This window comes from Aquitalea sp., assembly GCF_030150775.1.
Classification (GTDB): Bacteria; Pseudomonadota; Gammaproteobacteria; order Burkholderiales; family Chromobacteriaceae; genus Aquitalea; species Aquitalea denitrificans.
This window is the reverse complement of the sequence record NZ_JASLFG010000015.1, coordinates 1-56,003: the sequence shown is the minus strand read 5'-3', so window position 1 is coordinate 56,003 and position 56,003 is coordinate 1. Positions and strand designations below refer to the sequence as shown.

Here is a 56,003-nt window from a genome sequence, read left to right as displayed (position 1 = left end):
GGATTGCCGGGGTATCGGCCGCCCAGCTGGAACGCTATTGCAAGAAAGTGTTTCATCTGACCCCGCGCCAGATGATACACAAGGCCAGGCTGGAACATGCCCACCGCCTGCTGCACACCGACATGGCCATCACCGATGTAGCACTGCAATGCGGTTATACCGACCACAGCGCCTTCAGCCGCCAGTTCAAGGCACTGACCGGCTTTACCCCGCGCCAGTACCGCCAGGCTACGGCACAGGGCTGAGGGCCGGCTGCTGGATATCACCAAAACGGAAGGCTGCGGTCACGCCGCCATCCATCAGAAAATCACTGCCGGTGATAAAAGTGCCATCCGGCCCCATCAGCAGGGCAGCCAGCTGGGCCACTTCGTCCGGCGTGCCGGCGCGTCCCACCGGGCTGGCGCTGAGCATATTGCGGTAGCCGGCACCACGCGGGCCGTTCAACTCGGCATTGGCCAGCGGGGTGATGATGATGCCGGGGCTGATGGTATTCACCCGCGCGCCACGCTGGCCCCAGCGCACCGCCTCTGCCATCACGCGCAGTGCATTGCCGCGCTTGGACAGCTGGTAGGCATGCAGGGTATCGGCTACCTGCCCGGCCTGCAGGAAGTCCAGCTGCAGCAGCTGCTCGGTGGGTGTCATGGCCAGCGCACTGTCCTGCTGCTGCGTCAGCGCTGGCAGACGATGGCCGGACTGGGAGGCAATCACCACCGCGGAGCCGCCTGCCGCCATCACATTGCCAAACAGCTCCAGCACCAGCGCTGTGCCGTACAAGTCCACCCGCAGAATGGTTTCCAGCGGGGCCTGTGACGGCGACACCCCAGCGGCATGAATCAGACCGCTGACCGAGCCCATCCGGCTGGCCTGCGCCACCAGTGCCTGCACCGAGTCCCGCGCGCCTACATCCACTGTCGCCGCCGTGGCCTGATAGCCGGCATTGCGAAACAGGCTGACCGCCTGCTCGGCTTCATCCAGATTCAACGATGCCAGCAGAATCTGCCGGCCCACCCCCACCCGCCGCGCAATGGCCCGGCCAATCTGCCCTGCGCCCACCACCACCAATACGTCCTTGCTCATGATTTTGTTCGTCCGCTGTTGACATGACAACACTATAGAAAAGCCACTATCAAGCGAATAGTCGGTTTAAACTTGCTCCAGTAGAAATTTTTTATTGATATTTACTACGCAGCTGCACAAGGAAAACCATGGCCATCAACGAATTGCGCTCCATTGCCATGTTTGCCAAGGCCGTGGAACTGGGCAGCATCCGCCAGGCCGCACTGGCGCAAGGGGTAACACCGCAGGCCGCTACCCAGGCCATTGCCCTGCTGGAAAAACATCTGGGCGTGCGCTTGTTGCATCGCACTACCCGCAGCCTGGCACTGACCGCGGAAGGCCAGCAGTTTCTGGAGGATGCCCAGCCGGCACTGGCCACGCTGGAGCGTGCCGTCGGCAACGCTCGTGCCGGCAAGGAAGGGATGGCCGGGCCACTGCGGATTGTCGGCCCCAAGTCGTCCTTTGCCGGCATCCTGCTGCCGGTGCTGGATGAATTCTGCCGCACCCATCCCGATGTGCGGCCCGACGTGCAACTGGATGACGGCATTGGTGACTGGGTGCTGGACCGGGTGGATGTGGGCTTTCGTATCGGCGCATCAGCCCAGGACGGAGTAATCAGCCGCCGGCTGTTTCCGGTGCAGCTTATCGTATGCGCCGCCCCGCAGTATCTGGACCGCCACGGCCTGCCCGCCAGCCTGGATGCGCTCACCCACCACCGCTGCAGCATGTTTCGCCACCCGGTCAGCGGCAAAGTGTCGCCCTGGTATCTCAATGTGGACGGCACGGTGGAACAGCGTCACTTCACCCCGGCTTTTTACAGCAACGATACCGAGCTGGAACTGCAAGCCGTGCTGTCCGGCCAGGTGGTGGGCCAATTGGCCAATCTGTCCGCCGCAGTGCATATCCGCAGCGGGCGGCTGGTACCGCTGCTGCTGCCGCACCTCAGCACCCCGATTGCGCTGCATCTGTACTACGGCAGCCGCAATGCCCTGCCTGGCCGGGTAAGGGCCTTTATCGACCTGGCCATTGCACGGCTGCGCGACAGCCACGAATTTGTACTCACCAGCGAGGAGCTGGCCGCCGCCCACGCTGCCTACCACCAGCGCTGAATCTTCAGCGCATGCCCACACAAAAAAGGCCATGCAATGCATGGCCTTTTTCAAATGATGATGATGCTCAGTGATATTCACCGGCACGGTGGCGGTTGACCTCGCACGGGGTGCCTGCGGTGCAGAAGGCATCGTTGGCATTGCGGGTTGGCGATGTGCTGGCGCTGGCAGGTGCGGATGCATCTGCCCGGCCAGTGCCGGCATTAGCCTGCACGCTGCAGGCCGCTATCAGCACCAGGCTGCCTAATATCTTGTTCATGATGTTTCCTTTCCATGACTTGATGAATGCAATCAATCCCAGCTGCCGCCCAGCGCGCGAATCAGGCTGAGCGAGGCCAGATAGCGGTCCTGACGGATGCCCAGCGCCTGACGCCGGATGGACAGTTCGCTGCGCTGAGCATCCAGCAGATCAAGCTGGCCGGTCTGGCCGTTGCGATAGCGCGAATCCGCCATGGCGCTGGCCCGGCTGGCACTGGCTACGGCCTGCTGCTGGGCCTCTTCCTGCTGCGCCAGCAGGCGGATGTCGCTGAGCGAATCCTCCACCTCAGCCAGCGACTGCAAGATGCTTTGACGGTAATCAGCCAGCGCCAGTTCCATATCAGCCCGGGCCGAACCCAGCAGCGCCTGACGGCGGCCACCATCAAACAGTGGCAAGGACAGCAGGCCCTCTACCGACCAGGCGCGGGCCGACCAGCGGAAGATGTCGCGCAGCTGCGAGCTGGCATAGCCTCCGGCCGAGGTTAGCGTCAGATCCGGAAACCAGGCGGCTTGCGCCACGCCAACGCGGGTCTGGGCCGCCAGCAGCTTGCGCTGGGCTGCCGCCACATCAGGACGGCGCGCCAGCATGGCAGCAGGCAAGCCGGCTGGAATCTGCGGCAGGTTGGCATTCCAGCTGGTTTCTTCCAGCCTGAAGCCGGACGCGGGCTGGCCGGTCAGCACCGCCAGCGCGTTTTCCAGCTGGGCGCGCTGGCGGTCCAGCGCAATGGCCTGCGCGCGGGTGGCTTCGCTGTCGGCCTCGATGCGCGCCAGCGACAGCCCGGACTCCTCCCCGGCCTGATAGCGCTGGCGGGTGAGCTGTGCCGTGCGCGCATAGGACTGCACGGTGTCCTGCAGTAGCTGGCGTTGCTGGTCGAGCAGGCGCAGGCTGAAGTAAGTCTGTGCCACCTGGCTGGCAACCAGCAGACGGCTGCCCTGCAGTAGCGCGGCACTGGCTTCGGCATCCAGCGCGGCGGCGCGGCTGGCACCGGACAGCCGACCGGCCAGGTCGATTTCATAGCTGAAACTCGCCCCGACGCTGGTCAGCTTCACCGGCGTGGTGTTGCTGCTGTTCAGCAAGCTGGTGCCGGACGGCCCGGCCCCGGCTTGCGTGCCGCGCGCATTGCCGATATTCACGCCCAGTTGCGGCATACGGTCGGCATCGGCCACGCCCAGTGCGGCGCGGGCCTGTTGCAGGCGGGCCGCAGCAGCAGCGAGGTCGGTATTGTGTTGCAGCGCGCTGTCGATCAGCCGGTTCAGCGTGCTGTCCTGATAGGCCAGCCACCAGTCGCCACGCGTGGCGGCATCGGCCGGTGCGGCCAGCGTCCAGCTGCCGTCAGCCAGCGTGACCGCTGGCGGGTTCTTGTAACTGGCCGGGGTGGCCGGCAACTGGCTGCCGTCAATGGCGGGCGGCGTGGCGCAAGCGCTTAGCGCAGCCGCCAGCAACAGGCCCAGGGTGATTCTGTTGATCATCTATCCGCTTCCTTATTCGACATGGTGTTGCTGGGCAGCCGGGTGCAGTGCATGGCCATGCTCATGCCCCATGGGCGGCTGGGCGATCGGGTCCAGATGCGGCACCTCGCCGTGCAGCTTCAGTGGCTTGTTGCCGGACAGGCGGCGCATCAGCACATAAAACACCGGGGTGAGGAACAGCCCGAATACCGTGACGCCTATCATCCCGCTGAACACCGCCACGCCCATGGCATTGCGCATTTCCGCGCCGGCACCTTGTGCCAGCACCAGCGGCAACACACCCATGATGAAGGCCATCGAGGTCATCAGGATGGGGCGCAAGCGCAGGCGGCTGGCCTCAATGGCGGCCTGCAAGGGGCTGCGTCCGGCAAACTCCAGCTCGCGGGCGAACTCGACAATCAGAATGGCGTTCTTGGCACTGAGGCCCACCAGCACCACCAGGCCGATCTGGGTGAACACATTGTTGTCGCCGTGGCTCAGCCATACCCCGGCCATGGCCGCCAGCAGCGCCATCGGCACAATCAGGATGATGGCCAGCGGCAGCGCCAGGCTTTCGTACTGCGCCGCCAGCACCAGGAACACCAGCAGGATGGCAATGGGGAATACCCAGCTGCCGGAATTGCCCGCCAGGATTTCCTGATAGGTCAGCTCGGTCCACTCGTAGCCAATGCCAGGCGGCAGGGTTTGTGCTGCTACCCGTGCCACGGCCTCTTGTGCCTGTCCGCTGGAATAGCCGGGCGCGGCACCGCCGTTGATGTCAGCAGCCAGAAAGCCGTTGTAACGCATGGCCCGTTCCGGCCCGAAGCTGGGCTTGACCTTGAGCAGGGCCGACAGCGGCACCATGCTGCCGTTGGCCGAGCGCACCTGCAGCTGACCCACGTCTTCCGGCCGCGCACGGAAGTTGGCATCGGCCTGCACCCGCACGGTGTAAGTACGGCCAAACTTGTTGAAGTCGTTGACGTACAGGCTGCCCAGATAAATCTGCATGGTGTTGAACACGTCGGTCACCTTCACCCCCAGCTGCTGGGCCTTGCTGCGGTCCAGGTCAGCCAGCAGTTGCGGCACGTTCAGCTGGTAGCTGGTATACAGCCCGGCCAGCTCCGGTGCCTTGGCCGCACCGGCCATGAAGGCTTTCACCGCCTTGTCCATGGCCTCGTAACCCAGGCCGCCACGGTCTTCCAGTTGCAGCTTGAACCCACCGGTGGTGCCCAGGCCCTGTACCGGCGGCGGCGGGAACATCACCACAAAGGCGTCCTGCAACTTGCCGAACTCGGCATTCATCGCCCCGGCAATGGCATTGGCGCTCATGGCCTTGCCGCGCCGCTCCTCGAAGGGCTTGAGGGTGACAAACACGATGCCGGAGTTGGCACTGTTGGTGAAACCGTTGATCGACAGGCCGGGGAAGGCAATGGCGTGCTCCACGCCCGGTATCTTCAGCGCGATGTCGCTCATGCGGTGAATCACCGCATCGGTGCGGTCCAGCGTGGCACCGTCCGGCAACTGGGCAAAGCCGATCAGGTACTGCTTGTCCTGCGCCGGCACAAAGCCACCCGGAATGCTGTGGAACAAGCCCACGGTGACTGCTGCCAGACCGGCATAGATGGCCAGCATGACAAACTTGCGGCCGATGGCCTGCTTCACGCCCTGGCTGTAACGGGTGGCACCGCGGTTGAACAGGCTGTTGAAGCGGTCGAAGAAACCACCCAGCCAGCGGTCCATCTGGCGGGTCAGCCAGTCTTGCGGCGCATCGTGGCGTTGCAGCAGCAAGGCGGCCAGTGCCGGTGACAGCGTCAGCGAGTTGATGGCAGAAATCACCGTGGAAATGGCAATAGTCAGCGCAAACTGCTTGTAGAACATGCCACTCAGGCCGCCGATGAAGGCCAGCGGCACGAATACCGCCACCAGCACCAGCGCAATGGCGATGATGGGGCCGGACACTTCACGCATGGCGCGGTAGGATGCCGCACGCGGGTCCAGCCCGGCCTCGATGTTGCGCTCCACGTTTTCCACCACCACGATGGCGTCATCCACCACGATGCCGATGGCCAGCACCAGGCCAAACAGTGACAGGGTGTTGATGGTGAAGCCAAAGCCGTGCATTACCGCGAAAGTACCGACGATGGACACCGGCACCGCCAGCAGCGGAATCAGCGAGGCACGCCAGGTTTGCAGGAACAGGATCACCACCAGCACCACCAGCGCGATGGCTTCCAGCAGGGTATGCACCACCGATTCGATCGACGCGCGCACAAACTGGGTGGGGTCGTAGTCGATGGCGTAGTCCACCCCTTCCGGCATGGATTTCTTCAGTTCGGCCATGGTGGCGCGTACCTGGTCGGAAATCTGCAAGGCATTGGAACCGGGGGCTTGCGATACCGGAATGGCTACAGCGGCCTTGTTGTCCAGCGTGGAGTGCAGCGCGTATTCCGACGCGCCCAGCTCGATGCGGCCCAGCTCACGCAGGCGCGTAACCGCACCGTCAGCACCGGTTTTGACGATGATGTCGCCGAATTCCTGCTCGGTTTGCAGGCTGCCCTGCGCGTTGATGGGGAATTGCAGCTGGATGCCCTTGGCACTGGGCGAGGCACCGATGCTGCCGGCCGCGGCCTGCACGTTCTGTTCGCGGATGGCGCTCACCACCTCGCTGGCCGACAAGCCATGCATGGCCACTTTTTGCGGGTCCAGCCAGATGCGCATGGAGTAATCGCCCGCGCCATACAGCCCCACCTGCCCCACCCCGCTGATGCGTGCCAGCCGGTCACGCACATTGAGAATGGCGTAGTTGCGCAGATAGGTCATGTCGTAGCGGCCATTGGGCGACAGCAGGTGCACCACCAGCGTGAGATCCGGGCTGCTCTTGATTGTCGTCAGGCCCAGGCGGCGCACGTCTTCCGGCAGGCGCGGTTCGGCCTGCGCCACGCGGTTTTGCACCAGTTGCTGCGCCTTGTCCGGGTCGGTGCCGATCTGGAAAGTCACCGTCAGCGTCATCAGGCCGTCGGTGGTGGCCTGGCTGCTCATGTACAGCATGCCTTCGGTGCCGTTGATGGCCTCTTCCAGCGGTGTGGCCACCGATTCGGCAATCACCTTGGGGTTGGCACCGGGAAACTGCGCCCGCACGATGATTTGCGGCGGCACCACTTCCGGGTATTCCGAAATCGGCAACACCCGCAAGGACAGCAGGCCCGCCAAGAAAATCAGCAGCGACAGCACCCCGGCAAAAATCGGGCGGTCGATGAAGAATTTGGATAGGTTCATGAATGTCTTTCGCGTGGAAATCAGCTATTGGCCGCGGCGCTGGCCGGGGGCTGCATCGGCACCATGTGCGGTGCGACCGCTGCACCCGGCTGCACTTTCTGCAGGCCGTCCACAATCACCCGCTCACCGGCACGCAGGCCCGCGCTGACAATGCGCAGGCCATCAACACTGGCCCCCAGCTGCACCTGGCGGTAACGTGCCTTGCTGTCCTTGTCGACCACCATGACAAAGCGCTTGTCCTGATCGGTGCCGATGGCCTGCTCGTTCAGCAGCAGCGCCGGATGACGCTTGGCCTGCCCCAGCCGGATGCGCACGAACTGGCCGGGAATCAGCACGCCGTCGCGGTTGTCCACCGTGGCGCGCAGCTTGACCGTGCCGCTCTTGCCATCCACCTGGTTGTCCACCAGTTGCAGCTTGGCGGGGAAGGTTTGTGCGGTACTGGTGGCTACCTGTAGCGGAATGTCGCCCAGCCGCGCACGGGCAGCGCCGGCATCCGGCAGCTCGGCCAGTGCCTTGTTCACGGTTTCTTCGTCAGCATCAAAGCTGGCATACACCGGGTTTACCGACACCAGGGTGGTGAGCACCGGCGAATCCGGCCCGGCCGATACCAGGTTGCCGGTAGTCACCAACAACTTGCCCACCCGGCCGGATACCGGCGCGCGAATGGCGGTGTAGCCCAGGTTCAGCCGTGCCGTCTGCAAGGCGGCCTGCGCGGCCTTCAGGCTGGCATCGGCGGCGCGGGCGGCGTTGTTGCGCTCGTCCGCATCGCGCTGGGCAATGGCGTGGTCGGCCAGCATGCGGCTGGCGCGTTCCTGCTCGCTGCGGGCGAATACCAGCTGGGACTGGGCGGCGGCCACCTGGGCGGCGGCGCGGTCCACCTCAGCCTGATACGGTGCAGGGTCGATAGTCACCAACAGGTCGCCAGCCTTCACCAGCGCACCCTCACGAAAGTGCACGGACTGGATGGCACCGGCCACGCGCGAGCGCAGCTCCACTCGCTCCACCGCCTCCAGGCGGCCGGAAAAATCCTGCCAGGTGCTGACTTCCTGCTGCACCAGCAAGGCAGCAGATACAGGAACAGCCTGGCTAGCGGCAGACGGGGCATCCGCCTGCACTGCCTGGCTGTGCAGGCCCAGCCAGGTGGCGGTGCCAATGGCAGCCAGCACGGCAAAGGAAATGGCAGTCATGGCCAGCGGTCGCCGGCCCTTGTTGGGTGGGTTCATGTGTTTGGTTCCGTAAGGTCAGCACAGATGGCCAGCGCAAAACGCGTGACCGGACAGGTAAGGCGACGCAGTGCCTGTGCGGGCTGGCCGCATTGGCGCTGTCTTGTTGTCGGGTGAACACGGCACAAGGGCCGGCACATGCCAGCCGGGTATTCACCGCTTGATCAGGGACGCAAATGTATCAGCTGGGATTTTGCTGAACTAGATGCAATTTCATGCATGCCATTGTGAGATAAATTCATCAATGACAGCGCAAGCTGCACGGAAGACAGCGCGACGGGAAGAGTTATGCCTGGCCGGCGTGGTAACGCAAGGCATCCACCAGCAGCATCAGCGCGCGAGAGGACTGGCGACGGCTGGGGTAGTAGAGATGAAAACCGGGAAACACCGCGCACCAGGGTTGCAGCACTTCCTGCAGGCGGCCATCGGCGAGATAAGGCTGTACATAGTCGCGGGCGGTGTAGGCAATGCCCATGCCGGCCAGCGCGGCATTCAGCATCTGCGGCAGGGTGTTGATGATGAGCTGGCCACCCACCCGGATGGAAAACTTGTGCGTGCCCTGCTCGAACTCCCAGGCGTACAGCCCGCCATAGGTGGGCAGGCGCATGCTGATGCAATTGTGCTCGGTCAGCTCGCGCGGGTGTTCTGGCACACCATGGCGGGCAAAGTAGGCTGGCGTGGCCACCACGGTGGTCTGGATATCCGGGCTGATGCGCACGGCAATCATGTCGCGCGCTACCTGGTCGCCAAAGCGGATACCGGCATCAAAGCGCTGCGCCACAATGTCGGTCAGCCCGTAGTCGATGGACAACTCCACCTGCACGTCCGGGTAGTCCGGCAGCAGTTGCGCCAGCTTGGGCAGCAGGTATTGCTCGGCGGCAAAATCAGTCGCGGTGATGCGGATGCTGCCCGCCGGTTTGTCACGCTGCTCGCGCAGCACCGACAGCTCGGCTTCGATTTCGTCCAGCCGGGGGGCAAAAATGGCCAGCACCTGCTCACCTGCCGTGGTCAGCGCCACACTGCGGGTGGTACGGGTAACCAGGCGCATGCCCATGCTTTCCTCCAGCGCGCGCATGGTATGACTCACCGCCGAGGGCGATACACCCAGCTTGGCCGCCGCACGGGTAAAGCTGCCTTCGCGGGCTACCAGGACAAATGTACGCAGATCATTCAGGTTTTCGCGGGCCATTATTGAAATAATCTCATGCAGACTGGCGCATTATTTTGCAAGATGGTGCAATGTGCCAGCAGATTCTGCGTCAGCCGCTAGCCATCACCCCATCTTGCCGCGGTAAACGCAGCCGGAAGTGGCGGACTGCCGCAGCGCAATGTCACCGGCAATATTACATGGCGCTTGCTCACGCCAGCAGAACATGGCTAAAATGAGTAATTACTCACTTACTTGTCCCGCCCATGGCTCTCCCCCGCAGTGAAGAAAAACGCATCGCCCTGCTTGAATCTGCCGCCGCCATCATGGCTGCGCAGGGGCTGGGTGCGTCCACTGCATCGATCGCCCGTGGTGCTGGCGTGGCCGAAGGCACGCTGTTCCGCTATTTCGCCACCAAGGATGTGCTGTACAACGCGCTCTACACCCACCTGAAGCTGGATCTGGCTGCCGCGCTACGCCAGCACATGGCCGTACACGACAGCCTGGACGGACAAGTACGTGCGCTGTGGGATGCCTACATCGACTGGGGCGTGAGCAATCTGTCCTTTTTCAAAACGCTGAACCAGCTGGTGGTATCGGACAAGGTAACCGATGAAACCCGCTGCACAGTGGCCAGCCAGCTGTCCGACATCAAATGTGTCGCCCAGGCCTGCTCCGACAACAACGGCCTCTCCGCCCTGCCCGGCGGCTTTGCCGATGCCGTGTTCATGGCGCTGGCGGAAACCACCATCCAGTTTGTGGTGCGCGACCCGGCCAATGGCCAGGCCTACAAGAGCGCCGGATTCCGGGTGTTCTGGTCCGGCTCGGTGCGCTGACAATTGCACCGGTTTTTTTGCCCAATTAATGAGTGAGTACTCACAACAGGACTGTGCCATGCACTATGCGCGACTGGGCCTTGGCGGCCCCACCCTCTCCCGTCTGGCCTGTGCAGTGCAGCGGCCAGAGCCGTCCTGCCCGGATGCCGCACAACAGACAGCCCGCAGCATAGCCCAGGCACTGGATGCAGGCATCAATCTGTTTGATGCCACCAGCTGCATGGACGGCATGGCGGAATCGCTGCTGGCCAGGGCCCTGGGCAAACGTCGGGCCGAAGTGCTGGTCAGCAGCCGGCTTGGCGCCCGGCGCAGCACTACCCACAGCCACCCCGGCCTGTCGCGCAGCGATATCGTGTGGTCTGTCGAGCAAAGCCTGAAACGGCTGGGCAGTGACTGGCTGGACCTGTGCGTGGTACCGCATGAAGACCCGCACACGCCGCTGGAAGAAACCCTGCAAGCGCTGGACGACATGGTGCGTAGCGGGAAAGTCCGTTATCTCGGCTTTGCCAACTGGCCCGCCTGGAAGGCGGCCAAAGCGCTGGAATTGCAACAGCGTCACGGCTGGGCGCCCTTCTGCTTTGGCGAGCTGCACTACGCCCTGAATACCCGCAACCCGGAGCGGGAAGCCATTCCCATGCTGCAAAGCTACGGCCTGGGCCTGATCGTGAAGCCTCCGCCGGCAGGCCAGCCCTACAGCCATGCCGGCCCGGTACAAGCCCAGGGCTATCTCTCCGGCAGCACACCGCCAGAGGGCCAGCTCAGCAAGCACAGACTGGCCGAACTGCTGCGTGATACCGGAGCACGCCATCAGGCCAGCGCCAACCAGATTGCCCTGGCCTGGCTGCTGGCCCGCGAACCGGTTTCCAGCATCGTGCCGGCCTTCAACAGTGCCATGCAGCAAACAGACGCCCTGCACGCCATCAAGCTGCAACTGTCCGCCGCCGAATTGCTGCTGCTGGATGCAGCCAGCACCCCGACGCCGCTATTGCCGGACTGGTTTGCCGTGCAGGAACACATGCCGACAGCACAAGGCGTGCTGGAAAGAAGCTGCGCCTGAGCCCGCTGCAAGCCATTTCATTTCCCTCACCAGGAAGAAACCCCATGCCCACCTTGAACACAGACCAACCGGCAGCCGAAGCCGGCCAGCCATCACCCGGCGGCAGCCTGCTGCGCGATGGCCGCTACCGCAACGCCCAGCCACGCCGCGCTGGCGGGCTGCGCGACACCCTGCGCATCATGCTGCGATTTTTCACCGACAAATCACCACAGGCTGTGCCCGCCCAACCCATCCAGCCACTGCCCCTGAGCCCGGCCGACCTGGCCGCTGCGCCAGACCACAGCCTGTGGCGGCTGGGCCATTCCACCGTACTGTTCAAGCTGGATGGTGTGTTCCTGCTGACCGACCCGGTGTTCGGCCAGCGTGCCTCGCCTTTTTCTTTCATCGGCCCCAAGCGTTTCCACGCGCCGCCCATCGCGCCGGAAGCCTTGCCACCGCTGGATGTGGTGATCATCTCCCACGACCATTACGACCATCTGGACCGCAGCACCGTACAGGCCTTGCAGCACAAGACCCGTTTGTTCGTCACCCCGCTGGGGGTGGGTGATCGCCTGCAAGCCTGGGGCATTCCGGCAGAAAAAATCCGCCAGCTGGACTGGTGGCAAGGCACGGCTGCCGGGCCGCTGCACATCACCGCCACCCCGGCCCAGCACTTTTCCGGGCGCGGCCTGACTGATGGCAACTGCACCCTGTGGGCATCCTGGGTGATACGCAGCAGCCAGAGCCGGGTATTTTTCAGTGGTGACAGCGGTTATTTCGACGGCTTTCGCCAGATTGGCCTGCGCCACGGCCCCTTCGACCTCACCCTGCTGGAAAACGGTGCCTACAACGAAGACTGGGCAGACGTGCACATGCACCCCGAGCAAACCCTGCAAGCGCATCTCGACCTGCGCGGCGCGGTATTGCTGCCCATCCACAACGGCACTTTCGATTTGGCACTGCATGGCTGGACCGAACCGCTGGAGCGCATCAGCACACTGGCCGCACAAGCTGGCGTGCCGCTACGCACCCCCTGCTTTGGCGAAAGGCTGGACATCCGCCAGCCGGCAGAAACCAGCGCATGGTGGCGCCGCCCGGTACTTGGCCATGTGCCGGACCAGGCCGTACCACTGACAGCGGCAGGCTGCAGCAGCTTGCAGTAAGCAGGACCAAGCCAGGTACACCACTATCCAGCAGCAAAATCTACGCCTTGCATGGCAGCTTTCTGCTATATTTGATTTTGTACACAATCATAAAGAGCAGTGTCATGCACTACCCCATCCCCCTGTCCCGCTCCAGCCCGCTGCGCATTCCGTTGATGGCCAGCAGCGTGCGCGCCGGCTTCCCCAGCCCGGCCGACGACTACGTGCAGGACAATATCAACCTCAACACCCTGCTGGTGGACGACCCGGACTGCACCTTCCTGATGCTGGCCAGCAACGACGCCATCCACGGCATTTTCAAGGGTGATTACGTGCTGATCGACAAGGCGCGCAGCCCGGTGCATGGCAATGTGGTGGTGGCTGCGCATGAGGACGGCTTTGTGCTGCGCCGCCTGCACAAGCAGCAGGGCCTGCTGGCCTTGATGGCCGATGCGCCCGGCTATCCGCTGATTCCGGCCGAGGGCGATTACATGCTGCAGATCTGGGGCGTGGTGATTGCCGTGGTGCGGCGGCTGGTATGAGCACCTTTGCGCTGGTGGACGGCAACAGCTTCTATACCAGCTGCGAGCGGGTATTCCGCCCCGACCTGATAGGCCGCCCCATCATCGTGCTGTCCAATAATGATGGCTGCGTGGTGGCACGCTCCGCCGAGGCCAAGGCGCTGGGCATACCGGCCTTCCTGCCTTTTCATCAGGTACAGCAACTATGCCGCAAACATCGGGTAACGGTGTTTTCCAGTAATTACGCACTGTACGGCGACATGTCACGCCGCATGATGAATATGCTGTCGCGCTTTGCGCCGGCGCAGGAAATCTACAGCATCGACGAATGTTTTCTGGATGTTACCGGCATTCCGGATCTGGACAGCCACGGCCACCGCATCCGCCAGGCCGTATGGCAGGGCTTGGGCATTCCCACCTGTGTGGGCATGGGCAGCAGCAAGACGCTGGCCAAGCTGGCCAACCATGTGGCCAAAAAGCGGCCTGAGTGGAAGGGCGTGTTTGAATGGGACTGGCTCAACCCGCGCGAGGCCGACCGGTTGCTGGCCGAATTTGCGGTGGGTGAAGTGTGGGGTATTGGCCGGCGCATTGCCGAAAAGCTGGCACTGATGCATATCCACAGTGCCCTGGACCTGAAACAGGCCGACCCGCGCCACATCAAGCGCAAGTTCAATGTGGTGGTGGAACGCACGGTGGCGGAGCTGAACGGCGTGGCCTGCCTGACACTGGAGGACGTGGCTCCGACCAAACAGCAGATCATCTCCAGCCGCAGCTTCAGCCGGCTGGTGCACGACCTGCCCGCGCTGTGCGCCAGCATCAGCCACCACGTGGCCCGCGCCGCCGAAAAGCTGCGTGGCCAAGGCTGCGTGGCCGGGCTGATGGGTGTCAGCATCCGCACCAACCCGTTTCGCGACCTGGGCCAGTACCACGGCTACACCTGCGTGCCGCTGGTCCACCCCAGTGCCGACACCCTGCTGCTCAACCGCGCCGCCCAGGCCGCGCTGCGCGCTATCTGGCGCAAGGAGTTCAGCTACCACAAGGCCGGGGTCATCCTGATGGACATCGGCACCCCAGCCATCCAGCAACACGATCTGTTCAGCCCCCCACCCGACCCCAAACGCGCCCAACTGATGGCCGCCATCGACAAGCTCAACCGCGACTTTGGCAGTGGCACGATAAGGCTGGGGGCGGAAGGACTGAGCGAGGACTGGCGCATGCGGCAAAACATGAAATCACCCTGCTACACCACCAGGATTGGGGATGTGATGCAGGTGGAGTGACTTTAAGCGCAAGTTTTGGGCCATCGCCCACCCTTGGGCTGGATACGTCCACCACCTGCTTCAACACGCGCACCGGTCATCAACAACGCGACAAAAGCGGTGGCGATTCATGGCGCACTGACAATTCAGGCGAAGACAAAGTATTTACGCACTGTCTCAACCACTTCCCAAGTACCTTTCATGCCAGGTTCGATCACAAAGACGTCACCGGCTTTCAAGTGCACTGCTTGCTCACCTTCCGGTGTGATGATGCAGTAGCCATCAAGGAAGTGGCAGTACTCCCACTTCTCGTAATTCACCTCGAACTTGCCCGGGGTGCAAATCCAGGTTCCCATGATTTTGCTGCCATCCCTGGAAAGATAGGCATTGAGGTTGACAGTGTGTGGGTCGCCCCCGATACGCTTCCACTTGGTGGCATCAACCACCGGGATCGGGCAGGTTTCACGCAGTACAGTGATGAAATCGGACATGTCAGTTCCAAACAATCGGATGAAAACCACCCGATTATCGGTTCTAATCCATGCTAGAAATTGTCTGATTCCGACCAGATTTGTTGATGAATTGGTCGCAAAATTCCCGAACTGACTCATGGCACATGGTGCTTTGGCATCTGGTACCAGACCCAATTGTTCATTGGCACGGTGGCAAATGATTGCTGCCCACGATTTTGATTTTCAGCTGCAAGGCCGTCAGGTCAGCCTCGACGATGTTCTGCCATGGGGGCTCTGCTGATGGCGGCCACCGCCAGGTTTTATGATGCGTATCACCACCTTGCAGGCTGCACTGCGTGACACGGGCATGACCTGTTGAGACAGCCACGGCAACTATCCACACCACAGCTTTCTGCACGCTACGGCCCAGACAGCATGGATCGGAATCAGATCGCTTCCGATCCATGCCGGCATTCGACTGACGATCCTGAGTTGCTTGGCAGCAGGCAGGCCAAAGCAGCCGGTCAACAATGCAATGAGTAATGGTCGATTTACACAGGCCTCTGGGCACGCTGGCAGAAGGCATGGTGCATCGCCAGAGTTGAGTCAAGGCAACACGCTACGTATCCAGCCGAATGAAGGTCAATGCCTTTTCCAGCAGATCCACGGTTTTTTCCTGCAGATACCGGCGCTCCTCGTCGGAAGCAAGCCGGGCAAACAGGCTGCGCACATGTTCCCTGACCTCCTCCTCGCCGGGTGCCGGTATCTTGTGCCACTGTTCGATGATTCCCTGCAGATAGCTGTTCAGTTCCGCTTCCACTGCATGTAAATGCTGCATTCCTATCCCCTTTTGCAGTGATTATCACAAACATCAGTTAAGAAGAATGTAGAACTTACGTATTAGTCCGATTAATCCTGCCAGGCCCGGCTCAGCCATCAGGTCGCAAATCGACGGCGGTATTCTGCCGGCGTGCAGTGCAGTTCCCGCTGGAACAAACGGCGGAAACTGGCTGAGTCGGCGTAACCAACCCGGCCAACAATCTCGTCCAATGACAGCGCGCTGGTTTCCAGCAGGCGGCGTGCAGCCTGCAAGCGTAGCTGTTGCAGGTAGCGCAGCGGCGGTTGACCAAGCGCCAGCTGGAAACGCCGCATTACCGTGCGTTCACTGGCACCCACGCTGTCAGCCATCTCACCCAGCCGGTAGGGCCGATCCAGATGTCGCTGCAACCAATCCTGACAGCGCAGCACCAGCGCGTCGCCATGGCCGGCGAAACTCTGCATGGACATATAAGGTGCCTGGCTGGCCCGGTTGATATCTGCCAGCATCAGCCGCGAGCAGGACATGGCCAGTGCCATTCCGCCTTCCTGCCGGATCAGCCGCAAGGCCAGGTCGATATAGGAGGTCGTTGCCCCGCCGCACCACACGCCATCTGCCTCGCTACAGGTGGCGTAATCCTGTAGCTGCACTTGCGGATAGCGCTGACCAAACCAGTGGTGCAGCCACCAGCTCACCGTCGCGGACCGGCCGTCCAGCAAACCATGCTCGGCCAGCAAGGGCACGCCAGTACAGAAAGACAGAATGCGCCGACCTGCCGCATGCAGGCGAACCGCCAAGGCACCGGCTGTCGTTTCGGCCGCCAGCCTGGCTTCAAATTCGCTCAAACACTGATAGGTCAGCGGCGGCAGCACCAGCGTGTCCGCCTCCTCGGCCAGCGCCACATCTCCATCCGGAGTCAGTTTGATGCCGGAGGCGGTTGCTACTGCTTGGCCATCCAGGCTGAACACCCGCCAGTGAAACGGTTCGGGCCAGCCCTTGCGTGCCGCAATCTGGTTGGCAAAATGCAGCAGATCGATAAACCCGGTTACGCTGCCGGCATAACAGCCGTCCAGCAAAAGAAAACGTACCTGATGCATGAGATTGGCAATATCGACATGAAGATTGTCGATATTGCCACTGCAACCAGCAAAATGTCACTGCTAGACTGCCAGCCATTGCTTATTTCAGCCGCCAGACACAAGGAACCAGCATGCATATCGAAGACGTTTGCCTCAGCATCAGCCCCATAGCAGGCCAACCTGGCTGGTTCAATGCCGAGGTAGATGACAGCTGGGCGCAGGGCCGCACCCTGTTTGGCGGTATACAGGCGCTGCTGGCGGTGCGCGCCATGCGCACCGCCATGCCGGATCTGCCGCCGCTGTGGTCGCTGCACACCACCTTTGCCGCCCCCGCGGCACCAGGCCGGCTTGGCCTGCACGTGGAACTGCTGCGCCAAGGCCGCTCGGCAGTGCAGATGGCGACACGACTGCTGGCTGGCGACCAGGTGGCCGCCATGTTTGTGGCCGTTTTCGGCGCGTCACGGGATTCAGCCCTGTCGCTCAGGCCGGCAGCCCGGCCATTGGCGGACGGGATCAGCGGAGGCCCCGAGTTGCCTTTCATCCCCGGCATGTCGCCGGAATTCACCCGTCACTATGCCTACCGCTGGGTGGAAGGCGGCCTGCCGTTCAGCGGTCACTCCCAGCCGGCCAACCGCATCTTGCTGCGGCAGCGCGACCCCGGACTGATGGGCGAAGAACAGATCGTGGCCATGGCCGATGCCATTCCACCGGTGGCGCTGTCCATGGTGCAGGGGCACGCCCCCGCCAGTACCATCAGCTGGGAACTGGAGTTCGTCCACCACGGCCAGCCGGTCAGCAATGAGGGCTGGTGGCGCATGGATGCCAGCCTGGTTGCCGCGCGCGATGGCTATACCAATCAGGATGCCCATCTGCACGGGCCGGATGGCGAACTGGTGGCCCTGTCGCGCCAGGTAGTGGCGGTATTTGCCTGAGCGCCATGGCGGCTGCAGTGCCGGTCATTGCACCGGCCTTTGTTTCTGACCAGCCTGCCCGGCCTGCTCATCACCCTGCTGGCGGCCTGCTGTTGTAGCCTGCTGCCAACCGTACTCATCGACGTAACAGCCACTGGTCTGCTGCGCCACTTTCTGGGAGGCTGATGCCATGCACAACACCATAGCCGCCAGCACACACCGGATCGCCACCCCCCCACGGCACGCTGCATGCCCAATGCTGGCAGCCAGCCACCGCCAAGCTGCCCTTCAGCGCCATGCCCATCCTGCTGCTGCACGATTCGCTGGGCTGCGTGGCCCTGTGGCGTGATTTTCCCGCCCTGCTGGCCGAGCAGACCGGCCATCCGGTGATTGCCTATGACCGGCTGGGTTTTGGCCAGTCAGATGCCCGTAATGACCGGTTGGTGCTGGATTTCATCGCCACCGAGGCAGTAGAGTATTTCCCGCTGCTGCAAGCACATTTCGGCTTTGCCCGCTGCATCGTCATGGGCCACAGTGTGGGCGGCGGCATGGCGGTGTACTGCGCCGCCATGCACCCGGACAGCTGCGCCGCACTGATTACCGAATCAGCCCAGGCCTTTGTTGAAGACCGCACCCGTAGCGGGATAGCACTGGCGCGCACGCAGTTTCGTCAGCCGGACGCTATGCAGCGACTGGCTCGCTACCATGGCGACAAGGCAAAATGGGTAGTCGATGCCTGGACCGAAACCTGGCTTGCCCCCGATTTTGCCGACTGGTCGCTGGCTGCCGTGTTACCACAGGTGCGCTGCCCGACACTGGTGATTCACGGAACCGAGGACGAGTACGGCACCAAGCGACATCCGCAACAGATTGCCGCCGGCGTGCAGGCCCGCGCCGAACTGCACCTCATGCCGGGCATCCGCCATGTACCGCACCGGGAGCAGGACGTAACAGTCGCCAGAATGATCCGGCACTTTTTGCGGCACCCCTCACCCGGCAACCCGCCGCCACCCGATATATTCCGGTACCCCTGAACACAGCGCCCAAGATTGGTAAACAATTCTTTCCAGATGCTACAATCCGCCACAGCAGGCCCCAGCCACGGGGAAGCTCCTGTCTGCCAGAGGATGCCATGACCAACACCACCGCACTGCCCGTAACGGAATTTCGCGCCAAGCAGGTTTACGAGCAAGTTGCCGACAAGATCCGCGAAAGTATCGACAACGGCCACTTCCCGGTTGGCACGCGCCTGCCTGCCGAGCGTGTGCTGGCCAGCCGTTTTGGTGTCAGCCGTCCGGCAGTCCGGGAGGCCATCGGTGCACTGCAGAATGAAGGGCGGGTTTTCACCAAACAGGGGTCCGGCACCTATGTGAATGCCCTGCCCGACACACCGATCCTGGCCACGGTTCAAACCGGTACCGGCAGCCTGCCACCCGATGCCGACCTCAGCCCGCTGGCCACGCTGGAAGTACGCCTGCTGATGGAGCCGACCATTGCCCGGCTGGCCGCCAGACAGCATAGACGCGATCCGCTGGCAGAGCAGTATCTGGCGATGATGGCGAGCGTGCATGATATTTCCGATCCGCAACAGCAAGCGCTGTGGCACGAGAGCGACCGCCTGTTCCACCACCAACTGGCCGCCATGACCCTTAATCCGCTCATCATCAAGATGGCCGACGAAATATCCAAAAGCATGGACCAGCCACTATGGCAAAGGCTGCGTGATGATGGAATTTACGACCCTGACCGCATCCGGCTCTACGTCGCCGAGCATCAGCTGATCTACGAAGCCATCGTCAACGGCGATGCCGACGCCGCGGCCTTTTATGTGGAAGGCCATATCAAGCGGGTGCGCAAGGACATTGCCACACGCTAGCCTGTTCCTGCCCCGCACTGCCGGAGCCGCGCCGGCCATCCCGCTCCCATCTTGCCTGAAGCGCCACCTGATGCAGGGGCAAGCACCACCCGATCCTGCCCACCACTACTCCGATCTGCGCCGCCATTTCCCACTCCGCACCGAAAACAGCCAGGTGCAGCGGCAAGCACTTGCTCCCGCGCAAGCCTGTCTGCCCCTGCACAGCCTTATTCCGGTCAGAACAACGAACCAAAATGCAGGTTTAGCAGCCAGCCACGACCAAACTCTGCCATCCTGTTGCAAATTGGTCACCAATATCACCTGCATTTCATTTTTGGTTTATTTTGTTTGCCACATTAACGAGTGACTGGTAATAATTCAGCCATCCACATTATTTTGGTAAACATTAAAACCAAATTTGAAAGACAGGTTTTAATTGAAGACCAGAATGCAAAGTCAATGCGAGGGGTGAAGCATCATGAACCAACCGACAAGCCTGCCGGTACTGACCGCTCAGCAAACTGCAGACATGCTGCCCTTCAAGCAGCTGTGCCAGGTACTTTCCACTGCCGCCATTGAGTATCAGGCCGGGCAGATTGCCAGCCCGGAACGGCAGGTACTGCCACTGGCCGGCGAGGGTGTGCTGCTATCCATGCCGGCGACTGCACGCGATATCGGCATGCACAAGCTGGTGAATGTATGCCCGGCCAACAGCGCCAGCCAGTTACCCACCATTAACGGCATCGTCAGTGTTTACGACGCGGCTACCGGGCTGCCGCTGCTGGTGCTGGATGGCCCCACAGTCACCGCCAGACGCACCGCTGCCGTCTCCATGCTGGCCATTTCCCTGCTGCACCCGGCTGCGCCGACCCATGTCTCGCTGATTGGTAAGGGCAAGCAGGCTTCCGGGCATCTGGAGGCGCTGGCCACCTTGTATCCGGGCATCCGCGTAGATGTACATGGCCTGAACCTGGACTCCGCACAAGCATTCTGCCAACGCCACGCCGCGCTAAACCTGCAACTGCAACCGGCAAGCGGTCGCATTGCGGAAAAATCGACCGTGGTCATCATGCTGACCACCAGCAAGGCCCCGGTATACAACGAAGCTGCCCGGATCGATCGCCTGCTGATCGGTGTCGGGGCCTTCAAGCCGGACATGGCCGAGCTGGGTCCTGTCTCCATCGCAGGTAGTCAGCTGTTCTCCGACGACCCGGCGGGTGCGCGCCACGAAGCCGGCGACCTGATCCAGGCCGGCATCGACTGGAACAGCGTAGCCTCGCTGGCCGACGCGGTGGCTGGCCGGGTAGACCCTGGCCGACCGGTTATCTTCAAGAGCGTAGGCACGGCAGCATGGGACCTGGCCGCCGCACGCTGCGCACTGCAGCACTGGCAAGCCAGCCATCCCGCCAACGCATGAGCAAGCAGGGCCATGGCCCTAAGCAACAACATCGTGCCAAGCAACACCCTCTGGCTGCGACACCCCGAAAAGGACACCAGCATGAGCATCAAACTAGAAGGCTTTGTCGTTGAAACCGTGGAAATGCATACCGGTGGCGAACCGGTACGCATCGTGTGCAATCTGATCGAACACATTAAGGGTGAGGACATTCTGGCCAAACGCCGCTTCATGAGCGAACAGCTGGACGAGGTGCGCCGTCTGCTGATGTTTGAACCGCGCGGGCATTACGACATGTATGGCGCGGTGCTGGTAGAGCCATCGCTGCCCGGTGCCGATCTGGCTGTGCTGTTCACCCATAACGAAGGCTATAGCACGATGTGCGGCCACGCCATCATCGCCCTGGCGCGCTTTGCGGTGGATACCGGCCAGGTCAAGGCGGTGGAGCCACTCACCCGGGTGGGAATCGAATGCCCCTGCGGCCTGGTGGAAGCCTATGTCGACGTAGTGAACGGCAAAGCCGGTGCCGTGCACTTTGACAGCGTACCCGCCTTTGCTTTTGCGCTGGACCTACCGGTACAGGTGCCGGGCGTGGGCGAAGTTACCGTCGATATCGGCTACGGCGGTGCCTTTTATGCCATTACCGATGCAGCCCGGCTGGGCGTGACACTGGATGGCCGACTGCGTGATCTGGTGGATGCCGCCTCGGCGCTGACTGCCGCCGTCAACCAGGCCATCCAGGTGCGCCACCCGGAGGCCGAGGACCTGGGCTTTTTATACGGCAGCATCCTCACCGATGGCCGCGACACGGCCGAGGCCGGCTGCAGCCGCAATGTATGCGTGTTTGCCGATGCCGAAGTGGACCGTAGCCCAACAGGGTCGGGGGTGACTGCGCGTATGGCAATTCGCCACGCCAAAGGGCAGGTTGCGCAAGGTGAGTCATGTGAGTTTGAAAGCCTGACCGGTGCGCGCTTCACCGCAGCGGTGAGACAGCCGGCCACGCTGCCGGGCCATGCCGCCGTACGTGTGCACGTGGGTGGCCGCGCCTACTACAGCGGCAAGGCCAGCTGGTCGTTGGAACCCGGTGATTTGATTGGCCAAGGATTCCTGCTGCGCTGAAATAGCACCTATCGACCGCACCCGACTTCAACTCGGCACAAATAGCCTTTGGCAACCTGCTGATGCCGATAGTTGTTACTTACTTATCGTTCGTTTTTTTGTGTTCTACGCCATGCATACCGCAAGGCACTGGCATCATCGCGGGCCTGATGCGACCGGAGGTGCCACTTTTTGTTTTTCGGAATCTATCGATGATTTGTCTGGGTTAAATAATTGTGGTGTCAATTCGAGGTTGGCCAACAGAAGTCGGTTTTTCATAAAAAAAGAACTTCTCCAAGGCCAATCCCATATTGGGGCATCTGTTAATTGCAGGCCTGCCAGTTGATGGTTTGATACCCGGGAATGCCTGGCTGCAAACCTTCGCAGCCAGCTGCACCCTCATTCAGCAAGGCCACCTGTCCCGTGCCAGAAACAAGTGGCGATTTAGCGTCTGTGGTTTCAGATGACAATGCGGATGTTGTCTATCACATTTCGTACTCCTGGCATCCCGGCTGCTGCATGCCTGGCTAACGCTTGCTCTGACCAGCTATGTACACTGCCACCAAGAATGACATCGGCGCCATCAATGCTGACGGTGATGCTGTCAATATCGCGGATGGCACGGCGCTTGAGGGCTGTTTGCACTTCTTGCTTGACTGCACTGCTGATCGGTTTGCTGCGTAGCTTGATGGCATTGCTTATGCCGGTCACCCCCGAAAGATGGCGCAACACATTGCTTGCTGCTTTGCGCTGGAAGTCCCATTCGACATCGCCGGCCAGCGTAATCCAGCCATTTTCAACCATGACCTTGATCGCATGCCCCTTGAGTGTCCCCATCAGTTGCAGCGCGCTGGCGGCTGCATGTGAAATATCGCTATCACTACGCTGTTCTGCATCAGGAACGACAACTGTCAGTTCAACCGCCAGTGCCTGAACACCCTCGACCCGCAAGGCAGCACGTTCGGCTGACCACTTCTGGGTGGCATCGGTCACGACGCCGCTCAGGGTAACGACACCATCGTTGACTTGCACGCCGATTTGACTGCTATTGATCTGCGGGTCCCACTGCAATTCAGCGATGACATCAGTCTGTAGCTGGGTATCTGTCTTGATCATGATTGCTACTCCTTTGGGTCGGAACATGCATCATCACCAACAATTTGCTTAACGGTCTGTCTGTTAACGCACTTACTCCACGCCGGGCATTGAGTAACAGGGTCTGCCATAAGCAACGCAAACAATGCTTCCATCATGGCGCGGTCTCGGTTTTATTCTTGATACCCGTCTTTGGTGGACTGAACATGAGGCCGGGTTAACACCAGAAATACCACGACAGCGGCAACTGGAACTGTGGCATGGCAATAAGCTTGCCGAGCCTGAGGGTACAGAATCTGTTCGACGACTTACTAATCGGGCAGACCGCTCGGCGTGGCGTTATCGCCGCATGAAAGCCCTACATGGCCCCCTGTCAGTGACTATGTATGCTACTGCACCGACTGCGCTCGCTCTGATGCATAAAGATATCCTGACCGGCTGCCATGTGCATATGCCGGCACTCAAACAGGAGCCGCACAGTGAACCCTATTACCTTTTTCATTGTTGTCAGTTTGCTCGCCATTGGCGCTGGTATCGGCATGCTGGGGAGTACCTGGCTGGCGGTCATGGTCTGGTGCCTTGGCATTCTGATTGGCATGTCACTCAAAATGGCTAATACCTGGCAGAAATTTGTAGTACTACGTGCGGGCAAGCTGCAAGGTGTGCGCGGCCCGGGCCTGTTTGCCATCATCCCCGTGCTGGATAGCGTGGTAGCCATTATTGACGAGCGCATCCAGACAACTGCATTCAATGCCGAGCAGGCACTTACTCGGGATACCGTACCGGTCAATGTTGATGCCGTCATTTTCTGGCATGTACACGATGCACAAAAGGCTGCGTTGGCAATTACCGATTTTCAACAGGCCATTGACAGGGTAGCCCAGACTTCGCTGCGGGAAATGATTGGTTCTTCAATGTTGGCGGCATTGTTATCAGACCGGCGCGCCGCAGACCAGCAACTGTGCGCAGATATTGGTCATAAAACCAGTGAGTGGGGCATTACGGTCAGCTCGGTGGAAGTAAGGGATGTTGCCATTCCTGTGGCATTACAGGATGCCATGTCACGCCAGGCACAGGCCGAGCGTGAGAAGCAGGCCCGTATCATTCTTGGCGCTGCGGAGGCTGAAATTGCCGGCCAGTTTGTCCAGGCTGCTCGTATTTACCAGGCGCAGCCCGGAGCGTTGCAGCTGCGTGCAATGAACATCATCTACGAAACAACAAAGGAGCGAGGAACCACCATTCTGATTCCCAGCGCCATGGTGGACAGCATGAACCCTGCCGTTGTGGCTTTGGCCGTCACAGCAAGTAGCATTCTGCCTTCCGAAGAAAACACGACACCCGGACCAGAATGAGTTCTGGACATGATCACCAGCGCTGTTGCGCCAGCACGGCCACTCACTGGAGAAACACCATGATCTTTACTTTTCATTCACAGGCATCCGGTAATTTGCTGATATTTGATTACGATGCTGTGAATCGCCCTGGCCTCTCTAGACACTCTTGAGCCGTTGGAAATATTGCTTACCGGCAATAGCCCGTTTGCGGAGGAATGCCGACGTTTCGGGTGGTAGAACATCTCGATGCGATCATGGCTCAAGCACAGGGATGACTCACGCTCCGCTGAAAAATCTGTACTTTCTCGACACGAAAAACATCGCAAGAAAGACCACTTAGCCTCATTTGCCCAGCACTAATGCGCAGCAGGAGAAGCAGCAATCCCGGTAAAGATCATCGCTTGCATATGTGAGACGATTTCATCATTGCTATAGCGTCCAAAGTCTTTCATGTAATCGACAGCCGGGTCGCAAGTGCGCGAATAATAGGCGTATAGAAGTACATCCGTCGGCAGATCGGAACGGATTTCTCCGGCAGATTTTGCTTGCTCCACAATGGCCTGCAACTGTTTGTGCAGTTTGTAGACACGCGTCACATACCGGATGCTGCGTGTCAGCATTTCCCTCACCTGCGGACTGGTGGATGGCAAAAACGGTAGCCCTCCCTCCAGCCTTATCCGCAGCGCCCATTCCAGCAGACTGCCTAAACGGGCTTTACCGCTCAGTGAGTCGTCCAGCCGTTCAAGATAGTCAAGCGCCCCATCCAGCAACCGGATCATCACCTCCGTCGCAAGATCTTCCTTCGACTTGAAATGTTTGTACAAGCTGGGCTTGGAGATACCGGCACCTTCCGCGACATCGTCCATGGTCATCAGGTCGAATCCCTTGCTCGCCAACAAATGTGTAGTGGCATCCAGCACAGCCTGTTCGCGCAACTTGAACGCCTGATCCTTGAAGCTGAGCTTGCTTAAAATACTCATGAGTACGACCTTTTACTAATCAGTAGCTTTTTTTCCAAAGCGGTTATATGCTGAATATAAGCACTGCGCCGCCGAGTGCCAAGTGATTTGAATGGATTGATCGCAGAGGGTGCACTTGGCCCTTGTGCAGAGGCCCTTCCGCACAGCCCTCTGCAGGCCAGGAACATGTCATAACGTCTTTTCCGGGAGTGATGGTGAACGCAAATCCAGTCCAGCGTCAGCGCGTGGCAGTCATCGGTGCCGGAATTGCCGGACTCGGCAGTGCATGGCTACTTTCCGCCGGCCATGACGTCACCTTGTTCGAGGCTGCTGATTATGCCGGCGGGCATACCAATACGGTGGATCTGGAGCTGGAAGGCCACGCTTTCTCGGTTGATACCGGTTTTCTGGTTTTCAACGAGCGCACCTACCCTAATCTGATTGCGCTATTCGATGAGCTGGGCGTAGCTTCTTGCGGAACCGAGATGTCCTTTAGCGTCTCCCTGGACCAAGGGCGTGACGAATGGGCAGGCAGCAATCTGGATACCGTGTTTGCACAACGCGGCAAACTGCTGTCACCGGGTTTCTACCGCATGCTGTCCGACATTCTGCGTTTCAATAAGGCAGCACCTCGCTTGCTGGAAGGTGCGCTCAAAGACCAGCTATCGCTAGGCAAACTTCTGCAGCAAGAAGGCTTTGGTCAACGCTTTCGCGATCAATATCTGGTGCCAATGGCCGCGGCCATCTGGTCCAGCCCCAATAGTGAGATTCTGGAGTTTCCGGCAGCGACCTTCTTGCGCTTCTGCATGAATCACGGTTTGTTGCAGATCAGTCAGCGCCCGCGCTGGTTTACCGTACCCGGCGGGGCGCGTCAGTATGTCAGAAAACTGCTGGTGCACATTCCAGATTTACGCCTGTCTTCGCCAGTGCTGTCGGTGCATCGCGATGAGGATGGCGTGATTGTGAATAGCCGCCATGGGCAAGAGCGCTTCGACAGCGTGGTCTTTGCCACTCACGCCCCTCAAACCCTTGCCATGCTGGCCGACGCCAGTACAGAAGAGCGAGCTGTGCTGGGCGCGGTGCGCTATCAAGCCAATACGGCAGTATTGCACGGCGATCCGGCTTTATTGCCCAAGCGGCACAAGGTGTGGTCCGCCTGGAACTTCCTGGCCGACAGCAGACAATCAGCACAGCGCGCTGTGTGTGTCAGCTATCTACTCAATACGCTACAGCCTGTACCGGTTTCTTCGCCCATCATCGTCACACTGAATCCGGTACGGGAGCCAGAGCGATCGCTGGAGTATGCCCGCTTCATCTATGAGCACCCTTTGTTCGATAAAGCTGCGATTCAAGCCCAGACCCGGCTACCCGCCTTGCAGGGCAAGCGCCACACTTGGTTCGCCGGAGCCTGGACCGGTTATGGGTTCCACGAAGATGGTCTGAAATCAGCATTGCGCGTAGCGCAGGACTTTGTCGCACTGCCAAGATGGGCGAGGCTGGACTGATGACTAATGCTTATATCGTCAAGGGAACGGTCATGCACCAGCGACTGCGCCCTGCTCATCACCGCTTTCGGTATCCGGTGTTTGCCGTGCGCTTGCGTTTGTCAGCGCTGGATGAGATTGGCAATGCCTGGTTCGGGGTCAATCGCTTCCGTTTGATGTCTGTGCGTACTGGCGACTACGGACCGCGCGATGGCAGTCCACTCCTACCCTGGATTCGCAGTCAATTGGCCAAGGCCGGTTTGCCTGATGATGGCGAGGTCTGGCTGCAAACCTTTCCCCGCCTGTTCGGCTATGCATTCAACCCGGTCAGCTTCTGGTACTGCCATGATGTCAACGGACAGTTGGTGGCGGTGCTTGCCGACGTCAACAATACATTTGGTGAACACCACGCCTACCTTCTGGCCAATAAAAATGGCCAGCCCATTCGCAATGGCATTGCCCTCACCTGCGTCAAACAGTTGCATGTATCCCCCTTCTGCCAAGTCGCCGGTCATTACCTGTTCAGGCTGGCCGAGCGGGCTGATCGCATGCTGATGCGCATTGATTACCACGATGCGGATGGTGTGCTGCTCAATACCAGTGTTTCCGGTGACATGACACCGCTGACAGCGGCTACCGCACTTTCAGCCCTGCTACAGCAACCCTTGCTGACGGTGTCCATCATGCTGCGCATTCATTGGCAGGCATTACGTCTGTTGTGCAAGAAAGTGCCGTTCTTCAGCAAACCGCAGCCACCATCCAGCCATCTGACTCACGGACAGGAGTTCCACCCATGAGCCTTTCCCGCGCCCTAGACATCCCGTGCTGCACTCCTTCTTTTACCGGGAAGATCCTGCTATCCAGGCTGAGTCGGCTATGCCATGGCAGCTTGCGCCTGATTACGCCGGATGGTTCCGCGCACTGGTTCGGCACCGCGGGGGAGACACCGGATGCCGAGTTGCATGTGCACGACTGGGCAGCCTGCAGCAAGCTGCTGCTGGCCGGAGATATCGGTTTTGCCGAAGCTTACCGAGACGGCTTGCTTGACTCGCCCGACCTGGTCGCCTTGCTAAGGCTGGCACTGCGCAATCAAACCGTACTCGGCACTGCCGCTAGTGGCAGCCTGCCGGCTCGTGCCTGGTATTGGCTGAAACACAGGCTGCGCCGCAACAGCAAAGCCGGTAGCAAACGTAACATCCATGCGCACTATGATCTGGGCAACGACTTCTACCAGCTGTGGCTGGATCCTACTTGGACTTACTCCAGCGCCTGGTTCGATGGCCATTACGCTTTGCCCTTAGCGCAAGCACAGGCAGCCAAATACCAGCGCATCTGCGATGTACTGGGACTGAAACCTGGCATGCGGGTACTGGAGATAGGTTGTGGCTGGGGCGGCTTTGCCGAACACGCGACACAGCAAGGCATCGCCGTGCATGGCGTCACCATTTCCAACGCCCAACTGGAATTCGCGCAACGACGTCTGGCCAACAACGTGCTGGCACGACTGGAATGGTGTGATTACCGCGATCTGCACGGCAAGTACGATGCCATTGTTTCCATCGAAATGTTTGAAGCAGTGGGCGAAGCCTATTGGCAAGGCTACTTCCGCACACTACGCGAGCTGCTCAAACCAGGCGGCAAGGCACTGGTGCAAAGCATCACCATTGCAGATAGCCGCTTCGAACGTTATCGCGCAGCTAGCGACTTTATTCAGGCCTTCATTTTCCCGGGGGGTATGCTGCCCAGCCGTAGTGAGTTCCAGCACCAGGCTACCCTGGCAGGTCTGCACACCTGTGACCGACTAGATTTTGGCCACGACTACGCGGAAACCCTGCGCCGGTGGCGGCATGGTTTTGAACACGCGCTCGACGCAGTACTCAAGCTCGGCTTTGACAATGCCTTCATCCGCATCTGGCGGCTTTACCTATGCTATTGCGAGGCCGGTTTTGACGAAGACAGCATAGGTGTATCCCAGTTCTTGCTGCAGGAAGCACAACCGTGAAGCGCCTGTGCATCGTGCTGCTGACCGGGCTGCCGCTATTGGCTTCTTGCAGTACGCCTGACATACAAAGCTACCGCGACAACACGCCCAAGTTGGATTTGTACCAGTTTTTCTCCGGCCACACCCAGGCCTGGGGAATGTTCCGTGACCGTAACGGCAAACTGATCAAGCGCTTCAGCGTGGACATCAACAGCCACCGCGATGGTGATGCACTGATTCTGGATGAACACTTTCTTTACGCCGACGGCACACGCCAGCAACGCAGCTGGCGTCTTGTACCCAAAGGTGATGGCAAGTGGCACGGCACGGCGGCAGATGTGATCGGTGAGGCCGAAGGTGAAGTGGCTGGCAACGCACTGCACTGGCGCTACAGTCTGCGCCTGCCGGTAGACGGGCGGGAATGGGCGGTGGACTTCGATGACTGGATGTTCCTGCAGGACAATTACACCATGCTCAATAGCGCGCACATGAGCAAATTCGGCTTCGGACTGGGTGAAGTCAGCCTGTTTTTCCGCAAGGAGTAGGGCCATGCCATTTGCACCTCCCAATACCCCCATTCGCAGCTGGCCTGGCCAGCGCGTATGGCTGATCGGGGCATCCAGCGGCATTGGCGCTGCGCTAGCACGTCACCTGCTTGAAAAGGGTGCCGACGTGGTGCTGTCTGCGCGACGGCAAGCCGCATTGCGACAAGTGGCGGCTGGTCATGCACATGCACAGGTGCTGGTACACGATGTCACCGATCCGGACTCTTGGCATCAATGCTGGGCACAACTTCACGCACAAAACCACCTGCCCGATCTTGTCGTGTTCTGCGCTGCCGATTACCGGCCCGAACAAAGCTGGCAACTACATTCTGAACAAGTTCGGCAAACCCTGGACACCAATCTGGCAGGCGTGTACTTCGGTCTGGAAACCATGCTGCCGGATCTGATGACACGCCGTTCCGGTGGCCTTGCCCTGGTAGCCAGCGTAGCCGGTTATATCGGCCTGCCCGGTGCCTGCGTCTACGGACCCAGTAAGGCGGCATTGATCAATCTGGCCGAGCTGCTGTATGCCGAACTCAAACGCTACTGCCTGAATGTTTACCTCATCAATCCGGGTTTCGTCACCACCCGGCTTACCGCACTCAACGACTTCCCGATGCCGGCCATCATCAGCCCGGACGAAGCGGCCGCACGTATTGTGCATGGCCTGGAGCGCGGTTGTTTTGAAATCCATTTTCCTCGCAGGTTTACGCTATGGATCAAGCTGCTCGCGAAGCTGCCTTACTGTCTCAGACTGCCCTTGCTGCGCCATCTGGTGCGCAACTGAGGCCGCAATTGACGAAGCTGGTTGACTGGTACACCCATTTGACCCCGGAGACGCTAGCGAACATTAGCGACTTCTATGCCGCCAGTGCCTGCTTCAAGGACCCCTTCAATACCGTGCAGGACCGGGAAGGCATCACGACGGTGTTCCGTCACATGTTCAAGACCCTGGAAACGCCGGCCTTCATCATTCGCGAACAATTGCTGGACGGCGATCAGGCCTTCATCACCTGGGACTTCCGCTTCCGCAAAGGCGGCAAGGATTATCTGCTGCACGGTGGTAGCCACTTGCGCTTCAATGCCAGCGGCAAGGTTATCCGGCATCGGGATTACTGGGACTCAGCCGAGGAGTTGCTACACAAGCTGCCACTGATCGGGCCACCGCTACGCTTGCTGCGCCGCATGCTGTCGGTGCGTGATGAGGGAGAAAGCCAATGAGCAGCCGCTTCAAGGGTAACAAATCCAGCCTGCCAGCCAAGCCTTGTGCCGTATGCGGCAGGGCCATGAGCTGGCGGCGCAAGTGGACCCAGTGTTGGGATGAAGTGAAATACTGCTCTGAACGCTGCCGCCGGCAGCACTGACATCATGCGGACTACTCTCTACTGTTTTCGTGACAATTTGCGTCTGCATGACAAGCCGGCCTTGCTGGCGAGCGGTCAGCAGGCCAACGGTGTTTGCCGGGCACAATGGGGTACAGCATGACCGAGCTGAGACTGATCCTGGGAGACCAGCTCAACCCCAAACACAGCTGGTTTGCCCGGCAGCGCGATGACGTGGTTTACCTGCTGCTGGAGCTGCGTCAGGAAACCGGCTATGTGCTGCACCATGCGCAAAAGCTGCTGGCCGTGCTGGCCGCCATGCGTGACTTTGCCCGTTGGCTGAAAGCCGAAGGCCATCGGGTGCGCTATGTCACCATCGATCATCCGTCCAATCGCGGTGCGCTGGAAGACAATCTGGACGCACTGCTACAGCACTATCAGGCCAGCGCGTTCTTGTGGCAGCTGCCGGATGAATGGCGTCTGGACCAGCAATTGCACGCCTGGGCAGCACGACAGACCATCCCCTGCCAGGCCGTAGATAGCGAACATTTCTACACCCACCGCCACGAAGCAGGCCAGTTGTTTGCCGGCAAGGCGCAGTGGCGCATGGAAATCTTTTATCGTCAGATGCGCAAGCAATACAGCGTCTTGCTCGACGACGGCGGCAAACCCGCCGGTGGCAAATGGAATTTTGATCAGGATAACCGCAAGGCTTGGCGTGGCGCGCCGCCGCCCCCGCCCGACACGCGCCCCAGCCACGACCACCGCCAACTATGGCAAACCTTGCAAGACGCTGGCATTTCCTCCTTCGGCCAGCCTTGTGCCGAGGCCTTGCGCTGGCCGCTCAACCGCGCTGAGGCACTGCATCAACTGCATGACTTCATCCGCCAGGCCCTGCCACACTTTGGTGATTATCAGGATGCAATGCATACCGATGAACCGCGCCTGTTTCATTCCCTGCTGTCTTTCGCACTCAACACCAAGATGCTGTCGCCACGCGAAGTGGTGACCGCTGCCGAGCAAGCCTGGCTGGCCGGTGCAGCACCGCTGGCGGCGGTGGAAGGCTTTATCCGCCAGATTCTGGGCTGGCGTGAATACGTGCGCGGAGTGTACTGGGCGCGCATGCCGGACTATGCCCACAGCAATGTGTTCCAGCATCACCGCCCTTTGCCCGGCTGGTTCTGGCATGGACACACCGGCATGCGCTGCCTGGCCCACGCCGTCGGTCAATCACTGCGTGATGCCTATGCGCACCACATCCAGCGACTGATGGTCATCGGCAACTTTTCTCTGCTGGCAGGCCTGTCACCTCAGGCGCTGCATGAATGGTATCTGGGCGTGTACATCGATGCCTTCGAATGGGTTGAGCTGCCCAATACGCTGGGCATGAGCCAGTTTGCCGATGGTGGACTGCTGGCCAGCAAGCCCTATGTTTCCGGCCATGCCTACCTGCATCGCATGAGCAACTACTGTGGCGGCTGCCGCTACCGGCGTGAGGCGCGGCACGGTGAGGACGCCTGCCCATTCAATGCCCTGTACTGGGATTTTTTCCGCCGCCAGCGCGCGCGCCTAGGGGATAACCCACGGCTAGGGCTGATCTACAAACAACTGGACCAGATGAGCAATACCGAACTGACGGCACTGCGCAACAGTGCCGAACGCATTTTGCAAGGGCTGGAAACCCTGTGACTCCCTCACCCAAGGAAAACACCATGCGCCTTCCTCGACTATCCCACTTCGTCCTCATCGGCTGCGGCGTGTTGCTGACCGCCTGCTCCACCCTGCCGCCACCGGGCATTACCCCGGTTAGCGGCTTCGAATTGCAACGCTATAGTGGCAAGTGGTATGAAATCGCCCGGCTGGACCACAGCTTCGAGCGCGGCCTGAGTGATGTCAGCGCCAGCTACGCACCAAAAGCCGATGGCAGCGTCAGCGTGATCAACCGTGGCTTTGACAGTGAGGCCGGGCGCTGGAAACAGGCAGAAGGCCGGGCACTGTTTAATGGTGATCCGCACAGCGGCTCCTTGAAAGTGTCCTTCTTCGGGCCCTTCTATGGTGGCTATCACGTAGTGGCGCTGGATCCTGATTACCGCTGGTCCATGGTGGCTGGCAATAATCGTTCTTACCTGTGGATTCTGGCGCGAGAAAAGCGCTTGCCGGATGCAGTGCTGGCCAAACTGCTGGCGCAGGCGCGGCAGCTGGGCTTCGACACCGACAAGCTGACCCAGGTCAGCCAGACCCGCAGCAACGACTGAGCCATGCGCATCAAACTCAATCCACGCAAGCTGCTGTTAAGCAAATGGACCGCACTGCAGCCACGTAATAAGGAAAAACACTTCCTGGTGGTGCGGGTGCTACAGCCAGAGGATCCACAGGCCGCCATCACCGAAGTGGAGCTGGAAGCCGTCCATAGCCGCCACAGCCGCATCATTCCCTGGAAAACGCTGACCGATGCCGAACACTGGCAGCAAGGCTGGTGCTGATCCTCATACATGAAAACCAGACATCCATGCGCAAATCCATCGCCATCATCGGAGCCGGCATTGCCGGCCTTTCTTGCGCCGCCACCCTGCGCGATGCCGGTCATCACGTCGTCGTTTTTGATAAAGGCCGTGGGCTGGGAGGCCGCTTGAGCACTCGGCGGGGCGAAGGCTGGCAGGCCGATCACGGTGCGCAATATTTCACTGCTCGCCATCCGCTCTTCCAACAGCAAGTCCAAAACTGGCTGGGTAACGGCAGTGTCGCCATCTGGCAGGCCCACCCCGCCGTGCTGGGCAGCAGTCAGGTACCGGCGCATGACGCCCCGGTACGCTACCTTGGCGTGCCAGGCATGTCTGCACCGGCCAAAGCACTGGCCGCCGGGCTGGAAGTCCACACCAGTCACACCATCCAGGGGCTGATCCACGCAGCCGATGGCTGGCGGCTAAGCAATGCTGAACACGGTCAGCTTTCTGGAATCCACTCCCAGGTAGTGGTGGCTTTACCATCTCCCCAGGCAGCCTCGCTGCTGGCACAGGCCTCACCCTCGCTATCCACCTTGGCTGCAGCTCACCGCATGCTGCCTTGCTGGACCGTCATGGCCCAACTGGAAGAGCCGGCACAGCTCGGATTTGAGGCTGCTTTTGTCAATTCAGGCCCGCTACGCTGGCTGGCCCGCAACAACAGCAAACCGGGCCGCAGCGGACAGGAATGTTGGGTACTGCAAGCGAATGCGCACTGGAGTGCTGCACATCTGGAAGATGACGCCGCCAGCGTTAAGCAAACCCTGCTGATGGCATTTGAACAACTGGGTGGGCCGCCTGCGGTAGCCAGTTCTGCACACCGTTGGCGCTACGCCGACTGTGAGGCAAGTAACCTCGGCAGTGTGTGGGATGCAACGCTAGGCATTGGACTGTGTGGCGACTGGCTGCATGGCGGCAAGGTGGAAGGTGCCTGGCTCAGCGGCCACCACCTGGCCAATAAGATACTGGAGCGCGAACAAGGGTGAGCCATGGCGAATGCCATTAGAACTACACGCATGCTGCCGTGCGCATGCACGTAAGGGGCGTGCCTACAGCAGCGGCAAGGCCAGTTGGCCGCGGCTTTCTGCTGCGCTAAGCGTGACGGCTACAGGACCGCCAGCTCGCCATCCTGCGCCATGCCCAGGCTGACCATTACCACATCCGGCGGGTAGTCTTTGCCTGCCGCAGGCAGCGTCCGGAACCGGTGTTGTCACCGCTGGGCCGCAGCCCGCAAACAAGGCCGCATCAGCCGGCCAGCCAGGCTGCAAGCTGCCGCTGTGGCAGCGGATCCCCCAGCGCTTCAATCAGAAAATCGACAAAAGAAGCAATACGCGCCGAAACCGCCGTATTGCGGTAGTAAACCGCCTGCACCGGCTGCAGCATCTCCTGGGTATGCGCCGGCAGCAGCGGCAGCAGATGGCCGGCAGCGCGATCCGCCGCCGTCATGAAATCCGACAGGCAGGCAATGCCATTCCCCGTGAGCGCCAGCTGGCGCAACGTTTCGCCACTGGAGGCACGTACTGTCGGCGTTATCCGCAAATACCCGCCATCGCTGCCGGGCAGTGGCCACAGATTGAGCGACTCCGGCTCGCTGAAGCCCAGCAGCACATGTCGGTCCAGTTCGGCCATGGTTTGCGGCTGGCCATGCGCCGCCAGATAGGCCGGGCTGGCCAGCAGGCGCACCTGGCTATAGGCAATCAACCGGCTATGCAGGGTGGAATCCTTCAACTGGCCAATGCGGATGGCAACATCGGTACGGCGTTCCAGCAAGTCGATGATGCCTTCATTGCTGTTCAGCTCCAGCTCCACCTGCGGAAAACGCGCACGATAGGCCTGCACCAGCGGCACGATGACATGCAGCATGAAGGGTGATGCTGCATCAATGCGCAAACGCCCCGACGGCATGGCCCGGCGTGCGCGCATCTGCTCCTCGGCACGCTCTACCGATTCCATGATGGTGCGGGCATTGTGCAGAAAGGCCTGGCCCTCCTCGGTCAGTTCCAGCCGCCGCGTGGTACGGCGCAGCAAGGTCGTCTCCAGCTTTTCTTCCAGCCGCCCCAGCGAACGGCTGCACGCTGACACGGTCAGACCCAGTTGCTGGGCTGCGGCAGTAATCGACCCGGCATCCACCACGGTGGCAAATACCTGCATTTCATCCAGCGTGATGTTCATTATTGAATTTAATTCAAAATAATTTCGTTTATAACCTGCTTTTTGTGCAAAAGCAAAGCAGGCACACTGCAGGCAGTCCCTAGTCGACACCCCATTCCTACCCGTCTTGCCAGGCAGGAATGGGCAATGCCGCCAGCAACCAGGAAAGCAGCCACATGCCCACACCCACCCCTTATGTCATCAACCTCGTCATTCCCGATAGCATTGAGCGAGCACTACCACAACACACCCAGCACCCGGAGGGGCAGCAATGAGCCCGATAGCAAACACTGTGCCGTCCAGTAGCGACAAGGCCTGGCTGTCTTTGCTGGCACTGGCCATGGGTGCATTCAGCATCGGCACCACCGAGTTCTCGCCCATGGGCCTGCTGCCGGTCATTGCGCAGGGCGTGCATGCATCCATTCCGGCTGCCGGCATGCTGATCACCGCCTACGCCATTGGCGTGATGCTGGGTGCACCGCTGATGACCATCTTGCTGTCGCACTGGCCGCGCCGCCGGGCCCTGATTGTACTGATGAGCATTTTCACCGTGGGTAATCTGCTGTCCGCCGTGTCAACCGACTACACCACACTGCTGCTGGCCCGCCTGGTGACCAGTCTCAATCACGGTGCATTTTTCGGACTGGGTTCACTGGTGGCGGCCAGCGTGGTGCCGCGCCACAAACAGGCCAGCGCCGTTGCCACCATGTTTATGGGACTGACCATCGCCAATATCGGCGGCGTACCGGCTGCCACCTGGCTGGGGCAGGCCATAGGCTGGCGGATGTCGTTTGCCGCCACTGCCGTGCTGGGACTAATCACCATGCTTACCCTGCGGCTTGCCTTGCCGCGTGGCGAGGCCGGACAGGCACCGCAGGTAAGACGTGAGCTGAAGGTGCTGACCCGCCCGCAGGTACTGACGGCCATGGCCACGACCGTGCTGGGTTCTGGTGGCATGTTCACGCTCTACACCTATATCGCGCCGACGCTGCAACAGCTGACCGGAGCCACACCCGGCTTTGTCACAGCCATGCTGGTGCTGGTGGGAGTCGGTTTCTCGATCGGCAATCTGGCCGGTGGCCGGCTGGCCGACCGCACGCTCAACGGCAGCCTGATCGTCTTTCTTACCCTGCTGGTTGCCATCATGCTGGCTTTCCCGCAGCTGGCGCAAAGCCATGGCGGAGCTGCCTTTGCCATCGTGGTATGGGGCATTGCCACCTTTGCCGTGGTGCCTCCATTGCAGATGCGGGTGATGCGGGCTGCTGCAGAAGCACCCGGGCTGGCGTCCTCGGTCAATGTCGGTGCATTCAATCTGGGTAATGCGCTGGGGGCCGCTGCCGGTGGTGCCGCCATCTCGACAGGGCTGGGCTATGCAGCTGTCCCGATTGTCGGCGCGTTGATCGCAGGCGCGGGCCTGCTGCTGGTGCTGGCCCAACTGGCCCGGCAACGGCAGGCAGCACAGGGCGCACGCACCGAAACCTGCCAGGTCAAATCCTGATTTTCATGCTGGGGCAACCGCCCCGCCAGCCACCCCATTTACTCACCATGGAGCACACACCATGAACAAGATTCCCGCCTTCGGCCTCGGCACTTTCCGCCTGCAAGGCCAGCAGGTCATCGATTCGGTCAGCACCGCCCTCGAACTGGGCTACCGCACCATCGACACTGCGCAGATCTATGACAACGAAGCCGAAGTAGGACAGGCCATTGCCGCATCCGGCATCGCCCGCGACCAGCTGTTTCTCACTACCAAGATCTGGGTGGAGCATATGTCCGCGGACAAGCTGCTACCCAGCCTGATGCAAAGCCTGGACAAGCTGCGAACCGACCACGTGAACCTGACGCTCATCCACTGGCCGGCACCCGAGCACGGCATTGCCGTGGAAGAGTGCATGACGGCACTGGCCCGGGCGCAGCAACAGGGGCTGACGCGTCGTATCGGCGTGTCCAACTTCAATATCGACCTCACCCGGCAGGCCATTGCTGCCGTTGGCCAACAGGCTATCGCCACCAATCAGATCGAACTGAGTCCCTATCTGCAAAACCGCAAACTGGCCGGCTTCCTGCAGGATGCAGGCATCCACGTCACCTCCTACATGACCCTGGCCTATGGCAAAGTGCTGGGCGATCCGCTACTGGCCGACATTGCCCGCCGCCATCAGGCCACGGTTGCCCAGGTGGCATTGGCCTGGGCCATGCAGCTGGGTTATTCCGTCATTCCTTCATCCACCCGCCGCGAAAACCTGGCCAGCAATCTGCAGGCAATGCAGCTGCGCCTGAGCGCCGAGGACATGGCCGCCATTGCCAGCCTGGAGCGTAATGGCCGCGAGGTGAACCCCGCCGGTCTGGCCCCGGACTGGGACTGAGGCCGCATCAGCTCATGCTCTGATACAGCTCGTCTTCCTGGGCAAAATGCAGTTGCAACACCGTATCCAGGCTGTACAGCGTGCGTTGCAACTCCAGTATTTCCAGCTGTGATGCAGGCCGGGGCAAGGTGGCTATCTGCATGGCCAGCTTGCGGGAGAGCTTGAAAATTTCCTGATGGCTGCGGCTCAGCGCAGCCAGCGGGTCCTCCCCGCCCAACACCTGCGCCATGGCCGGGTAGACATGCTGCTCTTCCATTTTTTCATGCGGTAGCAGCTGCTGGGTCAGCATGGCATCCAGCCGTGCCAGCTCCTCCAGCTGCTGGGCATGCTGCAGTTGCGGCAGGCCGCGCGCCAGTGCCGACAGCTGCTGCAGCAGAGGATGCAGCTTTGCATGCTCGTCATTCAGTTGCTGCGCAGCATCCGTTGTCAAAGGCCGGGTCTGCAGTAGTGCCGGATGCGGTGCGAGCGCCCGCAGGGCATTCAGGATGACGGCAACATCAATCAGCTCCTGCAACACGGCCCCGGCAACCGGCGGCAGATAGCCAATGGCAGCCGCCAGCATCGCCAGCAAAGACAGGCCCATGCCGGCCATCACGCTTTGCCGGGCAATCGCCATGGTTCGATGTGCGGTCATCACCGCCTCGGCCAGCCGGTCCAGCCTGTCGTTCAGCAAGACGACTCCCGCACTCTCGGCCGCTGCAGCAGCCCCCTGCCCGCCCATTGCCACGCCGACACCGGCGGCACTGAGCGCCGGCGCATCGTTTACACCATCCCCCACCATGATGGTGACCCCCAGGCTGGCGGCCTGCTGCAGCTGACGCAGCTTATCCTGTGGCTGTAGCCCGGCATAAATCCGGTCCACGCCGATACCATGGCCGATGGCTTCCGCCACATCCTGCCGATCACCGGACAGCATGCTGATCTGCCTGATTCCGCTACGGCGCAACATGCGCAGGGCGCGCGGGGTTTCCAGCCGCAGCTGGTCCGACATTTCCAGTACACCCAGCAATTCGCCATCACGCGCAACAAACACCGCGCTGGCCCCCTCGATATCCAGACGTGCCTGCAATGTCGTTGCCCAGGCGGGCATGACCTTGAGCTGTCCGGCCACAAAAGCATGACTACCCAACACCAGCCGATGGCCATCCAGCATGCCGCTCAAGCCGGCCCCTGGTGTTTCTTCCAGCTGCTGCGGCATGGGCAGACCGGTTTCGCCCTGATCCAGTGCCGCCTGCAACACGGCGGTGGCAATCACATTGCAGGACATCTGATCCAGTGCTGCCGCCAAGCGCAGCACCTCGGCGGGCGCAATGGCCACCGCCGGGTGAATGGCAACCAGCTTGGCCTTGCCACCAGTCAGGGTGCCGGTCTTGTCAAAAAACAGCAGCGTGGCACGATCCAGCGCCTCCAGCACGGCCCCGCCCTTTACCAGTACGCCTCGGCTGGCACAGCGGGAGATGCCCGACAGCATGGCCACTGGCACGGCCAGCACTAGCGGACAAGGCGTGGCCACCACCAGGACGGCCAGCGCCCGTAGCGGGTCCTGGCTTAGCAGCCAGGCAAGGCCGGCCAGACCCAATGCCAAAGGGATGAACCACAGCGCATAACGGTCAGCCATGCGGGTAAGCGGTGCCCGCGCCTGGCTGGCCTCGGACACCAGTTTCACGATGCCACTGAAGGTGCTTTGTGCGGCCGTGGTGGTTGCCGTCATGCTGAAAGCAGCCGCGGCATTCAGCGTGCCACTGCGCAACAGTGCGCCGGTTTGATGTGCAACCGGCTTGGCTTCACCGGTAAGGGCCGACTCGTCCAGCAAGGCAGCGTCATCCAGCAGCCGGCCATCTACCGGCACGGTTTCACCGGCCTTCACCAGCAGCCGGTCGCCAACCCTTACCTCCTCCAACGCAACCCGCTGCAGGCCATTGGCTTCCACCCGGTTGGCATGGCGAGGTGCTCGGGCCAGCAGGCCGGACATCTCGCGCTCGGCACGCCCGGCGGCATAGCTGTCCAGCCAGCGACCGCTGGCGGTCATCGCCGCGATGATGGCCGCCGTCAGTGGCTGATCCAGCGCCAGAGAACCGGCAATTGACAACAGCGCCAGCAGATCAACCCCGACATCGCGCTGCCGGATGGCACGCCATGAATCCAGCAACAGCAGCAGCACGGCCGGCATGGCCGATGCCGCCAGCATGACATCCACCGGCATGCTCAGGCCGGACATGCGCTGTAGCACCCATGCCAGCAAGGCCAGCAGTGGAGAGGACAGCAAGACCGCATAAAGCAGGTTCTGGTTTTTTTTCACCTGGGAAACCTAGTGATCATGAGGAGATGCCACCGGGCTGGCGGCATGGTCAAAGCTGATGTCCAGCAGAGGCGCGTCTGCTTCTGCCTGACAGGCCAATATCCAGCCATCGTCGATTTCTTCTTGAGATAGCACAAGATTATTGTGCATGACGACCTTGCCCTGCGCCACCTTGCATCGACATGCACCACACATGCCGGCCCGGCAACGACAGGGCGGCTGCAACCCATGCTGCTCCATCGCATCCAGCAGACGATGACCAGCGGGCAGCAAGAGCTGGTGGCTGGTGCCGTACAACCGTACCTGCAACCGGGCACCGTCAAGCGGAGACTCCGGCTGCGGTGCGGGGGAGGCTGCCATCCCGGGCGGACTGGTTTCAACACGCTTCCGCCTGGACAAGCCCAGCATGAAACCCACTGCCGGGCGGCGAAACAACAGCAACAAGCCTATATGCAGGCCAATCAGCCACAAGCTCAGTTTTGCCAGCATGGCGTGGACATCGGCGGCATCCACCAAGGGCAAACCAGCAAACAGTCTCCCCAGAGCCTGGGCCGCGGCCTGTGGCATCAGCCACTGCAGGCCATGACTGATCACCGCCGCGTTATCCACCATCAGCACGCCGCTTGACACCAGCAGCGCCATGACACTCAGCAGGCCAAGGGTAAGGCCCCTGCTCCACTGCCCGCTACTACGCAGGCGCGCCAGATTCACGCCAGCAGGAAAACCCTTTCTGCGCGACCATGCCGCCCACACGCGCCAGCCCAACAGCAACAGACAGCCATATCCCAGCCAGGCATGTAGCAGGCCGGCATTCTCTCCGCTCAGATAGGCCAACAGGAAAACCGCAGCCATCACCCAGTGAAACATCCTGAAACCCATATCGCCTCTCCCATCAGACTGGAACAGGCCCGCATCATGCGGCGGGATGCTTAATGCGCAATTAAACCGCTTACCGTGGTGCCATTGTTTCCACCACACGCGTTAAGCGCTGCTTAAGCCGGTAAAACTAACATCAGCCTGTGTTCAATACAGGAGAGCGAACAATGCGCCCATGGATGATCCTGACCCTGCTGATGGCCAGCGGGGCAGTCATGGCAAGCCCGGCCATCATCAGCGACTATGCTGGCCAGGCAAAGCAGGCCAATAGCGGATTTGCCGGGTTTTCTGCCGAGCGCGGCAAAAGCTTGTACTACCGGGAAACCGTGCAAGGCGGCAAGAAAATGAGCTGTGCCACCTGCCATACCGCCGACCCGCGCCAGCCCGGCAAGACGCCTGCCTTTCGTCCGATTGATGCCATGGCACCCGTCATTACGCCATCTCGTTTCACGGATGCAAAAAAGGTGGAGAAATGGTTTCGCCGCAATTGTGATGATGTTTTCAAACGGGAATGCACGGCACAGGAAAAAGGCGACTTCCTTACTTTTCTGAGCAGCCTGAAACAAGGATGAACACCATGAAAAAACCTATGCTGCTGACTGCCCTGCTCCTGCTTGCCGGTGCCAGCGCCACGCTGTGGGCCGAAGACGGAGAACACCAAAACCGCGAAAAACACCCCAAACAGACAGGCCGCTCCCTGGCTCAGGCACCGGCGGTCTGGAAAACCGAGTGCGGCAGCTGCCACATGGCCTATCCGCCCGGGCTGCTGCCCGCCACGGCCTGGAAGAAGCAGATGGACACGCTGAAGAATCATTACGGCGTCAACGCCACCCTGACTGCGGAGGACGAAAAAGTAATCCGCAGCTATCTGGCCACGGCAGCAGCCAGCGGGCGTGGCGCGGCAGAGCCGCCAACAGCTGGCGAACCGCCACGTATCAGCCGCAGCGGCTGGTTCATCCGCAAGCACGATGAAATCAGCCCGGCAGTATGGAAGCGCAAATCCATCGGCAGCGCATCCAACTGCCAGGCCTGTCACAGCGGTGCCGCACGCGGCGACTTTGATGAAGACGGCGTCAGAATTCCCCGCTAAACCACACCCCTGCGGCAAGTAGTCAGAAATCCTGCACCGTGGGGCGCAGCACCACTTCGTTGATGGCAACCGCTGCGGGCTGTCCAATGGCATAGGCAATGGCCTGCGCCACGGCATCGGCCGGAATGGCCTGCTGCTGGTAGAAGGCTTCCACTTCCGCACGGCTGGCAGCATCGCCGGAACCCAGCGGCAGCTCGCTCTGTACCGCACCGGGTTCGATGGAAGTCACACGCACTTTGCCGGCCATTTCCTGGCGCAAGCCCTCGGAAATGGCACGCACGGCAAACTTGGTACCGGAATACACCGTGCCGCCTGGCGCATACACTTTCAGCCCGGCCACCGAGGAGATGTTGATCACATGCCCACCACCCTGCTGCTCGAACAGCGGCAGCACGGCGGCAATGCCATACAACACGCCCTTGATGTTGATGTCTATCATGCGGTCCCATTCGTCGCTACGCAGCTGCTGCAGCGGCGCAATCGCCATCAGGCCGGCATTGTTGACGATGACGTCGATGCGGCCAAAGGCCTCACGCCCGGCAGCCACCAGGGCCTGCACTTGCGCCTTGCTGGTGACATCGGTCACCGCATGTACTGCCTCGCCGCCAGCCTGGCGGATATCCTCCACCAGTGCCTGCAGGCGATCGCCACGGCGTGCTCCCAGTACCACCCGCGCACCCAGCGCCGCCAGATGACGGGCCGTAGCTTCGCCCAGCCCGCTGCTGGCACCGGTAATCACCACGACTTTTCCTGCGATTCCATTCGACATTGCTTGCTCCATGTGATGGCGGGTCCGTCCCGCCTTGCATCGCAGTATCCATCAGCAGAAAACACCAATAAATGAAATTGTTTGCACTTTATAATTACAAAAAATGGAATAAATCAGCGACGGGAGTCAAACCATGTTGAACCGGCTGGAAATGCTGCGCATCTTTTGCGTGGCCGCAGAATGCAGCAGTTTCAAGGAAGCGGCACAGCAACTGGGCAGCTCGCCACAGGCAGTAACCCGTGCCATCAAGGAGCTGGAACAGCTATTGGGCGAAGTACTGTTCTACCGCAATACCCGCCATATCCGCATTACCGGCTTTGGCGCCAGCCTGGCGGTGCGTGCCAGGCACACGGTGCGGGAAATGGACCAACTGTTCCAGCACCACGGCCCGCAAACGGCGGATGAAATCAGCGGGCTGGTGCGGATTACCGCCCCGGCCGCCATCGGGGACGCCTATCTGACACCCGCGCTGGCCAGCCTGCTGCCATTGCACCCGGGCTTGCGGGTGGATTTGCGCCTGTCCGATGTGCTGAGCAATACGGTGGACGAGCAGATCGATATCGGCATCCGGGTGGGCTTCATGCGTGACAGCCGGGTGATTGCCCGCGCCGTGTGTCCGGTGCCGTTTCACATCGTGGCCAGCCCGGCCCTGCTGGCCCGTTGCGGCACCCCTAGCACGCTGGCCGAACTGGAAGCGCTGCCGGTGACGGTCAGCCTGGACCCCAATACCGGCAAACCCTGGCCATGGTTTCTGGCCGATGAACAACAGTGGCAGCCGCCTGCCCCGGTATTCATGGCCAGCGACACCCGGGCCGAATGCCAGGCCGTGCTTGGTGGCATCGGCTTTGGCCAGCTGGCCGGCTTCATGGCCGCGCCGCTGATGGCCAGCGGTCAGTTGCAAGCAGTATTGCCACAGCTGGCCCCAGCGCCATGGCAGCTCTATTTGTACCGGCCACAGCGCGGGCCAGTGCCCGCCCGTATCCGCGCGGTGTTCGACCACTTGCTGCAAAACTTCAGTCAGGCAGCATTTTTCCGCTGAATCCGCCAGTGCACACACACCGCGGCAGATGCAACATGACAAAGGCGCAGCCAAGCCCCGCCCGGACTGCGCCGCCTTGCTTCACACCATCCTTATTGCTGCTGTTTGCGCTCCTCCTCGTACTCACCCCACAAGGCATTCAGAATACCCAGTGATACGGCAAAACCTATGCCCAACACCCATGCGAAATACCACATATCGTTCTCCTTTCAATACGCACTGTGATTGTTTTCACGCACATAGGCAGCCGTTACCTTGCCGGCCATCACCCGGTAGGCCCAGCGCGTGTACAGGATGATCAGCGGCATGAATATCAGTGTGACCCCCAGCATCAGGCCTAGTGTCAGCTGGCTGGATACGCTGTCCCACACCGTAAGACTGGAGGCCGGATGGCTGGATGAAGGCATGATGAAGGGAAACATGCTGACACCCGCAGTGGCAATCACCCCGCTCAGGCCCAATGCCGATGCCCAGAAGGCGGCAAAACTGCGCCCGCCGCGCAGCAGCAGCATGGCGGTAATGCAGCCCAGGTAAGCGATGGCAGGCAGCAGCATGGTCAAGGGCCAATGCTGGTAATTTCCCAGCCAGGCTCCGGCGGCGCGGCTGACGGTCTTGGCCAGCGGGTCTGGCAGTGCTTCCGGCTGTACCACCGAGGTAATTACATAGCCATCAATGCCCAGTGCCAGCCAGATGCCGGCCATGGTAAAGCCGGCCAGCCAGATCAGGCCGCTGGCCCTTACCCAGCGCTGCGCACGCTGCTGGATAGCACCCTCGGTACGGTGCGCCAGATACACCCCGCCATGAAAGGTGATCATGGCGCTGGATACCACGCCGCACAGCAAGGCAAAGGGGTTGAGCAGGCCCCAGAAACTGCCCTCATAAGTGGATACCAGATTGCTGTCAAAATGAAATGGCACCCCCTGCAGCAGATTGCCAAAAGCCACGCCAAAGATCAGCGGCGGCACCGTTCCCCCGACAAACAGGCCCCAGTCCCATACCGAGCGCCAGGTGGGGTTGTCTATCTTGCTGCGGTAATCAAAGCCCACCGGCCGGAAAAACAGCGCCCATAGCACCAGCAGCATGGCCCAGTAAAACCCGGAGAACGCGGTGGCATACACCAGCGGCCAAGCGGCGAAAATCGCCCCGCCGCCGGTGATGAACCATACCTGATTGCCATCCCAGTGCAGGCCGACGGTATTGATCACCACCCGACGCTCGGTATCGTCCCTGCCGACGAAGGGCAGCAGCGTACCCACGCCCATATCGTGACCATCCATGATGGCAAAACCGACCAGCAACACGCCGACCAGCAGCCACCAGATCACCTTCAAACTTGCATAATCCAGCATGATTGTTCCTCAGTGAGCGGTTTCATTGTCGTAGCGGCCAGTCCCCAGACTGCCCGGCCCCTGACGGGCAAAACGCACCATCAACATCATTTCCACCACCAGCAACACCGTATAAAAGCCGATAAAACCGGCCAACGAGCCATACAGCGACTCCACCGACAAGGTGGACACCGACAACCGGGTGGGCAACACGCCATAGATGGTCCACGGCTGGCGGCCATATTCGGCCACGATCCAGCCCAGTTCGCAGGACAACCACGGCAGCGGCAGGCAGCACAAAGCCAGTTTCAGCAAGCGGGGCCGATGCTGGAAATTGCCCTTGAGCGAAGCCCAGAAGGCCCAGCCAAACAGCAACAACATGGCCATGCCCATGCCCACCATCAGCCGGAAGGACCAGAACATCGGTGCCACGCGCGGAATGGTGTCCCGCGCGGCAGCATCAATCATCTGCGGAGTGGCCGTGGCCACATCGGCGGTGTACTTCTTTAGCAGCAGGCCAAAGCCCAGATCCTGCTTGCGGGCTTCCAGCACCTTCAGGGCAGCACTGTCGTTGCGATTGCGCCGCAGGGTTTCCAGCGCCTGCACCGCCAGCATGCCGGACTGAATGCGTAAGCGGTTTTGCGCGATGATTTCGTGGATGCCGGGAATCTGCTTGCTGACAGAGCGGGTGCCAATCAGGCCCATCACCCAGGGAATGCTCACCTGCCAGTCGTTTTCCATGCGCGCCTCGTTCGGCCAGGCCAGCAGGTTGAACGATGCCGGGGCCGGCTCGGTATGCCACATGGCTTCGATGGCGGCCAGCTTGGTCTGCTGTGCCTCGCCCACGGTGTAGCCGGATTCATCGCCCAGCACGATCACCGAACACACGCTGGCAAAGCCGAAGGCGGCGGCAATGCGAAAGCTCTTGCGGGCAAACTCCACATTGCGCCCACGCAGCAGATACCAGCTGGAAATGGACAGTACGAACATGGCTCCGGTGACATAGCCGGCACTCACGGTGTGCACGAACTTGGCCTGGGCATCCGGATTGAGCAGCACAGCGGCAAAGTCGGTCATTTCCATGCGCATGGTCTGGTAGTTGAACTCAGCCCCCACCGGGTTCTGCATCCAGCCGTTGGCAATCAGGATCCACAAGGCCGACAGATTGGTGCCGATGGCCATCAGGATGGTGGCCAGCAGGTGCTGTTTGCGTGACAGGCGGTTCCAGCCAAAGAAGAACAGGCCGATCATGGTGGACTCAAGGAAAAACGCCATCAGCGCCTCGATGGCCAGCGGCGCGCCAAAAATATCCCCCACATAGTGGGAGTAATACGCCCAGTTGGTGCCGAACTGGAATTCCATGGTGATGCCGGTGGTCACCCCCAGCGCAAAGTTGATGCCGAACAGCTTGCCCCAGAAACGGGTCATGTCCTGATACACCTGCTTGCCGGTCATCACCCACACGGACTCCATGATCACCAGCAACCACACCATGCCGATGGTGAGCGGGACAAACAAAAAGTGGTAAAGCGCCGTCACGGCAAACTGCAGTCGCGACAGGTCGACGACATTATCTAGCATTGTTTTTCTCCAGGTGTTGGCTGGCCTGTGCCGCATCCAGCATATTGTCTGCCACGCTGGCGGCATCGACATGTACATGATTGGGTGCAACAAAGGCTTTCCAGATAATCAGCAACAGCACTACCTTGATGCCGATGATCCAGGCCAGTTCGCGGCTCAGCTTGCGCGGTGTCTTCTTCATGGGCTGGCTCTCTGTAATGGGGTGCGGTCCAGGCATGGCCGGCCATTGCCGGTAGCGGCACATCCCTAGCATCCTGATTGCAAGTGTCATGCCAGCGGCAAAACCCTTGTTTCGCCCTGATTTCCGGACATTTCTGCGCTAACATGTCATTTCTGTCATGACAAAAAAAACACCATGTCACCCCTGACAAATGAAGCCAGCCTGGAAACCATCAGCCGCATGCTGGATGAACTGGACGAACCACGCATCGTCATTACCGAACAGTTCGACATCCTGCATGCCAATCCTTCATACCAGGCGATGTACGGCAAGGAAGTGACCGGGCGGCGCTGCTATGCGGTGTCGCATGGTTACAGCAGGCCCTGCAACGAAGAGGGTGAATCCTGCCCCCTGCAGATGACGCTGGCCAGCGGCCAGCCGGAGCGGGTGCTGCATATCCACCGCACCGCCCACGGCGACGAACATGTGGATGTGGAGCTGATGCCGCTGGCCGACATCAGCGGCCACCGCCACCTGTTCATCGAAAAAATGACACCGCTGCCGCAGGCCAGCAGCCAGCCCGCCCCGGACAAGATGGTGGGCCGCAGCCCGGCCTTTCGCAGCATGCTGTTGCTGGCGCAGCGGGCCGCCCCTTCACACGCGGCCGTGCTGCTGGTGGGAGAATCCGGCACCGGCAAGGAAGGACTGGCGCGTGCCATCCACCAGAATGGCGGTCCCGGCAAGCGTCCCTTCATTGCCGTGGATTGCGCCAGCCTGACTGAAACCCTGCTGGAGAGCGAACTGTTCGGTTACGAGAAAGGGGCGTTTACCGGCGCACAGCAACGCAAGCAGGGCCTGGTGGAGGCGGCGCATGGCGGCACGCTGTTTCTGGATGAGATCGGTGACTTGCCACTGTCGCAGCAGGTCAAGCTGCTGCGCCTGCTGGAATCCGGCAGCTTCCGCCGCGTAGGCGGCATCAGCAGCATACCGGCCAATTTCCGCCTGATTGCCGCCACCCATCGCAATCTGGAAGCCATGGTGGCCGAGGGCAGCTTCCGTGCCGACCTGTTCTATCGCCTAGCGGTGTTTCCCATCCGCTTGCCGCCATTGCGGGAGCGGCGCGAGGACATCCCGCTGCTGGCCACCGCCCTGCTGGAGCGCGTGGCACCGGGCCGCCCGCTGCAACTGGAAGCCTCTGCCTGGCAGTGGCTGTTGCAACAGCCTTTTCAGGGGAATATCCGCGAACTGCGCAATCTGCTGGAGCGCGCCAGCCTGCTGAGTGACGGTGACACCATCACGCTGGAGCACCTGTTGAGCGAGCCATGGCCCGGCACGCCAGCGCCAGTTCCCCCAAGCGGCACCAGCACCAGCACGGAGCAGCAATTTTGCTCGACACTGCGTGCGCTGGCAGAGGTAGAAGCTGCTTATCTGCAATGGGCCGTCGTACACAGCGGGCTAAGCCGCCGGGCACTGGCCGAACGGCTGCAAATGACCGAGCGCACGCTGTACCGTTATCTGGCGGCGCTGGAAAAGAAAACCCCCGCCACATAGACGGGGGCCAAAACTACAACCTTGGGTGCAGCCTACTAGCAAACTCCGTTCCAGCCAGACGGCCTGCATGCAGCCGGCACGCCAGGGCCAGCTGGTAGGCTTAGTCAGGCAGGCGGGCAATCATGCCAATCAGCGCCGAGCGGCCCTGATGCCGCAAGCCTTCCTGCAGCTCGGCCTGAAATTCAAGCAGCTCTTCAATCTGGCAACCGGCAAAAGCCGCACGCAGCAAATCCAGCGTGTAAAGCTGGTCGATCTCGGACGGGCCACCCGTACCCAAAGCCAGCTGGGCCGGGGTATAGCCCAGCAAAAGCAGCCGCCCGCCTGGCTGGCACAGTCGCATCATGTCGGCAAACTGCTTGTCTCTTTGAGCGGGCCTGGCAAACTGCATGAAAATGGCCACCACCCAGTCATGACAGCCCTGCAACGCAGTCGGCGGCCATGCATCGTCCAGCATGTCATGCTGGTAAAAATCAACATCCAGCTGCCGTGACGCCGCCAGTTGCACAGCCTTTTCCCGTGCCGTGGCGGAGGCTTCTACGGCGGTAACCCGCAAACCAAGCCCCGCCAGCCAGACGGAATTCCGTCCCTCGCCATCAGCCAGACAGATGGCACGCTGCCCGGCATGGAAACCGGCCTTCTTGCTGGCCAGATACTGATTGGGTGTGGTACCAAACAGATATTCCGCACCAGCTTCCTGATATCTCCGTTCCCAGTCTGCCGCTGTCGTCATTTCAGACCCCTCCATCAAACCCAAGGTGGCGCCGGCTCAGGCCGCCTCCCGATCCGTCACCAACATGCCGGCCATGCCAGCCATCACCGTCATATTGGCCTCTTCCATGGCCACCAGCGCAGCCAGCGCCGCATCCATATTGCCACTGCGATAGCTGCTTACCGCAGCACGGGCATGATCGTGCACCGCCTTGTGCGGCAGCTCCATGGCCCGATAGCTCGGCAGATTGGCAAAGGCGGCACGCCCTTCTCCCTGGTAATACCAGCGCCCCAGACGGCATTGTGTTTCGTCCGGTACATCCCCCGGCTGCATGCCGGACAGACCGAGCAAGGTCTTGTACACCTCCAGCTTGAGCATCAGTTCTTCCAGATTGGCCAGCTCAACGTTAGCCAGCCGTGACGATGCGGCGATGCGTTGTTGCATGTGCACCGACAGTCCAAGCAAATGCTGCATGCTCTGCATTGCCGCCATGCTTTCCGCGCTCTGGCTGGCAGCATTGCCCGCCCCCATTTCCATCACTTCACGCGCCTGACTGGTTTCCAGTTGTATGCCACTGACCAGACCACTGATCTCGGTGGTGGCCTTGGCCGTACGCTCGGCCAGCTTGCGCACCTCATCGGCCACCACGGCAAAACCACGCCCGGCCTCACCGGCCCGTGCGGCCTCAATGGCGGCATTGAGCGCCAGCAAATTGGTTTGCTCGGCAATTTCCTTAATCAGCTGCACAATGCCACCAATCTGGCCGGCACGGCGTGACAAGCCCTCCACTTTCTCCCCTGCACTGCCAATTCGCTGTTGCATATCCTGCAAATCACTGGCGATCTTTTCGAAAGCACGCCGGTTGGTATCGGACTCGGCCGCCGTTGCCTGGGCAGCCTCGGCTTCCTCATTAAGCAAGGACGACAAGCCGGAGAACGATGCCCGCATGCCATCCAGCGAGTCACCGAAACGGGGGAAGTTTCCTGTTACGCCATCCAGCAACTGCTGGCGCTCAACAAGGCCGCGCTCACGCTCGCCCGCAGCAGCCAACTGTTGACGCAGCGAATCAACCTCCATGGCAAGTGACTGATTCTTATCAAGTAGCTGTTGATTTTCCTGCCGAGCCTGTTCCAGATCCTGCTTTGTCTTGAAGCCAAACATGACGCTACCTTTACCAGAAAACGAGCCGCCCAACCGCTGCAGACAGAATGCCAGGCCGCTCATTAAGATTCATCTGAAATACATATTATTGCTGCACAGCCCCATCACTCAAGTACCGAGTAGCAGCCCGCCAGAACCGGGCACGAAGCACGGCGGAGTCAATCCAGTGCAATAGTATCGCATTACGATACTTTAGTCAGCCGCATAAAATGCCACACCTCACCAAGCCCAGCCAACTTCCGGCAGACCAACTGCGCCACAACCGCCACAACCAAATATCTTTAAGCCAAGCAATACTGCGCACCACAGATAATCAGCCAAATCCAGACCAGCCCCAAAGTCAGATCACCCCTCGGCCAGCCATTGATAAAACAAAAGAATTACCTATAGTGCAGCAAGCAATACCAATTACAGACAAGCCACTATTCTTGCCGTCCCTGCTGGACAAACTCCTGATCAAGATAGGGTTAATTGTTTACTGATTTAAAATTGATTATTTATTTTAAATGCAAATCTTAATAAATTAATCACCTAGGTGGTTATGCGTATCGTCACCTCCCACTGTATTTATTAAAATCAGCAAGCTTCGCAACACCGTCGGCAACACTGCCGTCCTTTATGCCTTTGCTGTTTTTCTTGAGCACCTGAAATAAAAAGCAAGCTTGCACCCTGCACGCCTGGCAGATACATCAGGGGTCATCAAAGCTGCTGTCGCCCACACACAGAAAACCGGATTGACCCCTATGCGTCTGAATACTGCAATCGGCAACAATCAGAATCAGAAAATAGTCCGCAGCTGGCTGGAACGACTGCCCGCGGCCAATCCGTACGGCAGTGGCGAACAGCTGCTTGAAATCCAGGCCTTCATCCAGCAAAACGAGCACACCCCCTCATTACGGCTGGGGCTGCAACGCCAGCTATTTGAGCACAGCAGTCAGTGGCTGCAGCAACTGGAAGAGCAATTTGGCGAGAATGCCTGCAACCACGCGGCTCTGCGCCTGGCACGCATGGGCAGCAAAGTGCTTGCCCAGCAACTGGAAGGGGTGCAGCAATTACTGAAAACCACCCTGAATACGCGCCCGCTGCTGTCATGGCGACGCCGGGCCCAGCAGGAGTTGACCCTGGCACTGGATATCGCCCAGCGCTACGCCTGCTTTGCACTACGCTGCCATGTGGATTTGAATGCCAGCTACTGGCTGACTACCCACTATCTGTATTACACCGCATTACAACAAGGCTGGCTGAGGCAACAGATTTCATCTGGCATGACCATACTGACTGGCTACCAACACCTGCAGTTGCTGGGCATTACCGACGGCAAGCACATGTCCGGGGCGGAAATCGAAACCACGATTCAGCTAACCGGACTTCTGGCCGACAAGGTGGAACTATGCAAGCTGCAACAGCAAGAACCGGCCAATGCCGGGCATATCTACCTGCTCGACCTCACCCGCGGCAGCCCGCCGCAGTTTCTGCTGTATACCGCCAGCCTGCAGCGGGACGAACACTGCCTGGCATTTGATCTGAGCATGGTGATTACCGAGCTGCTGCAATATGGCGCAACAGACGGGGCCGGAGGCAGACCCAATCGCGCACTGGCCGTGATCGTGGCACAAAAGCTGGCGGAAACATGGACTGCGCCCAAGCGGCGGCGACACAATCGGCACACTGTCCTGCAATCCATGTCACTGATTGCCCAGATGCGTGCCATCCGCCAGGTTCTGGGCAGCAATATGGATCGCTTGCCCTTGCGTGGCAAACTGGACTACAAACCCCAGCGCTCGCACATTTCCATCTTCCAGGCATTGAACAAAAGTGATAGCGGGCTGCTGCTGCGCGGCAACCCCGGCCATCAGTCGTTGCGCATCGGCGAACTGCTGCTGGTAGCCGACAAGCTTGCCCATCACACACCATCGCTCTACGCCGTGCGCTGGACTGCAGTATCCGAACACGCCAACGAAGTGTCCTGCGGTGCCGAACTCATCGGCAACGACCCGGAAGCCGTTGATGTCATGCCCATGGTAACCAGCCCGCATGAGGTTTTTCAGCCCGCATTGCGCCTGCATGCCAGCCAGGGTGACCAGATATCCAACCTGCTCATCATCCCAGGCCAGCCCTTTGCACTGTGCCGGGAATTCCGCCTGCGCGATCGTCGTGGCGAGCACAAGGTAAAAGTAACCCGCGTACATATGCAAACCGCCCTGTACCAGGCAATGGAATTTCAGCGTGCGCTGTAAATTTTTATAAATATTTTAATGTCATTGCAAATAAATAACAGCAATGACAATGTTAAAAAATAATATCAAAAAAAATAATATGCAGGAAATGCCACCACAGCACAGCCTGCTTTATATATAATCTGCACATCAATCGTTTATCCTGATCAAACAAGAGGGATCATGAAAAAAATCACCAAGGCAGTATTCCCCGTAGCAGGTCTCGGCACCCGTTTTTTACCGGCAACCAAGGCCAGCCCCAAGGAAATGCTGCCTGTTGTGGACAAACCGCTGATTCAATATGCAGTGGAAGAAGCCATTGCAGCAGGAATTACCGAGCTAATTTTCATCACAGGCCGTAACAAACGCTCGATTGAAGATCATTTCGACAAAGCTTATGAGCTGGAAACCGAACTGGAATATAAAAACAAAAAGAAACTGCTGGAAACGGTTCAACAAATCCTGCCGGCCAATGTCAGCTGCATTTATATCCGCCAATCCGAAGCGCTAGGTCTGGGCCACGCGGTACTATGCGCCAAGCCGGTAGTAGGCGACGAACCATTTGCCGTGATTCTGGCCGATGACCTGATCGACGGCGAACCGGGCGCTATCGAACAGATGGTGAAGGTTTACCAGGAAACCGGTGCCTCGGTGCTGGGTGTGGAAACCGTGGCGCGGGAACATACCGCGTCCTACGGCATTGTGGATGTGGAGCCGAAAAACGGTCAGCAACATATCTTCAATATCGTGGAAAAACCCCATCCTGACGTGGCCCCGTCCACCCTGGCCGTGGTAGGACGCTACATCCTGTCGCCACGCATTTTCGACAAGCTGGTAAATGTCAGCAGCGGCGTGGGCGGCGAAATCCAGCTGACCGACGGCATTGCCGCGCTGCTGAAGGATGAAACCGTGATTGCCCACCCCTTCAAGGGCGTGCGCTATGACTGCGGCACCAAGCTGGGCTACCTCAAAGCCACCATCAACTACGGTACCAAGCATCCGGAAACCGGCCAGGAATTCAGCAATTTCCTGAAAACCATCAGTCTCTGATCCAACCGATCAGCACCCCGGAACGCAAACGCGCTCCGGGGTTTCTTTTTGTCTGCTCGCACGACAATGCAGCGCATCAGTGCCTGGAACTTTCCACCATCAGCCTCAGACGAAACAGGCTTCGTCACGATACACTCCGGCAGCAGCATCATTTCAGTCGAAGACTTCCCCCACCTCACCCCTCAACAGGAAGCAAACATCCGATGTGGAACAGATTTACCAATCTGGGAGACCTGGCAGTCATGTTGCCACTGGCCATGGGCATCGCCATCTGGCTGCTGGCCCAGAAAAAATTTGCCAGCGGCCTGCATTGGCTACTGGCATTTGGCAGCGCCGGCCTGCTGGTTGCCATCAGCAAGATCGCCTTTATCGGCTGGGGAATCGGCAATCGGGATTTCGATTTCACCGGCATCAGCGGCCATACCATGCTGGCCACCGCCACCCTGCCCGTCCTGCTCTACCTGCTGACTCAGGCATTCTCACCGCGCTGGTCTCACCTTGCTGCGCTTGTCGGCATCCTGATGGCGGCGGGCATCGGCTACTCCCGACTGGTTATCCAGGCTCACTCGCTATCGGAAGTTGTCACCGGTTTTCTGTGCGGTGCACTGGCCAGCACAAGCTTTATCCGGCACGGCAATGACACCTACTCCAAAGCCGCCGGAATGGTATTGCTTGGCCTGTTTTTCCTGATCACCGGCCAGCAATTCGGCCAAAAAGCCCCAGGCCAGGACATCATTACCCGGATTGCCTTACACATGGCTCAGCACAACAAACCATTTGATAGATCAATGCTTCACAACAGCAGTACCCAGCTTAACAAGCCACTTCCACTCAATTAGCCAACAAAATTGTTGGCCCAACTGAGATATCAGCCACTTCAATAGATATCAAGCTGCAAATAGCACCGCAACCAACCCCACGCCAGAAAAATAAAACCATTACGACTAACCACCAACGATACGCCTTCCAATCAAGTATTTTCTCAAAAACATTACCACACACCACGAAACAAGAAAAACCACAAGCGAAAGCAATGGAATCAGAAAAAAAACAGCACCTGCATGACTAATGGAAAACAATTTCCCTGCAATTATCAAAAAAATCGGATGTACCAAGTAAATACCAAATGAGCACTCAGATAGCGAAGCAGCACAAGGTAAATTAAAATCAAGCTGCCTTGAGAGAATAAAAATCAAAAAAGAAAAACACACCACCGCAGGGCTCTGATAGTCATAGATCAAGGCCAGACCTTGATCTCCGTAAAAATACATGGCCACGCCTGCACCACCAAAGACAATCAAACCAAAAAAAACCAACATCCCAATCAAAAATTTCTGGGAAAAAGGCAGGACCATCCCTCGCAAAAAATACCCACCAATAAAAAAGCCAAGAAATGGAACAAACTTAATCAGAAATAATTTTGGATTTTCGCCCAAAAACAAGTTCACAGAAGACAAAAGGCACAGCAAAAACACCAGTAACAATCCAGATTTTTCATCCAGATTTTGTACTAGCGTTTTCAAAAATGGAACAAACAAATACAAACCAACCAACATATACAAGTACCACAAGTGCACATACGGCACACCTTGCATTAATGTGGCAAGCACATCTTGAGACTGTATATTTTTAAAAACAAAAAAACGGATAGACAAATAAAAAACAGTCCAAAATACCAACGGCACCAAAACTCTGACAAACCGCTTCCGATAAAACAGAAAAATCGACCCAGGGCCATCAAGCAAAAGTGAGCCTGATATCAATAAAAATACAGGTACAGCCCATCTGGAAATTGCATCATAAAAATTAGCAACCCACCACACCATGTGACCAGCGTCATGAATCTTTACCAGATATCCTGCTGAGGTATGAAGCATCACAACGGCAAATGCCGCGGCAACACGTAAACACTCAATCTTTCTGTCTCGTTCCACCATGGCTACCGTGTCGGACTTCCTCAGTAAAAACCCAAATGCTGCCAAGCCATCAATAGCTAGGCAGCACTCTTCCCATTACATCAGGCCTTGACGATGTGGTCGGCGGGGTCCAGATACTTGCCACGGCTGTCGACAATCAGCTGGGCGTGTTGCTTCAGCAGGGCATAGTCGAACTTGTCATGGTCGGTGGCCAGCAGCACGCAGTCGTAGCTGGCAATGGTGGCCGCATCCAGCGCCACGCTGGACAGCGCGAAATGGTGCTCGCGCATTTTCGGGAACACCGGCACGTGCGGGTCGCTGTAGGACACGTCCGCGCCCAGGTCGCGCAGTTTTTCCATCAGGAATACCGACGGGCTTTCACGCATGTCGTCCACGTTCTTCTTATAGGCAATACCCAGCACCAGCACGCGGCTGCCGTTGATGGCCTTCTTGCGCAGATTCAGCGCAGCGGCCACTTTCGCGACCACATAATCGGGCATGGCGCTGTTGACTTCACCGGCCAGTTCGATGAAACGGGTGTTCACGCCGTATTCACGCGCTTTCCAGGTGAGGTAGAACGGGTCGATCGGGATGCAGTGA

Annotated in this window: 57 protein-coding genes and 2 pseudogenes (1 of these 59 running past the window's edge); 34 read left to right on the top strand and 25 right to left on the bottom strand. The window is 59.9% G+C overall.

Annotation, left to right across the window (positions count from 1 at the left end; translation table 11 throughout):
* Positions 1–245: the 3' end of an AraC family transcriptional regulator gene (locus QVF59_RS05525; protein ID WP_287877911.1), read on the top strand. 532 nt of this gene lie to the left of the window's left edge; the window shows 245 of its 777 coding nt (coding positions 533–777); its start codon lies beyond the left edge, outside the window; the stop codon is at positions 243–245.
* Here QVF59_RS05525 and QVF59_RS05520 read toward each other — a convergent pair.
* Positions 229–1,077: an SDR family oxidoreductase gene (locus QVF59_RS05520; RefSeq protein WP_287877910.1), complete on the bottom strand. Its 849-nt coding sequence runs from the start codon at positions 1,075–1,077 to the stop codon at positions 229–231. The genes QVF59_RS05525 and QVF59_RS05520 overlap by 17 nt on opposite strands.
* 128 nt (positions 1,078–1,205) lie before the next feature.
* Here QVF59_RS05520 and QVF59_RS05515 point away from each other — a divergent pair, with 128 nt between their 5' ends.
* A complete protein-coding gene (locus tag QVF59_RS05515) occupies positions 1,206–2,165 on the top strand; it encodes a LysR family transcriptional regulator (RefSeq protein WP_287877909.1) in 960 nt (319 codons plus the stop codon).
* A 67-nt stretch (positions 2,166–2,232) separates the two neighbouring features.
* Here the strand turns inward: QVF59_RS05515 and QVF59_RS05510 are convergent, their stop codons facing one another.
* The 5 genes and pseudogenes from QVF59_RS05510 to QVF59_RS05490 form a co-directional block, all read right to left on the bottom strand.
* Positions 2,233–2,424: a hypothetical protein gene (locus tag QVF59_RS05510; RefSeq protein ID WP_287877907.1), complete on the bottom strand. Its 192-nt coding sequence runs from the start codon at positions 2,422–2,424 to the stop codon at positions 2,233–2,235.
* A 32-nt stretch (positions 2,425–2,456) separates the two neighbouring features.
* A complete protein-coding gene (locus QVF59_RS05505; protein ID WP_287877904.1) occupies positions 2,457–3,893 on the bottom strand; it encodes an efflux transporter outer membrane subunit in 1,437 nt (478 codons plus the stop codon).
* Positions 3,894–4,010: 117 nt separating this feature from the next.
* Positions 4,011–7,148 (bottom strand): annotated as a pseudogene (locus tag QVF59_RS05500) (efflux RND transporter permease subunit); the annotation flags it as partial.
* A 20-nt stretch (positions 7,149–7,168) separates the two neighbouring features.
* Positions 7,169–8,371 carry an efflux RND transporter periplasmic adaptor subunit gene (locus QVF59_RS05495; protein WP_287877899.1) on the bottom strand — a complete coding sequence of 401 codons (1,203 nt, stop codon included), beginning with the start codon at positions 8,369–8,371 and terminating at the stop codon, positions 7,169–7,171.
* A 286-nt stretch (positions 8,372–8,657) separates the two neighbouring features.
* The gene (locus QVF59_RS05490; protein WP_287877898.1) at positions 8,658–9,560 is read right to left on the bottom strand and encodes a LysR family transcriptional regulator; all 903 of its coding nucleotides are present in this window, start codon (positions 9,558–9,560) and stop codon (positions 8,658–8,660) included.
* 224 nt (positions 9,561–9,784) lie between these two features.
* On the opposite strand from QVF59_RS05490, the gene QVF59_RS05485 reads away from it, so the two are divergent.
* From QVF59_RS05485 to QVF59_RS05465, 5 genes are all read left to right on the top strand, one after another.
* Positions 9,785–10,354, top strand: a complete 570-nt coding sequence (locus QVF59_RS05485) for a TetR/AcrR family transcriptional regulator (protein WP_287877897.1) — start codon at positions 9,785–9,787, stop codon at positions 10,352–10,354.
* Positions 10,355–10,412: 58 nt separating this feature from the next.
* A complete protein-coding gene (locus tag QVF59_RS05480) occupies positions 10,413–11,411 on the top strand; it encodes an aldo/keto reductase (protein ID WP_287877895.1) in 999 nt (332 codons plus the stop codon).
* 44 nt (positions 11,412–11,455) lie between these two features.
* On the top strand, positions 11,456–12,553 hold the full coding sequence (locus tag QVF59_RS05475; protein ID WP_287877893.1) for an MBL fold metallo-hydrolase: 1,098 nt from the start codon (positions 11,456–11,458) through the stop codon (positions 12,551–12,553).
* A gap of 104 nt (positions 12,554–12,657) precedes the next feature.
* A complete protein-coding gene (locus QVF59_RS05470; protein WP_287877891.1) occupies positions 12,658–13,074 on the top strand; it encodes a LexA family protein in 417 nt (138 codons plus the stop codon).
* Positions 13,071–14,333, top strand: a complete 1,263-nt coding sequence (locus tag QVF59_RS05465; RefSeq protein ID WP_287877890.1) for a Y-family DNA polymerase — start codon at positions 13,071–13,073, stop codon at positions 14,331–14,333. The genes QVF59_RS05470 and QVF59_RS05465 overlap by 4 nt, the downstream gene beginning before the upstream one ends.
* A 125-nt stretch (positions 14,334–14,458) precedes the next feature.
* On the opposite strand, the gene QVF59_RS05460 is transcribed toward QVF59_RS05465, so the two are convergent.
* The 3 genes from QVF59_RS05460 to QVF59_RS05450 all read right to left on the bottom strand — a co-directional run bounded on the left by QVF59_RS05460 (position 14,459) and on the right by QVF59_RS05450 (position 16,678).
* The gene (locus QVF59_RS05460) at positions 14,459–14,803 is read right to left on the bottom strand and encodes a cupin domain-containing protein (RefSeq protein WP_287877889.1); all 345 of its coding nucleotides are present in this window, start codon (positions 14,801–14,803) and stop codon (positions 14,459–14,461) included.
* Between the two features lie 580 nt (positions 14,804–15,383).
* Entirely contained in the window at positions 15,384–15,602 is a 219-nt protein-coding gene (locus tag QVF59_RS05455) for a hypothetical protein (RefSeq protein ID WP_287877886.1), read from the bottom strand.
* A gap of 98 nt (positions 15,603–15,700) precedes the next feature.
* Positions 15,701–16,678 (bottom strand): GlxA family transcriptional regulator, encoded by a 978-nt coding sequence (locus tag QVF59_RS05450; protein WP_159876357.1) that lies wholly within the window; start codon positions 16,676–16,678, stop codon positions 15,701–15,703.
* A 113-nt stretch (positions 16,679–16,791) separates the two neighbouring features.
* On the opposite strand from QVF59_RS05450, the gene QVF59_RS05445 reads away from it, so the two are divergent.
* Positions 16,792–17,592 (top strand): thioesterase family protein, encoded by an 801-nt coding sequence (locus QVF59_RS05445; protein ID WP_287877880.1) that lies wholly within the window; start codon positions 16,792–16,794, stop codon positions 17,590–17,592.
* Between the two features lie 24 nt (positions 17,593–17,616).
* Here QVF59_RS05445 and QVF59_RS05440 read toward each other — a convergent pair whose 3' ends face one another.
* Positions 17,617–17,763, bottom strand: a complete 147-nt coding sequence (locus tag QVF59_RS05440) for a hypothetical protein (RefSeq protein WP_287877878.1) — start codon at positions 17,761–17,763, stop codon at positions 17,617–17,619.
* 104 nt (positions 17,764–17,867) lie between these two features.
* Here QVF59_RS05440 and QVF59_RS05435 point away from each other — a divergent pair, with 104 nt between their 5' ends.
* The 4 genes from QVF59_RS05435 (at position 17,868) to QVF59_RS05420 (ending at position 21,941) form a co-directional block, all read left to right on the top strand.
* A complete protein-coding gene (locus QVF59_RS05435; RefSeq protein WP_287877875.1) occupies positions 17,868–18,605 on the top strand; it encodes an alpha/beta fold hydrolase in 738 nt (245 codons plus the stop codon).
* Positions 18,606–18,703: 98 nt separating this feature from the next.
* Positions 18,704–19,447: a FadR/GntR family transcriptional regulator gene (locus QVF59_RS05430; protein WP_159876349.1), complete on the top strand. Its 744-nt coding sequence runs from the start codon at positions 18,704–18,706 to the stop codon at positions 19,445–19,447.
* Between the two features lie 457 nt (positions 19,448–19,904).
* Entirely contained in the window at positions 19,905–20,843 is a 939-nt protein-coding gene (gene lhpI / locus QVF59_RS05425; RefSeq protein ID WP_287877872.1) for a bifunctional Delta(1)-pyrroline-2-carboxylate/Delta(1)-piperideine-2-carboxylate reductase, read from the top strand.
* A gap of 81 nt (positions 20,844–20,924) precedes the next feature.
* On the top strand, positions 20,925–21,941 hold the full coding sequence (locus tag QVF59_RS05420; RefSeq protein ID WP_287877870.1) for a proline racemase family protein: 1,017 nt from the start codon (positions 20,925–20,927) through the stop codon (positions 21,939–21,941).
* A gap of 438 nt (positions 21,942–22,379) precedes the next feature.
* On the opposite strand, the gene QVF59_RS05415 is transcribed toward QVF59_RS05420, so the two are convergent.
* On the bottom strand, positions 22,380–23,036 hold the full coding sequence (locus tag QVF59_RS05415; protein ID WP_205677524.1) for a BON domain-containing protein: 657 nt from the start codon (positions 23,034–23,036) through the stop codon (positions 22,380–22,382).
* A 458-nt stretch (positions 23,037–23,494) separates the two neighbouring features.
* Between QVF59_RS05415 and QVF59_RS05410 the strand changes: the two genes are divergently transcribed.
* Complete coding sequence (locus tag QVF59_RS05410; protein ID WP_240902634.1) at positions 23,495–24,367, top strand: slipin family protein; 873 nt, start codon at positions 23,495–23,497, stop codon at positions 24,365–24,367.
* Positions 24,368–24,505: 138 nt separating this feature from the next.
* Here the strand turns inward: QVF59_RS05410 and QVF59_RS20905 are convergent.
* Both QVF59_RS20905 and QVF59_RS05405 read right to left on the bottom strand, forming a co-directional pair.
* A pseudogene (locus QVF59_RS20905) lies at positions 24,506–24,636 on the bottom strand (IS3 family transposase); the annotation flags it as partial.
* A 69-nt stretch (positions 24,637–24,705) separates the two neighbouring features.
* The gene (locus QVF59_RS05405; protein WP_159876341.1) at positions 24,706–25,329 is read right to left on the bottom strand and encodes a TetR/AcrR family transcriptional regulator; all 624 of its coding nucleotides are present in this window, start codon (positions 25,327–25,329) and stop codon (positions 24,706–24,708) included.
* 191 nt (positions 25,330–25,520) lie between these two features.
* Here QVF59_RS05405 and QVF59_RS05400 point away from each other — a divergent pair, with 191 nt between their 5' ends.
* The 11 genes from QVF59_RS05400 (at position 25,521) to QVF59_RS05350 (ending at position 34,127) form a co-directional block, all read left to right on the top strand.
* On the top strand, positions 25,521–26,813 hold the full coding sequence (locus QVF59_RS05400) for an NAD(P)/FAD-dependent oxidoreductase (RefSeq protein WP_287877866.1): 1,293 nt from the start codon (positions 25,521–25,523) through the stop codon (positions 26,811–26,813).
* The gene (locus QVF59_RS05395) at positions 26,813–27,589 is read left to right on the top strand and encodes a DUF1365 domain-containing protein (protein WP_287877863.1); all 777 of its coding nucleotides are present in this window, start codon (positions 26,813–26,815) and stop codon (positions 27,587–27,589) included. The genes QVF59_RS05400 and QVF59_RS05395 overlap by 1 nt, the downstream gene beginning before the upstream one ends.
* Positions 27,586–28,794 (top strand): SAM-dependent methyltransferase, encoded by a 1,209-nt coding sequence (locus QVF59_RS05390; protein WP_287877861.1) that lies wholly within the window; start codon positions 27,586–27,588, stop codon positions 28,792–28,794. The genes QVF59_RS05395 and QVF59_RS05390 overlap by 4 nt, the downstream gene beginning before the upstream one ends.
* Positions 28,791–29,318, top strand: coding sequence for a DUF3833 domain-containing protein (locus QVF59_RS05385; protein WP_287877859.1), 528 nt, complete (start codon positions 28,791–28,793; stop codon positions 29,316–29,318). Before QVF59_RS05390 ends, QVF59_RS05385 begins: the two co-directional genes overlap by 4 nt.
* Before the next feature lie 4 nt (positions 29,319–29,322).
* Complete coding sequence (locus tag QVF59_RS05380) at positions 29,323–30,105, top strand: SDR family NAD(P)-dependent oxidoreductase (protein ID WP_159880777.1); 783 nt, start codon at positions 29,323–29,325, stop codon at positions 30,103–30,105.
* 8 nt (positions 30,106–30,113) lie between these two features.
* Positions 30,114–30,539, top strand: a complete 426-nt coding sequence (locus QVF59_RS05375; protein ID WP_240902632.1) for a nuclear transport factor 2 family protein — start codon at positions 30,114–30,116, stop codon at positions 30,537–30,539.
* Positions 30,536–30,682 (top strand): DUF2256 domain-containing protein, encoded by a 147-nt coding sequence (locus QVF59_RS05370; protein WP_159876329.1) that lies wholly within the window; start codon positions 30,536–30,538, stop codon positions 30,680–30,682. Before QVF59_RS05375 ends, QVF59_RS05370 begins: the two co-directional genes overlap by 4 nt.
* Positions 30,683–30,799: 117 nt before the next feature.
* Positions 30,800–32,329, top strand: coding sequence for a cryptochrome/photolyase family protein (locus QVF59_RS05365; RefSeq protein WP_287877853.1), 1,530 nt, complete (start codon positions 30,800–30,802; stop codon positions 32,327–32,329).
* Positions 32,330–32,352: 23 nt separating this feature from the next.
* Entirely contained in the window at positions 32,353–32,895 is a 543-nt protein-coding gene (locus tag QVF59_RS05360) for a lipocalin family protein (RefSeq protein WP_287877850.1), read from the top strand.
* A 3-nt stretch (positions 32,896–32,898) separates the two neighbouring features.
* Entirely contained in the window at positions 32,899–33,123 is a 225-nt protein-coding gene (locus QVF59_RS05355; RefSeq protein ID WP_287877847.1) for a TIGR02450 family Trp-rich protein, read from the top strand.
* A 26-nt stretch (positions 33,124–33,149) separates the two neighbouring features.
* Positions 33,150–34,127 (top strand): NAD(P)/FAD-dependent oxidoreductase, encoded by a 978-nt coding sequence (locus QVF59_RS05350; RefSeq protein WP_287877845.1) that lies wholly within the window; start codon positions 33,150–33,152, stop codon positions 34,125–34,127.
* Between the two features lie 259 nt (positions 34,128–34,386).
* Here the strand turns inward: QVF59_RS05350 and QVF59_RS05345 are convergent, their stop codons facing one another.
* On the bottom strand, positions 34,387–35,313 hold the full coding sequence (locus tag QVF59_RS05345; RefSeq protein ID WP_159876320.1) for a LysR family transcriptional regulator: 927 nt from the start codon (positions 35,311–35,313) through the stop codon (positions 34,387–34,389).
* Positions 35,314–35,563: 250 nt separating this feature from the next.
* Between QVF59_RS05345 and QVF59_RS05340 the strand changes: the two genes are divergently transcribed.
* Together QVF59_RS05340 and dkgB are read left to right on the top strand one after the other, a co-directional pair.
* Positions 35,564–36,790 carry an MFS transporter gene (locus tag QVF59_RS05340; RefSeq protein ID WP_159876318.1) on the top strand — a complete coding sequence of 409 codons (1,227 nt, stop codon included), beginning with the start codon at positions 35,564–35,566 and terminating at the stop codon, positions 36,788–36,790.
* Between the two features lie 61 nt (positions 36,791–36,851).
* On the top strand, positions 36,852–37,658 hold the full coding sequence (gene dkgB / locus QVF59_RS05335; protein WP_159876316.1) for a 2,5-didehydrogluconate reductase DkgB: 807 nt from the start codon (positions 36,852–36,854) through the stop codon (positions 37,656–37,658).
* A gap of 7 nt (positions 37,659–37,665) precedes the next feature.
* Here dkgB and QVF59_RS05330 read toward each other — a convergent pair whose 3' ends face one another.
* Positions 37,666–39,957, bottom strand: a complete 2,292-nt coding sequence (locus tag QVF59_RS05330) for a heavy metal translocating P-type ATPase (RefSeq protein WP_287877842.1) — start codon at positions 39,955–39,957, stop codon at positions 37,666–37,668.
* A 9-nt stretch (positions 39,958–39,966) separates the two neighbouring features.
* A complete protein-coding gene (locus QVF59_RS05325; protein WP_287877840.1) occupies positions 39,967–40,836 on the bottom strand; it encodes a 2Fe-2S iron-sulfur cluster binding domain-containing protein in 870 nt (289 codons plus the stop codon).
* 164 nt (positions 40,837–41,000) lie between these two features.
* Here QVF59_RS05325 and QVF59_RS05320 point away from each other — a divergent pair, with 164 nt between their 5' ends.
* Positions 41,001–41,405 (top strand): DUF1924 domain-containing protein, encoded by a 405-nt coding sequence (locus tag QVF59_RS05320; protein ID WP_159876312.1) that lies wholly within the window; start codon positions 41,001–41,003, stop codon positions 41,403–41,405.
* Positions 41,406–41,410: 5 nt separating this feature from the next.
* On the top strand, positions 41,411–41,923 hold the full coding sequence (locus QVF59_RS05315; protein WP_287877838.1) for a diheme cytochrome c: 513 nt from the start codon (positions 41,411–41,413) through the stop codon (positions 41,921–41,923).
* A gap of 22 nt (positions 41,924–41,945) precedes the next feature.
* On the opposite strand, the gene QVF59_RS05310 is transcribed toward QVF59_RS05315, so the two are convergent.
* Positions 41,946–42,692 (bottom strand): SDR family oxidoreductase, encoded by a 747-nt coding sequence (locus tag QVF59_RS05310; protein WP_287877836.1) that lies wholly within the window; start codon positions 42,690–42,692, stop codon positions 41,946–41,948.
* A 133-nt stretch (positions 42,693–42,825) separates the two neighbouring features.
* Between QVF59_RS05310 and QVF59_RS05305 the strand changes: the two genes are divergently transcribed.
* Positions 42,826–43,731, top strand: a complete 906-nt coding sequence (locus tag QVF59_RS05305) for a LysR family transcriptional regulator (protein ID WP_287877835.1) — start codon at positions 42,826–42,828, stop codon at positions 43,729–43,731.
* 92 nt (positions 43,732–43,823) lie between these two features.
* On the opposite strand, the gene cydX is transcribed toward QVF59_RS05305, so the two are convergent.
* The 4 genes from cydX to cydP are packed head-to-tail and all read right to left on the bottom strand — an operon-like array spanning position 43,824 to position 46,821.
* Positions 43,824–43,928, bottom strand: coding sequence for a cytochrome bd-I oxidase subunit CydX (cydX, locus tag QVF59_RS05300; protein WP_287877833.1), 105 nt, complete (start codon positions 43,926–43,928; stop codon positions 43,824–43,826).
* A gap of 12 nt (positions 43,929–43,940) precedes the next feature.
* Positions 43,941–45,080 (bottom strand): cytochrome d ubiquinol oxidase subunit II, encoded by a 1,140-nt coding sequence (gene cydB, locus QVF59_RS05295; protein ID WP_287877831.1) that lies wholly within the window; start codon positions 45,078–45,080, stop codon positions 43,941–43,943.
* A 9-nt stretch (positions 45,081–45,089) separates the two neighbouring features.
* A complete protein-coding gene (locus QVF59_RS05290; protein ID WP_287877829.1) occupies positions 45,090–46,640 on the bottom strand; it encodes a cytochrome ubiquinol oxidase subunit I in 1,551 nt (516 codons plus the stop codon).
* Positions 46,630–46,821 carry a cytochrome oxidase putative small subunit CydP gene (gene cydP, locus QVF59_RS05285; RefSeq protein WP_159876300.1) on the bottom strand — a complete coding sequence of 64 codons (192 nt, stop codon included), beginning with the start codon at positions 46,819–46,821 and terminating at the stop codon, positions 46,630–46,632. Before cydP ends, QVF59_RS05290 begins: the two co-directional genes overlap by 11 nt.
* Before the next feature lie 174 nt (positions 46,822–46,995).
* Between cydP and QVF59_RS05280 the strand changes: the two genes are divergently transcribed.
* A complete protein-coding gene (locus QVF59_RS05280; RefSeq protein ID WP_287877827.1) occupies positions 46,996–48,351 on the top strand; it encodes a sigma-54 interaction domain-containing protein in 1,356 nt (451 codons plus the stop codon).
* Between the two features lie 100 nt (positions 48,352–48,451).
* Here the strand turns inward: QVF59_RS05280 and QVF59_RS05275 are convergent, their stop codons facing one another.
* Both QVF59_RS05275 and QVF59_RS05270 read right to left on the bottom strand, forming a co-directional pair.
* Positions 48,452–49,081 carry an SAM-dependent methyltransferase gene (locus QVF59_RS05275; RefSeq protein ID WP_287877825.1) on the bottom strand — a complete coding sequence of 210 codons (630 nt, stop codon included), beginning with the start codon at positions 49,079–49,081 and terminating at the stop codon, positions 48,452–48,454.
* Between the two features lie 36 nt (positions 49,082–49,117).
* Positions 49,118–50,221, bottom strand: a complete 1,104-nt coding sequence (locus tag QVF59_RS05270; protein WP_287877823.1) for a methyl-accepting chemotaxis protein — start codon at positions 50,219–50,221, stop codon at positions 49,118–49,120.
* Between the two features lie 209 nt (positions 50,222–50,430).
* Here QVF59_RS05270 and QVF59_RS05265 point away from each other — a divergent pair, with 209 nt between their 5' ends.
* From QVF59_RS05265 to QVF59_RS05250, 4 genes are all read left to right on the top strand, one after another.
* A complete protein-coding gene (locus QVF59_RS05265) occupies positions 50,431–50,703 on the top strand; it encodes a hypothetical protein (protein ID WP_287877821.1) in 273 nt (90 codons plus the stop codon).
* A 261-nt stretch (positions 50,704–50,964) separates the two neighbouring features.
* The gene (locus tag QVF59_RS05260; protein WP_287877819.1) at positions 50,965–52,458 is read left to right on the top strand and encodes a cyclic-di-GMP receptor FimW-related protein; all 1,494 of its coding nucleotides are present in this window, start codon (positions 50,965–50,967) and stop codon (positions 52,456–52,458) included.
* Positions 52,459–52,620: 162 nt separating this feature from the next.
* Positions 52,621–53,487 carry a UTP--glucose-1-phosphate uridylyltransferase GalU gene (gene galU / locus QVF59_RS05255; protein WP_159876290.1) on the top strand — a complete coding sequence of 289 codons (867 nt, stop codon included), beginning with the start codon at positions 52,621–52,623 and terminating at the stop codon, positions 53,485–53,487.
* A 203-nt stretch (positions 53,488–53,690) separates the two neighbouring features.
* Positions 53,691–54,326 (top strand): phosphatase PAP2 family protein, encoded by a 636-nt coding sequence (locus QVF59_RS05250; RefSeq protein ID WP_287877816.1) that lies wholly within the window; start codon positions 53,691–53,693, stop codon positions 54,324–54,326.
* 105 nt (positions 54,327–54,431) lie between these two features.
* Here QVF59_RS05250 and QVF59_RS05245 read toward each other — a convergent pair whose 3' ends face one another.
* Both QVF59_RS05245 and QVF59_RS05240 read right to left on the bottom strand, forming a co-directional pair.
* On the bottom strand, positions 54,432–55,424 hold the full coding sequence (locus QVF59_RS05245; protein WP_287877815.1) for an acyltransferase: 993 nt from the start codon (positions 55,422–55,424) through the stop codon (positions 54,432–54,434).
* Positions 55,425–55,504: 80 nt separating this feature from the next.
* Positions 55,505–56,003: UDP binding domain-containing protein (locus QVF59_RS05240; RefSeq protein WP_287877813.1), on the bottom strand; the 499-nt coding region annotated here is incomplete at its 5' end.

Bases quoted from the DNA above. Each gene is read 5' to 3' on its own strand.
- QVF59_RS05520 (WP_287877910.1), bottom strand. From the start codon at position 1,077: ATGAGCAAGGACGTATTGGTGGTGGTGGGCGCAGGGCAGATTGGCCGG.
- QVF59_RS05515 (WP_287877909.1), top strand. From the start codon at position 1,206: ATGGCCATCAACGAATTGCGCTCCATTGCCATGTTTGCCAAGGCCGTG.
- QVF59_RS05510 (WP_287877907.1), bottom strand. From the start codon at position 2,424: ATGAACAAGATATTAGGCAGCCTGGTGCTGATAGCGGCCTGCAGCGTG.
- QVF59_RS05505 (WP_287877904.1), bottom strand. From the start codon at position 3,893: ATGATCAACAGAATCACCCTGGGCCTGTTGCTGGCGGCTGCGCTAAGC.
- QVF59_RS05495 (WP_287877899.1), bottom strand. From the start codon at position 8,371: ATGAACCCACCCAACAAGGGCCGGCGACCGCTGGCCATGACTGCCATT.
- QVF59_RS05490 (WP_287877898.1), bottom strand. From the start codon at position 9,560: ATGGCCCGCGAAAACCTGAATGATCTGCGTACATTTGTCCTGGTAGCC.
- QVF59_RS05485 (WP_287877897.1), top strand. From the start codon at position 9,785: ATGGCTCTCCCCCGCAGTGAAGAAAAACGCATCGCCCTGCTTGAATCT.
- QVF59_RS05480 (WP_287877895.1), top strand. From the start codon at position 10,413: ATGCACTATGCGCGACTGGGCCTTGGCGGCCCCACCCTCTCCCGTCTG.
- QVF59_RS05475 (WP_287877893.1), top strand. From the start codon at position 11,456: ATGCCCACCTTGAACACAGACCAACCGGCAGCCGAAGCCGGCCAGCCA.
- QVF59_RS05470 (WP_287877891.1), top strand. From the start codon at position 12,658: ATGCACTACCCCATCCCCCTGTCCCGCTCCAGCCCGCTGCGCATTCCG.
- QVF59_RS05465 (WP_287877890.1), top strand. From the start codon at position 13,071: ATGAGCACCTTTGCGCTGGTGGACGGCAACAGCTTCTATACCAGCTGC.
- QVF59_RS05460 (WP_287877889.1), bottom strand. From the start codon at position 14,803: ATGTCCGATTTCATCACTGTACTGCGTGAAACCTGCCCGATCCCGGTG.
- QVF59_RS05455 (WP_287877886.1), bottom strand. From the start codon at position 15,602: ATGCAGCATTTACATGCAGTGGAAGCGGAACTGAACAGCTATCTGCAG.
- QVF59_RS05450 (WP_159876357.1), bottom strand. From the start codon at position 16,678: ATGCATCAGGTACGTTTTCTTTTGCTGGACGGCTGTTATGCCGGCAGC.
- QVF59_RS05445 (WP_287877880.1), top strand. From the start codon at position 16,792: ATGCATATCGAAGACGTTTGCCTCAGCATCAGCCCCATAGCAGGCCAA.
- QVF59_RS05440 (WP_287877878.1), bottom strand. From the start codon at position 17,763: ATGGCATCAGCCTCCCAGAAAGTGGCGCAGCAGACCAGTGGCTGTTAC.
- QVF59_RS05435 (WP_287877875.1), top strand. From the start codon at position 17,868: ATGCCCATCCTGCTGCTGCACGATTCGCTGGGCTGCGTGGCCCTGTGG.
- QVF59_RS05430 (WP_159876349.1), top strand. From the start codon at position 18,704: ATGACCAACACCACCGCACTGCCCGTAACGGAATTTCGCGCCAAGCAG.
- lhpI (WP_287877872.1), top strand. From the start codon at position 19,905: ATGAACCAACCGACAAGCCTGCCGGTACTGACCGCTCAGCAAACTGCA.
- QVF59_RS05420 (WP_287877870.1), top strand. From the start codon at position 20,925: ATGAGCATCAAACTAGAAGGCTTTGTCGTTGAAACCGTGGAAATGCAT.
- QVF59_RS05415 (WP_205677524.1), bottom strand. From the start codon at position 23,036: ATGATCAAGACAGATACCCAGCTACAGACTGATGTCATCGCTGAATTG.
- QVF59_RS05405 (WP_159876341.1), bottom strand. From the start codon at position 25,329: ATGAGTATTTTAAGCAAGCTCAGCTTCAAGGATCAGGCGTTCAAGTTG.
- QVF59_RS05400 (WP_287877866.1), top strand. From the start codon at position 25,521: ATGGTGAACGCAAATCCAGTCCAGCGTCAGCGCGTGGCAGTCATCGGT.
- QVF59_RS05395 (WP_287877863.1), top strand. From the start codon at position 26,813: ATGACTAATGCTTATATCGTCAAGGGAACGGTCATGCACCAGCGACTG.
- QVF59_RS05390 (WP_287877861.1), top strand. From the start codon at position 27,586: ATGAGCCTTTCCCGCGCCCTAGACATCCCGTGCTGCACTCCTTCTTTT.
- QVF59_RS05380 (WP_159880777.1), top strand. From the start codon at position 29,323: ATGCCATTTGCACCTCCCAATACCCCCATTCGCAGCTGGCCTGGCCAG.
- QVF59_RS05370 (WP_159876329.1), top strand. From the start codon at position 30,536: ATGAGCAGCCGCTTCAAGGGTAACAAATCCAGCCTGCCAGCCAAGCCT.
- QVF59_RS05365 (WP_287877853.1), top strand. From the start codon at position 30,800: ATGACCGAGCTGAGACTGATCCTGGGAGACCAGCTCAACCCCAAACAC.
- QVF59_RS05360 (WP_287877850.1), top strand. From the start codon at position 32,353: ATGCGCCTTCCTCGACTATCCCACTTCGTCCTCATCGGCTGCGGCGTG.
- QVF59_RS05355 (WP_287877847.1), top strand. From the start codon at position 32,899: ATGCGCATCAAACTCAATCCACGCAAGCTGCTGTTAAGCAAATGGACC.
- QVF59_RS05350 (WP_287877845.1), top strand. From the start codon at position 33,150: ATGCGCAAATCCATCGCCATCATCGGAGCCGGCATTGCCGGCCTTTCT.
- QVF59_RS05345 (WP_159876320.1), bottom strand. From the start codon at position 35,313: ATGAACATCACGCTGGATGAAATGCAGGTATTTGCCACCGTGGTGGAT.
- QVF59_RS05340 (WP_159876318.1), top strand. From the start codon at position 35,564: ATGAGCCCGATAGCAAACACTGTGCCGTCCAGTAGCGACAAGGCCTGG.
- dkgB (WP_159876316.1), top strand. From the start codon at position 36,852: ATGAACAAGATTCCCGCCTTCGGCCTCGGCACTTTCCGCCTGCAAGGC.
- QVF59_RS05325 (WP_287877840.1), bottom strand. From the start codon at position 40,836: ATGGGTTTCAGGATGTTTCACTGGGTGATGGCTGCGGTTTTCCTGTTG.
- QVF59_RS05320 (WP_159876312.1), top strand. From the start codon at position 41,001: ATGCGCCCATGGATGATCCTGACCCTGCTGATGGCCAGCGGGGCAGTC.
- QVF59_RS05315 (WP_287877838.1), top strand. From the start codon at position 41,411: ATGAAAAAACCTATGCTGCTGACTGCCCTGCTCCTGCTTGCCGGTGCC.
- QVF59_RS05310 (WP_287877836.1), bottom strand. From the start codon at position 42,692: ATGTCGAATGGAATCGCAGGAAAAGTCGTGGTGATTACCGGTGCCAGC.
- QVF59_RS05305 (WP_287877835.1), top strand. From the start codon at position 42,826: ATGTTGAACCGGCTGGAAATGCTGCGCATCTTTTGCGTGGCCGCAGAA.
- cydX (WP_287877833.1), bottom strand. From the start codon at position 43,928: ATGTGGTATTTCGCATGGGTGTTGGGCATAGGTTTTGCCGTATCACTG.
- cydB (WP_287877831.1), bottom strand. From the start codon at position 45,080: ATGCTGGATTATGCAAGTTTGAAGGTGATCTGGTGGCTGCTGGTCGGC.
- QVF59_RS05290 (WP_287877829.1), bottom strand. From the start codon at position 46,640: ATGCTAGATAATGTCGTCGACCTGTCGCGACTGCAGTTTGCCGTGACG.
- cydP (WP_159876300.1), bottom strand. From the start codon at position 46,821: ATGAAGAAGACACCGCGCAAGCTGAGCCGCGAACTGGCCTGGATCATC.
- QVF59_RS05280 (WP_287877827.1), top strand. From the start codon at position 46,996: ATGTCACCCCTGACAAATGAAGCCAGCCTGGAAACCATCAGCCGCATG.
- QVF59_RS05275 (WP_287877825.1), bottom strand. From the start codon at position 49,081: ATGACGACAGCGGCAGACTGGGAACGGAGATATCAGGAAGCTGGTGCG.
- QVF59_RS05270 (WP_287877823.1), bottom strand. From the start codon at position 50,221: ATGTTTGGCTTCAAGACAAAGCAGGATCTGGAACAGGCTCGGCAGGAA.
- QVF59_RS05265 (WP_287877821.1), top strand. From the start codon at position 50,431: ATGCCACACCTCACCAAGCCCAGCCAACTTCCGGCAGACCAACTGCGC.
- QVF59_RS05260 (WP_287877819.1), top strand. From the start codon at position 50,965: ATGCGTCTGAATACTGCAATCGGCAACAATCAGAATCAGAAAATAGTC.
- galU (WP_159876290.1), top strand. From the start codon at position 52,621: ATGAAAAAAATCACCAAGGCAGTATTCCCCGTAGCAGGTCTCGGCACC.
- QVF59_RS05250 (WP_287877816.1), top strand. From the start codon at position 53,691: ATGTGGAACAGATTTACCAATCTGGGAGACCTGGCAGTCATGTTGCCA.
- QVF59_RS05245 (WP_287877815.1), bottom strand. From the start codon at position 55,424: ATGGTGGAACGAGACAGAAAGATTGAGTGTTTACGTGTTGCCGCGGCA.